Origin of the sequence: Sporosarcina sp. P19 (assembly GCF_002743165.1) — a bacterium.
GTDB lineage: Bacteria > Bacillota > Bacilli > Bacillales_A > Planococcaceae > Sporosarcina > Sporosarcina ureae.
In genome coordinates this window covers 57,672-115,342 of sequence record NZ_PDYR01000011.1, presented here as the reverse complement: position 1 = coordinate 115,342, position 57,671 = coordinate 57,672, and the positions used below count along the sequence as shown (strand labels likewise).

Sequence of the window (57,671 nt, the reverse complement as noted above, 5' to 3'; positions counted from 1 at the left end):
AACCGCGTCCAGTTTTCTTGCCGTGCCAACCTGCTTTAACGTATTTACGCAGCAATGGGCATGGACGGTATTTCGAGTCGCCGAATCCTTCATACAATGTTTCCATAATGTAGAGACATGTGTCGAGTCCAATGAAATCTGCCAGTTGCAGAGGCCCCATCGGATGATTCATTCCCATTTTCATGACGTCGTCAATTGCTTCTTTTGTTGCGACACCTTCGTACAATGTGAAGATGGCCTCGTTAATCATCGGCATCAGTACACGGTTCGCAACAAATCCTGGTGCGTCATTCACTTCAACCGGTGTTTTGCTGAGCTTTTTCGTCATCTCTTCGACTGCTTCGTAGACATCATCATCTGTAGCAAGGCCTCGGATAACTTCAACGAGCTGCATGACCGGTACCGGATTCATGAAGTGCATGCCGATCACTTTTCCTGGACGTTTAGTAGCTGCACCGATTTCCGTAATAGGCAACGAAGATGTGTTCGTTGCCAATATCGTGTGTTCCGGTGTGATTTCATCTAGCTCTGCAAAGATTTTTGTTTTAATTGCCATATTTTCAACTGCCGCTTCGATGACGATGTCGGCATCTTTGGCATTTTGCATATCCAGTGATTTCGTGAAACGACCAAGTACTGCTTCTTTTTCTTCCTCTGTCATACGTCCTTTTTCCACGTTGCGCGATAAGTTTTTCGTGATGACCTTAAAACCTCGGTCGTATGCTTCTTCATTGAGATCGTGAAGAGTTACTTGATAGCCTGCCTGTGCGCAGACCTGGGCAATTCCTCCGCCCATTTGACCTGCGCCGATTACGAATACTTTTTCAATTGTCATCTGGAATGCCCCCGCTCAGTTAGTTTTTGGTACTTCGATCATGATGGCATCACCTTGGCCGCCACCTGAACAGATTGCAGCGATACCGATTCCACCACCGCGACGTTTTAGTTCATTCGCCAAGGTAAGAACGACACGTGCTCCGCTTGCACCGATTGGGTGTCCAAGTGCGACTGCGCCACCATTGACGTTCACTTTTTCTTCGTCTAGTCCAGCGATTTGTGAGCTTGCAAGGGCAACGACTGCGAATGCTTCATTGATTTCGTATAGATCAATATCGTCTGCCGTTTTACCTGTTTTCTCAAGTAATGCTCTGATGACATGACCTGGTGTTTCAGGGAAACGTTCCGGTTCGATGGCTACTTCCGCGTGACCTAGAATAACAGCAAGCGGTTCTTTGCCTTGCTTCTTCGCTTCATCTTCATTCATTAACACAACCGCACATGCACCGTCGTTGATGCCGGGTGCGTTTCCAGCTGTGACACTTCCGTCTTTACCGAAAGCTGGGCGGAGTTTTGCCAACGCTTCAAGTGAACTGCCTCTACGCGGGCCTTCATCTTCTGTCACAACGACTGGCTCGCCTTTACGTTGTGGAATGCTGACTCCAACGATTTCTTCTGCGAATAATTCTTTTTCCATCGCTTCAAGTGCACGTTCATGACTGCGTAATGACCATTTGTCCTGCGTTTCACGGCTTACTGAAAAGTCGTTAGCTGTACTGTTTCCGTATGTGCCCATGTGAACATTGCCTTCGGAGAATGAACACGTCAGTCCATCATAAATCATGCCGTCTACTAATGTGCTATCGCCCATTTTCAAGCCTGAACGGACATTTGCATAATACGGTGCGTTGGTCATCGATTCCATACCACCAGCGACGATCGTTGTCTCATCCCCAAGACGGATCAACTGATCAGCGAGTGTGATACTGCGCATTCCGGAAGCGCATACTTTGTTGATCGTTTCAGTCTTGACACCGTATGGAATGCCGCCTTTAACAGCTGCTTGACGGGAAGGAATCTGGCCTTGCCCTGCTTGTAAAACAGTCCCCATGATGACTTCGTCTACTTGATCGCCTTGTACTCCAGCGCGTGCAAGCGCTTCCTTGATAGCAATACCGCCTAGATCGCTTGCTGTTTGTGTTTGCAATGCACCGCTTAATTTACCAAATGGTGTTCTAGCACCTTGTAATATCACTGTTCTCATTTCTCTATTCCCCCTAGTAGTTTACTGACTGAACGCTCGCTCGATATCTTACTACTAAATAAGAGGGCGTTTAGACCCTCTTATTAATAGTTTATTGAATTGTTAGCGTTTTAGATATCTTAATTGTACGGTATTGACACGAAATTCGCAATAATTTCAATCTTGTTTTCTATCGTCGGTTTCCGGTGTTTCATCCTCTGTTTCAACCGTTACAGCTAACTCAGGCTCCAGAATCCCTTCTTCCGACTCTACTATTTCCTCTACTTCTTCAGATTCAGAGACTGTTTGGTGTTCTCCAAAGATCGAGCGTTCCAATAGTTCAGCAATATCGTATGTGCCGACTTGTTCTTCGACTTCAACAGCTTTCGTTCCGTCAGACAACATCGTCAAGCAATACGGACAACCTGATGAAATGATTCCCGGACTGACTTCAAGTGCTTGTTCAGTACGTGCTACGTTGACGCGCTGACCTGTATCTTCTTCCATCCACATCATACCGCCACCCGCTCCACAGCACATGCCGTCTTCACGGTTACGTTCCATTTCTACCAACTGTACGCCTGGAATCGCTTTAAGAATTTCTCTCGGCTGATCGTAGACATCGTTGTAGCGGCCTAGGTAACAAGAATCGTGGAATGTGATGACTTCATCGATTGCATGTTTCGGTACTAGCTTGCCTGCCATAACCAGTTCGTGTAGCAACTCGGTATGGTGTTTAACGATGACTTGCAGTCCGAAATCTGGGTATTCATTTTTGAAGATATTGTATGCGTGCGGATCGATCGTAACAATTTTCGAGACGCTCGCTTTTTCAAATTCTGCGATATTTGCTGTTGCGAGCTCTTGGAATAAGAATTCATTCCCGAGACGACGTGGTGTGTCTCCTGAGTTCTTCTCTTTGTTACCAAGAATCGCAAAGCTTACCCCTGCTTCATTCAATAAATGTGCGAACGATAGAGCGATTTTCTGTGAGCGGTTATCAAACGCTCCCATAGAACCAACCCATAGTAAGTATTCAAAGTCTTCTCCAGCTTTTTTCGCTTCCTTCACTGTCGGGATGTGCAAGTCTGGACGTGCATCTCTCCAGTTTTCTTTCTCTTTACGGTTAAGGCCCCATGGATTACCTTGACGTTCGATGTTGGTCATCGCGCGCTGTGCATCTGGGTTCATCTTCCCTTCCGTCATAACAAGATAACGACGAAGATCAATAATTTTATCTACGTGTTCATTCATTACAGGACACTGATCTTCACAGTTACGGCACGTCGTACATGCCCAGATTTCTTCTTCTGTGATGACGTCGCCGATCAATGAAGGATTGTATAGTTCGTCCATTGTCATTCCTTCTGCCGTAGCAGCGAGTGCCAATTGATTTCCTTGTGAGTTTTTAAATAGTAGTTGAGGTACCCATGGCTGTTGCTTCGTCATGACAGCACCTGTGTTTGTTAAGTGATCACGTAGCTTCGTGATCAAGTCCATCGGTGACAGCATTTTACCTGTACCTGTTGCCGGACACATATTTGTACAACGTCCACATTCTACACATGCATAGAAGTCGATCATTTGCGCTTGTGTGAAGTCCGTGATCTTGCCTACACCAAGTGGCGGCATATCGTCTTCGTCTTCGATTTCTTCAAGTGCTTCAAAATCGATTGGTTTCAAACGTCCTGCATGGTCTAACCGGTGGAAATAAACGTTTGCCGGACCTGCGATCAAGTGCGCGTGCTTAGATTGTGGTACATACACTAGGAACGTCAGCAATGTCAGTAAGTGTACCCACCAGCCAACAAAGAATATGGTAACGGCTACGCCTGTTGGAACAGCGCTGAATACAGTTGCGATGAGCGATGCCATAGGCTCTGTCCATGTAGTGCCTTCATTATGCCAAATCATGTTCGCACCGTTAGCGACCAGTGTGGAAAGCATAAGTAGTCCAATAAATATAAGAACTAGACCGGATTTCCAACCGCGCTTTAGACGAACTAGTTTCTCCATGTAACGACGGTAGAATGCCCATACGACCGCTACTAGGATAACGAATACGACAATCTCTTGGAAGAATGTAAATGCCGGGTACAACGGGCCAAGTGGTAGATGTGATCCTGGCTTTAAGCCTTTCCAAATCAGGTCAATTGCTCCGAATTGAACGAGTAGGAAGCCATAAAAGAACATGACGTGGATGGCCCCACTCTTTTTATCTTTCAATAGTTTCTTTTGTCCAAATACATACACCCAAATTTTCTTTAGTCGCGCTTTGACGTCATTGTCGAATTCTTCTTTTCTCCCCAGTCGGATGAATTCGTAGCGAGTTTTTAATAGATATAGGAATAGACCAAAGCCGTATACGACAACTGCTACAAATAAAATCCAGTTTGCGATGAGTAGTATATTCATCTCTTATTCCCCTTCCATTTCTTCTACTTGAGATCCCCTTTAAGAAACCGCTTTCAATAATATTCTATATCTAGTGTAATAATGAATGATCATTCAGTCAACAGTTTTTAAAAGTTTATTTTTTATTTTCTTACTATGGTTGAAAGCCCTTTTTGTCAAGTAGTTATTTATTTTTTGTGATTATTCTCTCACACAGTCCCTCTATTATAGGCTTTATCGTTATGTTACTTTAATTTACAAATTTATATAGGGCCTGGAATCGTTCCAAATTAGCAAAATTATATTCTCTACACATCTAGCACATTATTATCTAGGATATTACAATACTCTATTTTCATTATATCTGAATATAGCAAATTTGACCATTTCATGATAACGTTTTCATAATGTGTTGCTAACATTGGAAAGGGGTTTTGTTATGTATCGATTGAATGCGCGTTTATTTCAAAAAGGACTCAAAGTGGGAATGAATTTTTTACCTTGGCGAGAGCCTGAGCTACTAGTCGGGCCTGGTAGTTTGGAAGGCCTTGCGGGGAAAGTGAAAAGTCTTGGAATTCATAGTGTGCTCATTATTACGGATCGCGACATCGCCAAGCTAGGTTTACTAGACGTCATGCTAGTTGGGCTCAATTCACTCGGCATCAAATACTTGGTGTATGACCAAACTGTCGCGAATCCCACGATAGTCAATATCGAAGAAGCACGTGGCTTGTACGTAGCAAATGATTGCGAAGCGCTCATTGCGTTCGGTGGCGGATCTCCGATTGATTGTGCAAAAGCAGTGGGTGCAAGAATTGCGAGACCTGAGAAACAGATTCCCGAGTTGAAAGGTTTATTCCACGTGCGCAAGCAAATCCCTACGTTGTTCACGGTACCTACGACAGCGGGAACCGGAAGTGAAGCAACGCTTGCTGCAGTCGTGACGAATAGTGAGACGCTTGAGAAGTATGCGATCAATGATACGTCACTGATCCCCCACTACGCTGTACTCGATCCATTATTGACAATGAAGTTGCCGCCAGCGATTACCGCCGCTACTGGAATGGATGCGTTAACGCACGCAGTGGAAGCGTATATTGGCAACAGTAATACGTATGAAACGTGGAATGATAGCCGTGAAGTAGTGCAACTCGTATTCTCAAATTTATATGAAGCGTATCGCAATGGAGATAATTTGACTGCGCGAACGAATATGCAATGGGCTTCTTATTTAGCAGGCAAAGCATTTACAAGGGCGTATGTCGGAAATGTCCATGCTATTGCACACACGCTCGGCGGATTTTACAGCATGCCACACGGATTAGCGAATGCGATTATTTTGCCACACGTGCTCGAGTATTACGGCAAAAGTGTATACGACCCACTTTCTGAGTTGGCTGATTTAATTGGCATTACAAGTCATTCGGATACGAGGCGAATGAAGGCCGAGAAGTTTATCGAGGAAATTCGGGCGTTGAATCATGCGATGAATATCCCGGAGCAGGTGGATGGAATTATGGTTGAAGATATTCCGTTAATGGTTAAACGCGCCTTTGCAGAAGCGAATCCATTGTATCCTGTACCGAAGATTTTGAGTAAGAGAGAGTTTACGGAGTTGTATGAGGTGATTCGGGTTTGATGTGGTTTGGGGATTGAGCGGATGCGGGGTTGGATTGAGCGGATGGGCGGGGGCATTGAGCGTTTTGGTCTGGAGAATGAGCGAATATGGGACACTTTGAGCGCTTTAGCCTCGACATTGAGCGGATACGCAGAAACATTGAGCGCTTAGGCCTCGGCAATGAGCGGACACGCAGACGCATTGATCGATTAAGCCTCGGCATTGAGCGAACACGCAGACACTTTGAGCGCTTTAGTCTCGACATTGAGCGGATACGCGGACACTTTGAGCGCTTTGGCCTCGACAATGAGCGGACACGCAGACTCATTGAACGCCACACCACAAAAAACAAGGCCCCTGGCACTAACAGGGGGCCTTGTTTACTCATGATTACTTATCTTTTTTCTCATTCGTGCGGAATACTTTTGCGCTGCGGACGTATTCATTGTCCGAAATGCCGAGTCGAGCGTTCACGATGCGTGCCGCTACGAATAGGTAGTCCGACAGACGGTTCAAGTAGCGTCCAACAACCGGTGATACGTCGTCTGCTGCGTTCATCAACGTAACGGTTACACGTTCAGCGCGGCGTGTGACGGTACGCGCGATGTGTAATGTTGCTGCAGCTGGTGAGCCACCTGGTAGGATGAAGCGTTCTAGTTCAGGCGCTTCTTCCATTAGCTTATCAATTCGATTTTCAAGAACTGTGACAGGTTCTTCGTCGAGCTTGTAATGACGCTCTTTCATAACGTTCGCTAAGTCGCCGCCACCGTCGAATAATTCATTTTGGATCGTCTCGAGATCGGTTAGAATATCTGCAAACTTCTCTCCGTCAAGTTCCGTCATCGCTTTACCGATGAATGAATTCAGTTCATCGATCGTGCCGTATGCTTCGACGCGCAAATCGTCTTTCGCGACGCGTCCACCAATTAAACTTGTCGTTCCTTTATCGCCAGTCTTCGTATAGATTTTCATTTCACTTCACTCCTTTAATTGTTTGAGGAATACCATACCAAATTCTTGTAACAGTTGTTGCTTCTGCGAATAATTGCTGATACAAACGGCCGCATCGATCGCGGAGTTCCCGTTGCTGTGCGTCAAGCGGTACAATGCCTCGCCCGATTTCCGTCAAAATGAAGACGGTGTTCGGTCCACTCATTTCGCGCACCGCGTTACCTGCTTCTGTTTCTGTTATGTCTGTCGTCATCAGCCACTCGTGTAAATCGGTAATGATGAGTGTTTCACCGGGGTTAGCGGTTGCTGCTGTATCCATTGTACAGAAACATGCCGCCGTATCGCCAATCCAACGTCTCACATAGTCCGTTTTGCCGTTATAGGCACCTCCGATAAAGACGTGCATGGCTTCCCCTCCTTGAATTCTTTTTCGCTAGCCCATTCGAGTTGCCAAATGGAGCCGTTGGTTACGTCCCATTCCCAAAATGAACGTTGATCTTGGGTGAATGTATCGAGCACTACACGAATCACGCCGCCATGCGTCACGACGACTGCTTCATTCGGCAGTTCAGCTAATGCATTCAACACGCGTAACTTAACCTGCTGCAATGTTTCCCCATTGCGCGGTGGTGTGTTCCAAGAATCGTCTAGCCAGTTGCGATAGTCGGGATCATTTTTCAACTGATCATACGTTTGTTCTTCAAAGTCCCCGAAATTACATTCCCGCCATCGCGGATCGGCCGTAAAGTCTATTTGTGGAAAATAAATGGCCGCTGTTTGACGGGTTCTAATCAAGTCACTACCAACTACCTGTTGGACAGCTACTGGAAACTCAATGGCCTCGCCTTCTAAAGAAACCAATCCGCTATCCGTCCACCCACAATATATCTTCTGTGCATTCGCAGTCGTCTTTAAATGCCGAACGAGAAATATACGATAAGGACGAGCCATAATAGCACCTCCATTCCTTCAATGAACGCTCCACATAAATCCCCTGTGACACCGCCAAAATGTTTGATTGTCCATTGATTATAAAGCCAGATCGACAAGCAGATGACGAGTAGCATGACCGGGAGTAATAAAATGGAACGGTATTGAATACTTAACAGAACAACCGTTACTATACTGATTATACTTACAGCAACTAGCATCCGCCCGCGCAGGAAGTGTTGTTTGAAAAAGTGCGCAATGCCGCTTGGTTTCGCAGTTTTCGTTACTGTGTAATACCCTACTAAAGCGGCGCGGGAGAGAATCGGCACCGCCACGAGCAGTGCCCAACCGTTTACAAGCTGCAGAATTTCAATGAATAGACCGATTTTCAAACAGAGTAAAACGAGTAACGACAACGTGCCGAATGCGCCGAGTCGCGGGTCATCCATAATAGTCAGGCGTTTTTCACGATCTTGATAGGAAAAGAATGCATCGCCAAGATCTGCAAAACCGTCTACATGCAAGCCTCCTGTCGCAATGAGTCCCGCAAGCAAAATGAGTACCGCCGCAAGGAAACTATTGAAATCACTCGTGATATAGGCAACTCCCGCCAGCAGTAGACCGATTCCGCCACCGACGAACGGCAGCGCAATATACATGCCGGATACTTCTTTTTTCCCGAGCGGCAGTTCTTTATGAACAGGTAGCGATGTGAAAAATTGGAGCGCTAATAAAATGCTATTCATCTTCTCGCTCCTTTACGCCAAAATAGATTGAATTAACGGCCAGTCGATATGTCTCTTGACGTGAGCCGCCCATTGTTCGTAGACATCGACACCTTCCGTTGCAGGAAGCGTGATATGATCCATATCTTCTTCTGGAATTCCATGGTTTTCTAACACAGGAATGACACCCGCAACCGGAATCCCCGTGTATTGTTCAATGAATTTCACGCCATCTTCGAAATAGGAAGCGTCACCGTAAAATTTATTAATAATAATCCCTTTGACACGCTGACGTCTCTCTTCTGAAAGAAGTTGAAGGGTGCCGACAATCGAGGCAAATGCACCGCCTTTAGAAATGTCTGCAACTAGTAGGACAGGCACATCTGCTAGTTCCGCGACGCGCATATTCGTCAGTTCACGGTCCATCAAATTTACTTCGGTGGTACTCCCCGCTCCTTCGATGATCAGCGAGTCGTAGTGATTGGACAAATAATGTAACGCCTGTTGGATCGTTTCAAGACCTTTGTCAAAATACTCTTCACGAAAGGTCTGCCCGTCTATCGTTTCAAGCGGCACTCCCATCAATAGAACTTCGGCCTGCAAGTTTTCTTGCGGCTTCATCAAAATGGGATTCATTTCAGCGATCGGTTGAGTGCGAGCTGCTTGTGCCTGCTGGAATTGGGACCGACTGATTTCACGTCCGTCTGCTACTGTTTCAGAGAAGCCGGACATGTTTTGTGATTTGAAAGGCGCTACACGAACGCCTTCATTCGCAAGCAGTCGGCATAACGCGGTGCAAATCATTGTTTTACCGACATCTGACGCCGTGCCAACGATCATTAATCCGTTCATAAATGTTCCCCTTTCCAGACGATTGGAATACCGTGATCCATTTCAATCGCGTGATCAGCAAATTCCACGATTTGTTGATGAAGCTTACCAATTGTTCGGCGGTAGATTTCCGTCTCCTCTTCGTATTGCGGCCACTCATCGAGGACTTCATTCGAAACAATGACTAAATGGGAGACGATTTCTTTCATTTGCTTAATCGTACGAAGTAATTTCCCCTGCTTTTGTTCTAAACATCCCAAACGCGAAACGCAAGGTGTACCTTCTTCGTATCCTTCATACATTTCATTCGCGAGCCACGTAGTGAGGCAATCCCATAAAACGAGATCGCCTGGCTTTAGAAACGGCATCACTTCATGGAGGTTTTTCGGTTGCTCGATTGTGTGCCAATTCGCATGTCGACGATCTTCTTTATGTTGATCAATCCGTTGCTTCATCTCTTCATCGGCTGCTACACCGGATGCGATATAGACATGGCGACCTGCTGGTTGATTCGTAAGCAGACGTTCTGCATAAGCACTTTTCCCACTGCGTGCACCGCCACTGATGAATGTTATTGTTGCTTGAACCATTGATCCATCGCCTCCCGCAGTGTATCCATCATCGGTTTGGACTTCATGCCAATCCGTAACCAGTGCCCGTCCATCCCGCGGAAGTTTTCAGAGTGACGCAGGACGATGCCTTGTTTCAATAAATCTGTATACAGCTTCTTCGTATCTTGCAGAGGCTTCATGACGAGATAATTTGCCGAAGAATCGAGTACTTCACAGCCTTGCGAGCGCAAGAACTGCGCCATCTTTAAGCGCTCCGTTTGTGCATGCAAAATCGCCTGTTGACGATACGCTTCTTCCTGCAGACATAACACCCCGATTTCAGCAGCGAGTCCGTTAACATGCCAGTGGGAAGCTCGTTGTTTAAGCGTTTTGATTCGTTCAGGGTGAGCGATTATATACCCGAGACGGATACCAGGTATCGCGTACATTTTCGTCATCGAGCGCACAATTAACAAGTTCGGATAGTTCGCGACTTGGGGAATAAAGGACTTTGATTCATCGACAAAATCGATGAACGCTTCGTCTAGCACAACATCTGTTGAACTATTTTTAGCAGCTTCTATAATTGTTAGTAGCTCATTTTTTGAAGGCAACAAGCCTGTCGGATTATTAGGTGTGCAAATATACAGCGCATCCGCTTCAGGTAATGCTTCTAGAATTTGGCGCATAGGTAATTGAAAACCTTCTGCTTCACTAGCTTGAAGCGATACGACCTCTGCGCCGTTCACTTCAAGCGTCGCGCGATATTCAGAAAACGTTGGGTCAATTAAGAGGACGCGTTTCCCTCGGTAGCTCCCTGCCAATAGAGATAGTATTTCTGCCGCACCGTTGCCGACAAGTACCTGTTGTTCGTCTACTTGATGAAAGAGCGAAACTGCCGAACGAAATGGCTGACCGTCTGGATCGGGATAGCTGTTGAGCGTCGAAATCAACGTAGGCCATGCTTCCACTACGGACGGTGGAGGTCCTGCCGGATTACAGTTTTCACTGAAATCGAGCACTTCATCAGGCAATGGAATATTCATTGATACATATAGTCGTTTGCTGTTTGCACCGTGTTCAGGCAATCGCATAGAAAATCCCTCCTAATACTGTGCCTAGTGACCAGAAAGTCCAAGACACGACTTGCATTTGGTACGTAGCGGAATGAATATGGTCTTTATTCGCAATGACTGCTGGACCAAGTACCGCTCGTTCCGATACTACTCCGCGATATGTACTGCTGCCGCCTAACTGGATATTAAGTTGCCAAGCCGTTGCTGCTTCGAGATAGCCGCTATTCGGACTCATATGCTTTTTGGCATCGCCTAACCAGCCGCTAATCCGCTTTTTTAATGAATGTCCACCTTTATTCGGAGTGAACAATAGAATCAGCAATCCTGTAATTCTTGAAGGTATCCAGTTAAAGAGATCATCCATACGAGCCGAAACTTTTCCGAATTCACGATAACGCTCATCTTTGTACCCGACCATAGAATCGAGTGTATTGACCGCTTTATACAACCACAAACCTGGTGCTCCGAGCAAGAATGCCCAAAATAATGGAGCTGTGATTCCGTCAGACGTATTTTCTGAAACCGTTTCAATCGTAGCGCGGGATATCGCACTTTCATCGAGCTTCTTCGTATCTCTGCCGACAATCCAACTGAGTTTCTCACGTGCTTCGTTCATCTCTCCTGACTTCAATGGCTCATAGACTAACAAAGCCGCATCACGCAAACTCTTTTGCGCAAGTCCCGCCGCAATGAGTAGCGCTTCGATCGCGATGCCCGCTACTAGATGCAGACGATACGCGATACTAACGAGCCAGATGACGAGAAAAAACGTTGTCATGCAAATAACTACCCATAAAATCGCACCTTTTACTGTCCGCATACGGCCTTTATTCATTAGCTTAGTCAAATTACTAATCGTCGTACCTAGCCATTTGACTGGATGGGGCCAGTTAGGCGGATCACCAATGAGCCGGTCGAGCACCATGCCGATCGCGATCGCTATGAAATGTGCGGGAATCATGTGTACTCACCTACTGCTAATCGATACGAATGAATAGCCCGTACCGTACAGTCATAGACTCCTTTACCGATCAACTTTCCGAGTTGCGTGATCGGTCCGGCATATGGCAAGTATTCTCCTTGCTGTGTCGATGCGATCAACAAGCTGTCTGTCGAAGTACCTGTAGCGACCGTGCCGGATTCAAGATCCTTTACTTGCTCATCCTGCAGTGCTTTCACTTTCGCTTCTGTTGCAGTAATCAATGCTTGGACGAAAGCTTCTTCACTTAATTCGCCGTTAATGAATACCCATGTGTTGATCGTCCCGATGTAAGGAATATCTTCACGTTGCCAGGACTTCGAAACGTCCACTGCGTTTCCGACACCTGCTGTCACCGCCACGACAATCGAGCCAAATTCTCCTTCGTACTCTTCTACTTCAACGTGCTCAGGACTAACGGCAGTCATCATCGCGACTGTATCTGTCAGATGATAACCAAGAGCTCGCAAGTATTCCGTATTCTCGCGTTGGACATCATCGATCATATAATCCGCACGCACACCTCGATTGACGAACGTCCGATACCAACCAAGTCCTGCATTATGGACAGCGGAAGAAATCGTCTTCAACGGTTGGCTTGATTGCAACAAGACATGATCTTCTTGAATCATTACGTCCGCTTTCTTTACACAAAACTGTTCTACCTTTTCTTGCAAGTTCGGCAATAGCGTCATTTGAGGCTTTGGCATTTCAGGATGGGGTTGCGTTTTGACACGCGCATTGTACACATGATGAATCTCTGACTCGAGTACAACGTCTTGCGGTACACCCATTGATGCTACTTCCCCGTTCTTCAACAGCAGCAGGCGATCGCAATAAAGAGCGGCCAGATTGATGTCGTGAAATACTGAAATGACCGTGATCCCCTTCTGTCTCGCTTGATTGCGGATCGTATCGAGCAATTGCTGCTGATGCGCAATGTCTAGATGATTCGTTGGTTCATCCAATAATAAAATAGGTGCTTGCTGGGCGAGTGCTTGCGCAACGAATACGCGTTGTTGCTCGCCTCCAGATAATAATTCAATGGCGGTATTTTCATATCGCGTGACACCTGTATGGTTCATCGCTTCCTGCACCGCTTGCTCGTCCAGCTCCGACCAGCTCGAGAAAATCCCTGACTGATACGGATAACGACCGAGAGCGACGGTGTCTTTCACGCTATGGGAAAAAGCATGGGCATGAAGCTGTGGCAAGACGGCTACTTGCTGCGCGAATTGCTTTTGGCTATATGCGCCAGAAGGTTTTCCTGCAATCATTACCTTGCCGCTTTGTTTCGGCAAAATACCCGAAATGATTTTCAGTAAGGTTGACTTTCCGCTACCATTCGGCCCTAAAATCCCAAGAACTTCTCCTTTTTCCACGTGGAACGACACATTTCGCACAATCGGTTCTTTGCCGTAGCCTCCTGATAAGTTCTCCACTTGCAACATCTTCACATCGCTCCTTTTCTACGTTGTTTGTAAAAGATGTAAGCAAACACCGGAGCGCCAATGAATGCTGTAATGACGCCGACCGGTAATTCAGCCGGCGAAATAACCGTTCGTGCGACGAGATCGCAAATGATTAATAATGAGGCACCGTTGAATAATGATAACGGCAACACGTGACGGTGATCAGAGCCCCATAGCATACGTGTCATATGAGGGACAACTAGGCCCACGAAGCCGATTGTCCCAGACACAGCAACAGCAGAACCGGTTAATACCGAACCGCCAAGCAAAATCATTAATTTACGCTGTTTGACATTGACCCCAAGATGATGCGCGCGTTCTTCACCGAATAATAAAGCGTTCAATTCGCGACGATTGAGCCACAGCATGAATGAGCCGATGATGAAAAACGGCAGTACCATTAGAATATAATTCCATCCGCGCATGGATACGCTACCAAGCAGCCAACCCACGATCTGACGGAGTTCTTCTTGCGTTAACGCGATCATCAGCGACAGCACGGAGCCAAGAAACGAACCGAAAATAATGCCTGTCAAAATAATCGTTTCCATTTTCATTGATCGATCGACGAGACGGGCAAAACCGATCACTAGAAACATCGTCACTGCAGCACCGACCATACTAAATACAGGTAAGGTGAATGCGCCAAGAACCGGTAGAGAAATACCAAAAAAGAGTGTGATCACGGCGCCGACAGAGGCACCGGATGACACTCCGAGGGTGTAAGGATCAGCTAATGGGTTTTTCAACAGCCCTTGGAAAGCGGCTCCTGAAATAGCCAGTGAGGCACCGACGATTCCCGCCAGCAACACACGAGGCATACGGATCTTCCACAAAATATTACTTGCGGTCGCGTCCGATTGATTCCATAGCGTCTCTATTGGTATTTTCACTGTACCGATCGATACGCCGAGCCAGATTGCCACAAGCAACGTGGCAATCGACACGACATAGGCGAGAGCGGTTTTATTCACCGAATACCTCAGGATAGACTGCTTTTGCAAACAATTCTAATCCGTCAGCTAAACGTGGACCTGTACGGCTTGTAATATCTTCATCCAATTGAATGACTTGATCTTCTTTGATCGCAGTAACCGCATCGAACCCGTCACGAGTTTTAATGTTTTCTACGACGTTTGGAATATAACTATACATAGCCAAAATTACATCCGGATTTTCATCTACAATCTTTTCAGGACTGATCATAATCCAGCCCTCTTCTGTCACGATGTTTTCAGCGTTTATCATATCTAAAAATTGCTGTGGGAATGTTCCCTTTCCTGGCGTATAAATTTCAGGTGCATCGGAGTTTTCAACAAACACGCGCTTCTTGTCTGTAATGTCTGCTGCTTTCTTTTCAATATCCGCAACTTTTGTTTTCATATCTTCGACGATTTGATTCGCTTCCACATTTTTGTCCATGACTGCACCAATCAGTTCAATTGTTTCATATGTCTCGTCAAATGTCTCAGCATTTGGTACGACGATCACAGGGATGCCTGCGTCACGAATTTGATTCAATCCTTCTTCACTTGAACCCATCATCATTTCATGTGCAAATACTGCTTCCGGCTCCAATGAAATGACTTTTTCCACGTTGACCGTAAAGTCCCCTACTGTATCAAGCTCCGTTACTTCCTTAGGGTAGTCATCGTTTTCTGTTACTGCAATGACTTGATCTCCTGCATCAATACCGAATAAAATTTCCGTATTGCTTGGAACTAATGAAATTACAGTTTCCGGCGCTTGTTCAAATGTAAGTTCTTTGCCAGCCGCGTCTGTCAGGGTGTATGGATAACTCGTTGTATCCGTCGATTGTTGTTCTGTGTTCGTTTCTTCGCCAGCTTGTTTTTCATCTGCTGGTGTTTCTTCTTTTTTACTGTCACTTCCGCATGCTGCGAGTAGTAGTACCGCAAGCATTGCCGTCAGCATCAGTTGCCAAAACTTCTTCATGTGTGTTCCTCCTTTAATATGTGTGTTGCATTACGCAAGCCGCAGACATGAAAAAAACCTTCGATAGTTCGAAGGATTAGGCGGGATGAAATCAATACGTGATTTCTTCCACTGTACCTATCCTCGTAGGTTGCTGCGGAACTTCATTTTCTAAAAAGGCAGGTGACCTGGCTTGTGCATGGCACATACAGTGGCGGGACCGCATCGGATTTGAACCGATTTCGCTTTTCATCTCAAGTTTTGAGAACCTTTTTAGAAGATATGTAATTATGACTTATTATAGCGATAATAGCGTTGGTTGTACAGGGGATAGGAGGAGATTGAGTGGGGCATGGGAGTGAGGCTCCAGCAGGGGGACGCTTTCCTGAGGGGCCGCGATGAGCCAACCAGTTCGTTGCACTCTCTTTGGTTGTCTCATCTGTCGACCTGATCCTCTGGGAGTCGCCCCCTGCTTCCGCCTCACTCCCTACTTTTCGTTGTGTTGGCAGGTTGAACCGCTTTTAAGTTGTTGATGTGTCTAGCGTCATTGGAACTTTTTAAACCAAAGAATTACGAAGCGAAACTTTGCCTTTTCCTCCCGACCTCACAACATAATCACCCGTAAGCTCTTGAACTTCATTCTCTAACTCAAGAAAGAAACACTAGTGAAGCGAAGTGAGAGCCGTTACGGAGGACGGCTTTTGCGAGTAAAAGCGAAGCGTTAGGAGCACATCTTTGTACTTGAGGCGGCGACCCGGGGAGGATATCAGGTGAGACCCCTCCCGAACGCGTCCGCCTGGAACGCAGCGAAACGTTGCTTTCCCCTTTCCCATTCACAAAGAAAAGGCCAAGCAGTCGATCTGCTTGGCCTTTTTTGATATATTACATTCTTTCAGGTGCTTGCACGCCAACTAATTTCAACGCGTTCGCAATCGTCGTTTTAGTCGCTGTAATCAAAGCCAAACGTGCTTCGGAAAGATCTTTATTTTCCGGATCAAGCACCTTGTTAGCGTTGTAGAAACTATGGAATGTAGCTGCTAGTTCCTGGATATATGTTGTTACACGATGCGGTGCGCGCATGCGTGCCGAGTCGCTGATTAGTTTCGGGAAGTCTCCGAGCTTCTTCAGTAGCTCTAGCTCTTTTTCATCTTGCAATAACGTGACGTTCTCTGTTGACGCTTCTACGTTCTGTTCTTTTGCCTGACGTAGAATCGAGCAAATACGTGCGTGTGCATATTGTGCGTAATAGACAGGGTTTTCATTGGATTTGGATACTGCCAAATCTAGATCGAAGTCCATTTGTGCATCGCCTGAGCGCATCGCAAAGAAATAACGTACAGCGTCTAAGCCGACTTCTTCTACGAGTTCACGCAGTGTGACTGCTTTGCCTGTCCGCTTGCTCATCTTGAATTTTTCTCCGTCTTTATAGAGCTGAACCATTTGCGCCACTTCTACTTCGAGCGTATCGCGGTCATAGCCAAGTGCTTGGATTGCCGCTTTCATACGTGGAATATATCCGTGGTGGTCTGCTCCCCAAATATTGATGAGTTTATCGAATCCGCGACTCAATTTGTCTTGGTGATACGCGATGTCCGGTGTTAAGTATGTGAATGAACCGTCTTGTTTGATTAGTACACGGTCTTTGTCGTCACCAAATGTAGTGGAGCGGAACCAAGTGGCACCGTCTTCTTCAAAGACATGGCCGTTTTCACGAAGTTTATTAAGTGCGACTTCAATCTTGCCGTTGTTATATAGGGACGTCTCTGAGAACCAGTTATCAAAATGAACGCGGAAGTCCGCCAAGTCTTTCTTCAGTTTATCCAGTTCGATATTCAAGCCGTGCTCACGGAAAAATGCCAGTCGCTCTTCTTCTGGAACATCGACATACTTGTCGCCGTATTGTTCGACCAGGCCTTTTGCGATCGTGATAATATCTGCACCACGATAGCCATCTTCAGGCATTTCTTTTTCCAATCCAAGCGCTTCGAAATAACGAACGTCTATAGATAACGCCAAGTTGTTTATTTGATTACCTGCATCGTTTATATAGTATTCGCGCGCTACGTCATAGCCTGCTTTATCGAGAATATTACATAATGAATCGCCTAGCGAAGCTCCGCGTGCGTGCCCTAAGTGCAAGTCGCCTGTTGGGTTCGCTGAGACGAATTCAACTTGAATTTTTTGTTGTTGTCCACTGTCGGAACGTCCGTAGTCAGCTCCTTGATCAAGGACGGTCTTCACGATATTTCCAAGGCTGTCTGTTTTCAAGCGAATATTGAGGAAGCCAGGTCCAGCGATTTCAATGGAGTCAATTGCTGTGTTCGTCGTATCGAGGTGCTCCAAAATACTTTCCGCGATTGCCCGTGGTGGCTTTTTTGCTAGTTTCGTCAACTGCATGGCGATATTCGCTGCATAGTCACCGTTCTCTTTACTTCTTGGTGATTCCAGTTTAATTTCCGGAATTTCTGCACCTTCTACTAATTGTGCTTTTTCAATCGCTTCGTGCAATGCTACTTTAATTTCATGTTGAATCTGCTCTACTGCATTCATTGTGTTACCTCCGAGTAGGTTATTGTCAAATGGTATTTCCCTAATAAACTTTCGTCTGAATGTAAGTCGTACGCTACTGTAAAGCGTCCTGGTACCCACTCCAGTTGATTGGTATGAACGGCTAAATCCATAACGGCAGGACCATTACCGTACGTACCGAAACGGACATCGTCCTGTCTGAAAGGCAATCGCATCTGTACGCCGCCCTTACGCATGATGAAGGCATCATCGGCATGTAATTTCACGGTCGTTCGGACTGATGGCATTCCTTCTGTTCGTTCTTCAAACAATAAGTAAGCCTGTCCTTTTTTCTCAATGAGTTCTCCAGTTGCCTGCATCGTATGCGTTTCTGCTTGCTGGTCTGGATGTTGAATAACGGAACGGAGCTGAACTTCCATTTTTGGCGCTTCCATTCGTTCACCGCCTTAAGTAAATAGATTCACTCATTATACACTTCTTCTGGCATTAGTTTCAATGTTACACATCTAAACTTTTCCTACGAACCGTTTAATCCGTCCATAACCGTACCATACTGTCAAAAGATACTGAATGGAACGGGATGTGATGCGCAATGAAACGTACCGATTATATAAAGTCTACAAATCGTAAAAAATGGAAAAAGATTGTATTATCTCTGTCGATCACGTCAATAGCCGCAATCCTAACTGTCTTAATCGCCCTTCGAATATATGCTCAAGTACTTGGTGCCCCTTCATTGAGCGTACCAAAGGCTTCCTTGTTCCTTGATCATAGTGGACATCAGATTGGAGATCATTTTTCACAACATCGACGTTATTGGATGAAGCTGTCTGATATGTCGCCTTATCTTTCGGATGCCTTCGTTGCAACGGAAGATAAGCAATTTTATTCGCATAATGGATTTGATTATAAACGGATTGCGGGTGCAGTTCTTAAGGATGTCAAAACGATGAGTAAGGCACAGGGAGCGAGTACGATTACTATGCAATATGCGCGAAATCTGTATTTGACGCACGAAAAGTCTTGGTCACGGAAACTCCATGAAGCGCTGTTTGCCTATCGACTGGAAATCTTCTATGACAAGGATACGATTTTGGAAGGTTATTTAAATACCGTCTACTTCGGTCACGGAATGTACGGAGTGGAAGCGGCGAGCCGGTTTTATTTCTCAAAAGCCGCGAAAGACCTGACATTAGAGGAAGCGGCTACGATTGCGGCGATCGCAAAAGGCCCTTCCATTTATTCACCACTTGATCATCCTGAAAATTCACGTGACCGTCAATTGCTCGTACTGAATCAAATGGAGCGCTATGACTATATTTCTACTGAACAGAAAGAACGAGCAATAGAAGAGGAAATTGTACTCAAGACAGATAGTTGGAAAGATATGAAGCAAGTGGCACCTTACTTTTTGGATGCTGCGTGGCAACAAGCAGAAGACATTCTCGCTTCGAAAGGTCGAGCACCAGCGGAAGGTGGCTGGCAAATCCGAACGACGCTGAATCAACAGCACCAGCAAGCGGCGGAACAAGCAATTAAACAAGCAATGCCTGAAAATGATCTGCAAGTTGGATTCATTTCAATGGCCGCAGATACAGGTTTTGTTACGTCGATGATAGGCGGTGTGGATTTTGGCGATAGCTCCTTCAACCGGGTGACTCAAGCGAAGCGTCAGCCAGGGTCTGCGATGAAGCCGATCCTCTATGCGGCAGCGCTAGAAAAAGGGATGAATCCTTTAACGTTCATGACAGCTGAAAAAACGCTGTTTACGTATGATGACGGTCGTTCGACATATGAACCAAGCAATATTAACGGGGAGTTTGCGGCGAAGCCGATTTCATTGGCACAGGCGATTGCGATTTCGGATAATATTTATGCAGTCAAGACGCTTGAGCAAGTGGGTTACAAGCCGTACACGAAAATGGCGCAACGACTCGGTATCGACGTCACGTTTCCCGAATCGCCTGCAGTTGCTCTAGGAACTTCCGACTTGACGCTGTTCGAGATGACGACAGCGTATAATCGCATTGCGTCAGAAGGGAAACAGGTTGAGCCCCAAATGATTCTATCGATTACGGATGCGAACGGAAAACTGGTCTATGAGCACCCTTCGAAGAAACCGAAGCAAGCAATGTCGGAACAAGACGCGTTTGTGCTGACACATTTGATGACAGGGATGTTCGACCCCGTCTTTAATGATTATTTAACCTCTACAGGCCTATCCATGCGTCCGAAACAATCACGGCCTTATGCTGCAAAGTCCGGAACGACGATATCGGATCAGTATTTGATTGGATTCTCGCCCACATTAACAGCTGGAATTTGGACAGGGTTCGACCGCGGCAAGCAACTCGAGAATTTGGAAGATAAAACTGTCTCGAAAAAAGTGTGGATTGATTTTATGGAAGCGGCACATGAGGGTACAGCGCCACAACCATTCCTCCCCCCTTCTGGCGTGCAAGGTGTCATTGTAGATATCGAAACTGGTGGAATTGCAGTCAATGAATGTGCGAAGCAACGATTGATCTACGTGAAGGATAAAGACGTACCGCAGAAGTTATGTACGGATCGCTCGTTGAGAGAACAGCATTCGGGAGAAGAGGAAAATTCTAAAATGGAATTGTTCCCGTTTTCGTTTTTTGAGTGATTGGTGAGTTTTGGGTTATGAGCGGTTGGTGGGCTGGTATGAGCGGTTGGCTGCTGGCTTTGAGCGGATAGCTTCAAAGTATGAGCGGGTGTACGCTCGTATAGAGCGGATAGCCGGAATGATTGAGCGGATGACGGTCGCAATAGAGCGGGTAGCGTTGATGTATGAGCGGAATAGGCTCATGATAGAGCGGATAGCGACAAACTATGAGCGCTCGAACGCCAACATTGAGCGCGCAGCCGCAAAGTATGAGCGCCACAACTAGATTCCACCCCTCAAACCCCAATAAAAAAGCCTCGTTCTCCGTATCCGCGGAGAGCGAGGCTTTTTTGACCGTTATGCAGTGATCGAATGAATCCGCACTGCTTGGGTTTGTGGTTTCATCAAACGACTGTCTACATAGCGGGTGTCCTAGATTACAGCGCAAAGCTGTATATTTAGTTTACTTCCTTTGTTGCAGACATTCAACCTCAAAGAGTACGTTATGCAAATTGTCACATTTTTGACGTATTTGATGAGAATTGTACTTTTCAATTATGCCGTATAACGTCTTACTCTGTGCGCAAACCTTCGTGTAATTCAGGTGTACTACGTTCCCAAAGCTCTGCGTTATGCGACTTTAGAAAGTCTTTTAGAATTTTCTTTGAACGATCGTCCATATCGTCTACAATAATTTGACGTTTCATTGATTTGTCCATGCGGTTGACGTGGTCTGCGAGCAACTTATAGCCTCGTCTCTTTTCGCGATTGACGACCATTTCACACGCTGTGATTCCTGCATAATATGGACCTTCCTCACGATAATCAATTGTCACCCAAACGAGCCAGTATGGTTTACCGCCTTCAGAATCTTTTCTGTCCGTGGTGAATTTGATTCCTCGTTCTGTATCACTACGGGCATGCATAGCACCCATTTCCACTTGTGCTGTACCCGCTTCTACATCGATGATCACAGGCGAAATGTTTTCGAGCGACAACGAACCTATGCCAAACCCTTTATGTCCATCTGTGGGATCATTTTTAATTATCGTAAAGCCTAACTTTGGTTTTGAATTTTGCTCACTTGCCATGTAAATCGCCCTCCGTCTCTGTTATTATATGTACTATACCTGAATTTTCTGCTAAGGAGGAAATAAAATGCCATACGTCACAGTAAAAATGCTTGAAGGCCGCACTGACGACCAAAAACGTGCACTCTGTGAAAAAGTTACGCAAGCCGTTGTGGAAACGACTGGTGCTACTACTGATAGCGTAACAGTTTTCATTGAAGAAATGCCAAAAAACCATCTTTTTAAAGAAGGTAAACTTATGAGTGAGCAGTAAAATCGGCAAAAGGATTCTCATCGCGAGAATCCTTTTTACTTAATTCATTCAGCTGACTGAACTCACTTGCATCTCTTCAATGAAGGCAAATGCTTGATCCATTTCTTGATCAGTAAAGTTTAGTTTGTTTTTCACGATACGTACTTTAGCAATTTGATCCTCTTTATCGAGCTGATCGAAATATAATAATGTGGAGACCAATTCCAAAAAGCGTGACGACTTCTCATTTAATCGCTCGATACATTTGGGCAACTGTTCTTTCGGTGCATCTGCTGTCGCAAGGAATTTCGACCCTTCATCCGTCACTTGATAGCAATATTGTTTATACGAACCCTTGTCCTCAAAACGTTCAGCCAAAAAGCCCATTTCACATAACTCTTCCACTCGCAATGTCAGTTCTTCCGAATAAGGACCATACATATGGAGCTCGTATTTCTCTGCAAACGGGAAATTCATTTTCTTTAATATATAAACCATTTTCTGCATTTTCTTACGGCCATTCACTTCATTTGCCAACGATATAAACTGAACGATTTTTGCATGCTCTTGCAGCAAGTCCCGCAACCCCTCTCTTAGCCTCTTAACAATTCCAAAATCTTCTTATGCAACGGGTTTCCATCTATCAACAAATCTTCTGGATAATAAATTTTATGGTCTGTTCTGCGTTTTCCTGATATCGCTTCGACCACATCGGACATCCGCGACAGTTCACGCAAATCGCCATTTTCTAGTTGTAAATAAATCGGCACGCGCTCATTCTCTTCACCTGGACGATAAAAGTCGTAAGGTAAGTCTGATGAAGAATCCGTCACTAAATAATAGTCAGGATCGAGCCCTGCTTCTTTGAACAATGTAATAAGTTCACCGAATTTCATGTACTGCACTGCAGGATCGAACTCGGCATATTGAAATAGTCGTCTGTTCACGAAGCGATCGCATAAATCCGCTAAAATTGTATCGTCTTCTTCCATCCACAGCTGGAAATACGTCAATAACACGCCCTCGTCAAGAGCTATGTACTCTTTCAATTTGAATTCTTGTGCGAAGAACGAAACGAAATGCAGCGGTTCTTGCTTAAACGCATACCCAGTTTCAAATAAATGTTTTGCTCTGTGTAAAATTTTGATCAGAATTACTTCTGCACTTCGCGATACAGGGTGGAAATACACTTGCCAGTACATTTGATAACGGCTCATGATATAGTCTTCCACCGCATGCATGCCGCTGTGCTTGATGACGACTTGTTCTTCAGTCGGACGCATCACACGCAAAATCCGTTCCATGTCGAAGTGGCCATAGGAAACGCCTGTGTAATACGCATCGCGCTGAAGATAATCCATACGGTCCGCGTCGATTTGACTGGAAATCAAACTGACGACTAGTTTGTCCGGATACGTCTTATCTATGACATCCGCCACTTTTTGAGGGAAATCTGGCGACACACGATGCAACACTTCATGGACTTCTGTCTGTTCCAATAAAATTTGCTGGGTGAATTGTTCGTGATCCAGATTGAACACCTTTTCAAATGCGTGGGAAAACGGACCATGTCCCAGATCATGCAATAGTGCTGCACAGAGGGCGACAAGTCGTTGTTCTTCATCCCATTCTTCACGCCCACTGAAGCCGTCGTCTAGAATTCGTCTGACGATTTCATAGACGCCAAGCGAGTGCTGGAAGCGGCTGTGTTCTGCGCCGTGGAACACGAGATAGGTGGTGCCAAGCTGGCGAATCCTGCGCAGGCGCTGGAATTCGCGGGTGTTGACCAGGTCCCATATTACGCGGTCCCGGACGTGTATGTAGCGGTGCACGGGATCTTTAAACACTTTTTCTTCGGGCAGTTTTTCGTTTTGATACGCCATGTCGTCACCTCATCCTTCATTCGTTCCAGTATAACAAAAAACGACGGATCGTGACATAGTACTCTATGACGGATTTTAAACAGTAAATAGTAAAACATGTTTTTAGTGAAGAAGGAATTAGTAACTACATGTGAATTCAGCTTATATGAGCGGTTGCCGACTTAGTATGAGCGCTTGTCGCTAATGATAGAGCGGTTAGACTTGAGTTATGAGCGTTTAATCAGTTTAATGAGCAGTTACGCAGCAAATATGAGCGCTTGAACAGATTGTTGAGCGTTTGCGACAGTTCAATGCGCAACAAGAAGTATTACCCACTTGTAATACAGGGATTGGAGCGAGGGCAGGAGCGAAGGACGGCTTTTACGAGCATAAGCGAAGCGTTGGAAGCGCATCTTTGCACTAGGAGAGCCGACTCCGGGAGGATACCGCGTCCCCTCCGAAGCACCAATCCCCACCCCAACAGCCCGTCAGCCTATTCCCAAACACCCTACCAACTACCATATTCAACTCCTACTCACCTAAAAAGCCCGCCCACTTTATTACCATCTTGATAGAATTTTGTGACTCTCTGAATAAAAGACTCATTTCGTGGTCATAATGGCAGTAGAAAGAGAGTACAAGACAGGAGGCATGGAGATGGTGAAAGTTAGACAAGACGCATGGTTAGAACAGGACGATGAATTATTGGCAGAGACGGTGCTACGACATGTAAGAGAAGGAAGTACACAACTAGGTGCATTTGAGGAAGTAGGCGACGCTCTGAACCGAACTGCAGCAGCTTGTGGGTTCAGATGGAATGCAGTCGTGCGAAGAGACTACGAGAGTGAACTCTCCGAAGCGAAGAAAGAGAGAAAGCAAACGTTACGTGTGCTAGGTACAGATTTTAAAAGACGTAACCAGCAAATGTACAACCCCGAGACAGGCGCAGATGGCCAGGAGAAAATACAGGTTCCATTATCCGCCCTATCGCTCGACACCGTCATTGCATATTTAATTCGCATGCATCATAACGGGGGTGCCGATACGGATGCACTTCGTTGGAGACAGACGGCAAAAACAGCGACAGAACAAATGAAATCGCTGGAATCGCAAATAGAAGATCTGAAAAAAGAGAACAGAACATTGAAAGACGATTATGAGCAATTCGTCCAAATCATGAATCGCGCACGCCGATTAATCGCTTTGAATGAAGAAAGCGAGCACATAGCACCGTTGTTCAAAATGGAGCCTAATGGAAATCTAGTCTCATCAAAAGAGCCGCCAATCAATAACTGATTGGCAGCTTTTTTTTCGTTCTATGACAGCATCTTTTGATTGCGTTCAAAGACGCGTTTCAAATAAAATCCGTATAACTCCATTTCCTCGTCTGTTAAACCACCGTGTCGCACATCTTCTGTCAACGAGCGCAATAATACTTGCAGACGAATAACGACTTCATTGACCGTCAAATGCGTATCGAGAATTTCCGATAACGACGCCATTGTATCCGGCTTGATCACAGGATAGCTGAATTTTGTCGGCTGTCCTTGTAAGCCCTTCTCATAGACTTCACGAATGATCTCCGCTCGTTCAGATCCACTGCCTTCAATGCATAAATACACTTGTACAGCGATTCCTTGGCGCAGACGCCGCTGGGAGATCCCTGCGAATTTCTTACCATCGACACTTAAATCATACGATCCAGGACAATACGATCCGACAATTTCATAGGCTTCTATCCGTTCGCCAAGTTCAGGAAATAGTAGCTGAACTAGTGATAGCATCGCTTCATAGCCTACCGGAATATCAATCGAAGACTTTTGTTCGGAAAAGATTAAGGAAATATTTAATACCCCTTCATCTAGAACAACTGCCAGACCGCCCGAGTTGCGAACGATTGACTGATAGCCGTGCTGCTCGATCCCTTCCATCGCTTGTTGAATAAAAGGCATGCGATGATCTTGAATACCTAACACGATCGTCTTGTCATGTACCCATGTTCTGACTACAGGTACGCTCTGTTGCTGTCCAACTAATTGGCATAACGTATCATCCATAGCGAATGATTCGAGTGCAGAACGATTGCGTGCTGAAATCGATTCGTCGATGAAACGCCAAGCTGGTTGATTCAATAATTGTTTATCTTGTGACATGTCTAGCTCTCCTATGGTGGTTGATCTGGATTTTATGTAGACGGTTCACAAACTTTGAACCTGTGATTATAGGCTCTGAGCTGCTGTGATGATAGACAGCTTGTACACGTCTTCTGCAGAACAACCGCGTGACAAGTCGTTGACAGGACCATTCAGGCCTTGAAGAATGGGACCGATCGCTTCATAGCCGCCAAGACGTTCTGTCAATTTATAGCCGATATTTCCTGCGTCGAGTGTTGGGAAAATAAAGACGTTTGCATCGCCTTTGATGACAGATTCCGGAGCTTTTTTCGCTGCTACACTTGGTACATATGCTGCGTCAAATTGGAATTCTCCATCAATCAATAGTTCAGGCGCCAATTCTTTTGCAATTCTAGCCGCCTCCACCACTTTTTCCGTCTCTTCAGTCACAGCAGAACCTTTAGTGGAGAATGAAAGCATCGCAACGCGCGGATCAATTCCGAATGCTTTTGCTGTTTTTGTACTTTCCACAGCGATTTCAGCCAACTCTTTAGCCGAAGGATTCACAGTAATAGCACAGTCTGCAAAAATCAGACGCTCATCTTCTTTCATCATAATGAACGCTCCGCTTGTTTTTGAAATGCCAGGCTTTGTCTTGATGATCTGCAATGCAGGACGAACTGTATCTGCCGTCGAATGTGCAGCTCCACTCACTAAACCATCTACACGTCCTGTATAGATTAGCATAGTTCCGAAATAGTTTACATCTTTCAATTGCTCGCGCGCTTGCTCAATTGTAGCTTTTCCTGCACGACGTTCAACGAATTTTTCCGCCAGTTCTTCAAAATAGGAAGCGTTTGCAGGATCGATTAACTTAATTTCAGAAATATCGAAACCACCATCTTTCGCTGCTTTATTTACCGCTTCTTCATTCCCTAATAAAACCGGTGTAATAATCCCCTCTTGTTGAAGATGCACAGCTGCTTCTAGTATTCTCACGTCTTCCCCTTCAGGTAATACGATCGATTTTCCTTTACCTTCCAACGTTTTACGAATTCCTTTAAAAAGATCTGCCATATGTAATTCCCACCCTTTGTTATATTTTCCTATTCATCATACCTGAAAAGCTTAATTATTACACTAGGAACTCTGAAATATTCTGATAACTGTCACCTAGCTATTCATTTTTACACTACGTGTCGTGGATCTTACCTTATTCCTTAACGAGTAAAGGCCGTTATGATACACTTGAAATAGAAAGTACTTTGATTTAAAAGGAGACTGAATTCAAGTGAACGAAGCAGCTATTACATTAGACGGTTGGTATGTACTTCATGATTTTCGCACGATGGACTGGGCTTCTTGGAAACTAATTTCAAAAGAAGAACGCCAGGCAGCAGTCAATGAATTTCTAACATTTTTAGAGCGTATGCAAGAAGCGGATGATGCTAAAACTGGAAGTCATGCGTTTTATACAGTAGTTGGTCAAAAGGCAGACTTCATGCTGATGACATTACGTCCTACAATGGACGAACTTCAGCAACTAGAAGCAGAATTCAATAAGTTAACGATTGCGGATTACACTATCCCGGCGTATTCGTATGTGTCGGTAGTCGAGTTATCGAATTACCTAGCAGGTGAATCTGACGAAGATCCATATCAGAACCCATATGTACGCGGTCGCTTGTATCCTGAACTACCACGTAGCCAATACGTTTGTTTCTATCCAATGGACAAGAAGCGCGAAGGCGAAGACAACTGGTACATGCTCGACATGGACAACCGCAAGAGTTTAATGCGCAGCCACGGCATGATCGGTCGCGGATATGCAGGTAAAGTGAAGCAAATTATTTCCGGCTCTATTGGTTTTGACGATTACGAGTGGGGCGTCACGTTGTTTTCTGATGACGTGTTGCAGTTTAAGAAGCTCATCTATGAAATGCGTTTTGATGAAGTCAGCGCACGCTACGGCGTATTCGGCTCGTTCTTCGTCGGTACGATTTTAGACGCCGACAAGCGCGCAGCATTTTTCGAAGTTTAATACGTAAGACTGAAGCCGCGAATGAAACACTTCGCGGCTTTTTTGTTATCTGTAGTAGAAAGTGAATGGGGCTTAGGGGTAGGGATTGAAGCTCCAGTTGGGGGACGCTTTCCGGGGGAGCAATCTTGAGCCAAGCGAACAGCGAAGGGTTCGCTTTGCCGTATTTCTGTGTTATTTGCAGAAATTAAGGCACCTGTCCAGGGTCTCAAGATCACTCTATTCCCCAGGAGTCGCCCCCAACTTCCGCTCCAATCCTACGTGCAAAGTGGTGTTACTTAGTACAATCACTGTTAATAGCAAGTGAATTATTGTTGGCTTCGGGGAGGATCAGCCCGACAGGTAAGACCACTAAAGGAGCTAAGCGACTAGAGGGCTTACCGCGGGCCCTCCCGAACGCGTCCGCCTGGAACGCAGCGAAACGATGCCTTCCCCCAGCCTTGAACTCCCTCTTCCAAAAAACATCATTCATACCCACCACCCTTCCAACATAAGATACAACCAAGGGGGTTTTGCTTTAGCTGTCATCGTGACAACCAAAAAGGGAATAGAAGCGCTTGCTCGTCTTATACAGACTGAAGAATGTCTGAAACGACATCACACAGACTACTTCAAAACGCAACGCACTTTTCCCTCGTCCAACAAGACTGCCCGCGAGTAAAACTAACAGATCTGGAGAGGATGTTGAAATGGTTCAATATTATTGGAATCCCGGCTATGCCCAGCAACAAATGGTACCACCACAAACAAATGTACAGGGGAACGCACCAACTACGCCTTTTAGAGAGCAGTCGTACATCGAGAATATTTTACGGCTTAACAGAGGAAAACCCGGCGTCTTTCACTTTTCATTCGAGCATGCGGTAGAAGCAGGCAAGAACACGAAAGCTGTTACGGGTATGGTAGAAGCAGCAGGACGCGATCATGTCATCCTCAGCGAAGCCAATACAGGACGACGCTATTTATTCCCTATGATCTACTTCGATTACGCGGAGTTCCCTGAGGAATTAAATTACTTCGACCAAACGCCATAAGAAAAAACCGCTCATCATGTGTGAGCGGTTTTCCTTTGTTATCTTCCAAATTTCACTGCAGCAATGATTAACATGATCCACCCTGCGATGAATGCAACGCCGCCAATCGGAGTGATGGCGCCGAGTATCCCGATTCCAGATAAGCTGAGTACATACAGGCTTCCGGAAAAAACAATGATACCAGCCAGAATTAAATAGCCAGCCCATGATAGTTGCGTCGATGGCCCAAGCAATGTGCTGCTCATCAAAATACCAATTGCGAGCAAGGCAATCGCATGGAACATCTGATATTGTACTGCGGTTTCCCAGATGGCTAAGTAATGTTCGGATAGGCGATCTTTCAATGCGTGTGCACCAAACGCCCCAAATCCAACTGCGATCGCGGCGTTAATAGCTCCAGCGATAATAAAAAACGGCATGATTATTCCTTCTTTCTAACGAATCTTGTATATCCTGTTTCCAGTCTACCATATTAAAACACGTAGATATGACAGGTGTTTGAACGGTTTGTGGCGCTATCAGAAATCAAACAGCGACTCTCCGTTGGCATCCGCTTCCTGCAATGGTTGCTCGTTTAGCGACGTAATCGGTGTCGCATGTACAGAACTCATTTGCATAACTTGAGGCATGGACGGTGCAGATGGTCTTTCATCACTGAGCATCACATTACATAACGCTCGCACAGCATAGATAGCTTCTCTTTGTGCCGCTTCATTCTGTGTTTGTTTCGCCAAGCGTACTTGTTGCTCGATTTCTCCAAGCAATTGTGCAGCTGTAATCATCGAATTTTCATCCCCTTTTTCGGTTCGAATTTCATACACTCCATACCAGAAGAACGCTTTACCACTATAGATGGCAACATTTTCGTCTTAAATCCATATGCCTTGCAGCCGCGCGGACTTGCAGGATCCCATGTTGTATAAAAGAAGATACAGTCGAAGCAATTGACGGCCATCGTCACACTTCCTTTCTACTTATTCACTTGGTAGTTTTCGCCCAATCTATCGGCTCTCTTCCCCACTCCCGTAAATAATCATTCGTTTTAGTAAACGGCTTACTGCCAAAAAATCCTCTGGACGCACTGAACGGACTTGGATGCGGTGATTCAATAATCGCATGGCGCCTGCGGTTGATCAATGCCGTTTTTTCCTGCGCATGTCTTCCCCATAAAATGAAAACAATTGGTGTGCTGCGCATCGACAATTTACGAATGACTTCGTCCGTAAAGCGTTCCCAACCTTTTCCGCGATGCGATGCCGCTGCTCCTTCGCGCACAGTCAGTACAGTATTCAATAATAATACACCTTGTTCGGCCCATCCTGTCAACATTCCTTCAGTTGGGACATCGATCCCGATATCCGATGACAGCTCTTTAAAAATGTTGCGCAAACTTGGTGGCACTTTCACGCCAGGCTGGACAGAAAAACTCATACCATGCGCCTGGTTTGGCCCATGATACGGATCCTGACCCAAAATCACGACTTTGACGTCCTGAAAAGGTGTCAGTTTAAAAGCCGTCCACATATCGGTCATTTGCGGATAGATGATGTGATTTGTATATTCATCTCGTAGGAACGTACGCAATTCCTGATAATACGGTTTGTCGAATTCATCTTTTAGTAGGTGATCCCAATCATTACGAAATTCTGCTACCATATGCATCACTCCTTAAATTCAATATCCAGTCGAAAGCCTGCGAATGAAAACATATCTTTCAGCGTCTTTACTGCATTCTGCTCAGCAGATTCCAGCACACCTTGTTCGGATGCCTCTTCCATTATGAGTGTTTTGGCTTCATTCGCTAGCTCATAGCCTTCTTTTATATCTGCTTTTCCACGGAATAATCCTTCTACAGAATAGACTTCTACTTTATCGAAATACAATTCTGCACCACCGAGGAATTCAGCTTTCGGAATTGTTAGCTCAATACGTTTTTCTTCTTCATCCACCCACATATCCTGCTCGGTGATTTTACTTAGATCAATTCCCGCTTTGATGGAACCTGGAATGACGACTAATAAATTCCGCTTCGTTCCAGGAAAATTTACACCGATGCTTTTACCAAATAATTCATTGTCGGTTCGTTTGACGAGCACTTTCGTATAAGCTTCCGCGGTTGTCAGTTGCTGTAGCTCTTGAACACGCTCAACAAAAGCGGTTTTTTGTTCTGAAAAAGTAGAACCGAGTTGCATTAAATAAAAGCCTGCGATCGGCAGGGTAATAAGTGCAGCGACCAATAATAAAATTAATAAAATATAGGTTTTTCTCCATGATGACCACAAAGTGAATGCGAGTTCAAGAATTCCTCCCCTGCGCTTCCGTTTGATCTTTTTTCGCCCAGCGAATGTTACGGCTGCTTGCGCATCAGCCTCCGTCATTCCCTTCTTCCCTTTCTTAGACGAATCACGCTTACTCATGGCTCACATCCTCTCGTTTAATCAAACACTCCGTTTCTATTTGTACGTTCCGTCTAATAATAGGTTTCATTCGTAAGACTTGTTCGCGTTACAAGCTTTCTAGACTTTCATCATACCCGAGTTGTTTGTATTTCGACAATTAGTTGTATACTATAAATAACATGAAAATTTAGTAAGCGAAGGAGACGTTTTATTATGTCATTAAAGAAAACCTTAACGATTGCAGGCTCGGATACATCAGGCGGTGCGGGTATTCAGGCGGATTTGAAAACTTTTCAGGAGCACGGTACGTATGGCATGACAGCTGTGACAGTGATTGTCACGATGGATCCCGATCAGAATTGGTCACATCATGTCTACTCTTTGCCAATCGATGTCGTAAAAGCACAATTGAAAACGGCATTATCTACTGGAATTGACGCGATCAAGACAGGCATGTTGAGCACAGAGGAAGTCATTCAGACAGCGGGTCTGGCAATTGATGAATCAGGTTTGGATCATGTAGTCATCGACCCCGTCATGGTGTGTAAAGGTGAAGATGAGGTATTGAATCCTGGGAATACGGATGCGATGATTAAATATCTCGTACCGAAAGCAGAAATCGTCACACCCAATTTATTTGAAGCGGGACAATTGGCTTCTATGAAAACACCAAAGACAATTGATGATATGAAAGTGGCGGCACAGAAAATCCATGAACTCGGTGCACGTAATGTGGTGATCAAAGGCGGTAAACAACTCGATCATGAAGAAGCGGTAGATTTATTCTACGATGGATTGACGTTTACGTTACTGAAATCAGAAAGATCCGAAACGTATCATAATCATGGTGCCGGTTGCACGTTTGCGGCAGCGATTACAGCAAATTTGGCGAATGGGTTGTCGATCAAGGACGCGGTCATTGAAGCGAAGCAGTTTGTCACAGCGGCCATTGCGCACGGCTGGAAGCTCAACGAGTATGTAGGACCTGTCATGCACGGTGCAAAAAATCAGTTCGACGCGCCACAGGTAAAGCTGCAGGAAGTATAACGAATGCTTACAAGTCAGGTGTATTCCTGACTTTTTTGTGAGCCGTCTGATCGCATTCAAACTGCACGATCTATATAATAGTAAATAGGAAGATTGCAGCGAAATGACTGCAAGATTTAGGAGGATGAGTATGGAAACTGTTGACGTAAAACATTTACAGGAGTTACTGGACTCCTTTGCCAATAAAGATGTCTACATACATTTGGAAACGACAAATGGATCGTATGCTTCTCATTTCCAAGAAGGTTTTTTTAATGCTGGGGCGTTTATTCGTAATGTCGTGATCCGGTATGAACTTGGAAAAGTGGCTGGCGAATCCCCTCACCGCATCGGTTTGAAATTGCCGAGTGGCTGGATTTACGCACAAGGAATCACACACTATACACTTGACGAACATAATCGTTTACTGATGGCGGGGCTTGGACCTGACGGAAAACTAGCGGTAGCGCTTGAAATCAGCGAAACGCCATTTGCTTATTAAGAAGGGAGATTTTTTTATGTTGCAAAAAGAACGACACGTACTCGTTGTATTCCCTCATCCTGATGATGAATCATTCGGCACTGCTGGCACGATTGCACAATATATTGAAATGGGCGTACCCGTTACGTATGCTTGCTTGACACTTGGCGAAATGGGCCGAAATCTCGGAAATCCTCCTTTTGCAAACCGCGAAACACTTCCGCAAATCCGTAAACAAGAGTTGCTGGATGCGTGTGATGCAATGGGATTAACAGATTTACGAATGATGGGACTTCGCGATAAAACGATAGAATTTGAAGATCCCGAGAAACTTGTTAAGATGATGACCGATCTTATTGAAGAATTAAATCCTTCAGTAGTCATCTCATTCCACCCGACGCTTGCTGTACACCCCGACCACAACGCAACAGGTGTAGCTGTGATTGAAGCGATGAGCCGTATGCCGGAAGCGGATCGACCGGTACTGTACATGAAAGCATTCGATAATGATACGTTGAACCAACTAGGTGAGCCGCATGTTGTGCACCATACACCTAACGTAGCAGATAAAAAGATTGCCGCTTTACGCGCACATGCCTCCCAGACAGTTTGGATGCTACCCGATATGGAAAAACGATGGGCTGCAGACGACAAGGATGCACTTGACTGGTTGTATAATGAAGCCTTTTATATTCATGAATTCAAGTAAAAAACCGCAGAGTCTGCGGTTTTTTTGTATTTTATACGAGATTACTTCTCTTCAAACGCTTTAATAAAGACATAGAGATCTTGCAACTTCTTCTCAAATACTTCCACGTTTAACGCACGGTCCATTTGGATTCTTGCGCTGTTTTGTGATTGCACAGCGACTTGCATCTGACTGCCCGCTTCCCCAATGACTGTTTGATAGCGGCGTCGTATAGTATCGATTTGCTTTTCTGCTTCTTCATCTTCTGCGCATAACGGCACGATATCCACTAATTCATCGCGCGGACTTTCTGCATCATAAGCATGGGGCTGCGTCGAATCAAACAGGCACACCGATAACTCTGGGAACAGGACTAAGTCGATACTTGCAGGATCAAGTCCACACCAACCATACAGCACATCAAGCCCCCGTCGCTGTGCTTCGTCTCCTAACGCTCTCATCATCGTCGACTTGCCTGTGCCCGGTAAGCCCTTGATTAGTAAGCGACGTTTCGTACGTTTTGTGATGGACGGGATGAAGTCATGTGCACTGCCAGCTGACAATGAACCGATAATGCGATGCGAGACGTGAGCCGATTTCGTTAGTTTAATCGTACCGAATAGTTCTTGCTTTAATTCTTCCGTAATCTCTTCGTGGCGGGCCCAATCCATGCGTGCGATATTGACTGCTTCCCATTCGTCATGAATCGCTTTTGCTCGTTTTAGCTCTTTCAACGATTGATCGAAGTGTGTTCTCTCCTGTTTCAACAAAGCACTCACTTCTTCATGCTGTCCGAGTAACTGATCCTGATGATAGACATCATAGAAGCAAAAAACTTTATGTCGCTTGCCAAGATCTGTCGGTTCGAATGAAATCGGGTGGGATGCCTGCAAGATGAAAAGTTCCAGTCCTTTAACAAAAAGCGCATTCGTTTTATCCACATGACCAGGATTCATGAATCGATCCACACTATAGCCCCTGTTGACGAAATAGACCGCCAAGTCATTGAGCACTTGCGATAAGGAATGTGTAGGCAAACACTTCAAAAATATCGTCTTCTTTGATTCCGCGAGCAACTCCTCATATTTATGCTGCACGCCTTGTCCTGTATAAGCCGTTCCCATATATTCTGTAATATGTCCGTATATATTGACCACCCTTTCTTTCTTCATTTCATTATATGTATTGGCAAATAAAAAAAGCACAGCCGAGTGGGCTTATGCTCCTTTATAGTGTAATAAAACTTTTTCATCCGTTTGATGAGTGATCTTCAATAACATCTTCTTGCATTGCGGTAAGGCGATCTGAATAATTTGACCAGAGAAGAGGACGACAACCAATGTACCAACCCCTACAGGTCCACCCAGTAAGAAACCAATCAGTGTTGCAATGGCTTCAATCGTAGTCCGTACTAATCGAAGACTCCAACCAAACTTTTCAACAAACAACAGCATCAAGCTGTCACGAGGCCCAGCCCCAAGATTCGGCGAGACATATATTCCTACCCCATAGGACAGGACAAATACACCAATGATGAAACAAATAATTTGCATAGTCAATGAAGTAACATCAGGTATCAGCCAGTTGAAAAAGTCGATAAATAATCCGATGACCAACATATTAAGCCATGTACCTAATCTTGGCCATTCTCTCAAAATAATCGATGTCACCGAAATGATAACAAAACCCGATATAATACTCCACGACCCTATCGTTAATCCGAAGTTTTGATACAAACCAAGATGGAGCACATCCCAAGGGGCAATCCCAAGCCGCTGACCTTTAATCATCAACGAGATGCCAAGCGACATGATCATCATGCCGCCGATGAAAAATATCCATCGCCAAGCTAATAAATTACGCATATACATTCTTCTTTCTTCTAATCGTCAGTCTCATCATTCATTGTAACAGAAATCAACAAAGTTGCTATGGCATTACTTTACGAGATCGCTAAATTGTGCTTTTGTGACCTGTGCCAAGTCTTGTGGCGCCAATTTCATTTGCAAACCGACTTTGCCCGCACTGACATAAAAATAGTCGAGCGTTTCAGCTTGTTGGTCAATGAATGTCGGTAACTCCCGTTTCATACCGATTGGCGAACAACCGCCACGGACATAGCCCGTTTCTTTCGTCAATTCTTTCATCGGAAGCATTTCGACCTTTTTAAAACCTGCTGTTTTTGCTGCCTTTTTCAAGTCTAACTCATCCGAGACAGAAATGATAAAGACGAGTAAATCCGTTTTGCTCGCCATCGCAACGAGCGTTTTATAAACGGTAGAGACTGGTTCATTCGTTTTATTCGCAACGGATATACCATCATTATGTCCGTCATCCGTTTGATAGCTACGGATTTCAAATGGAAAATTTTCGCTTTCAATGATGCGAATCGCGTTGGTTTTTGGTAACTTATTCTTCTTTGACATATGTAGGACTTCCTTTCTCTTCGTTTTAACCGAAAGCTAGCAGAATATAGATCATTGAAAAAGCCCATTCACTGGGTTCCAGCAAAACGGGCTTCATTTTCAAAAAAATCAGATTAAATTCTGACATTCATTTGTGGCTGATCCATTTCGTACTGATTCATTCTAGCTTGATTTTGTATTTGATAGATGGAAAATGCATGGCTATATTGCTGTTGCATACGCTTCGATCTGTCAGTTGCTAAGGTGCTGTCAACTGTATCCGTTTGATCACGAATAGTTTTTGCGCGGTTATGTAACGCTAATTGTAGTTCGGCTTGTGTTATTTTCGCTGATGCATTACTGGCTAGTTGATAATCCGCTGTCGTTGGCGGTGATTCAGAGTATGCCTCTTTACGAACTTGACGCCAGAGATCAATCGTTTCATCCAAGTTATTGCCGAGCGGAATTGAAACATTCTTCATCTGGCCTGCACCAAGCTTTTGGAAGTCTTTTTGCGTTTCTTCGGATTTCTCAATCGGTTGTGAGTTTCCGCGTAGCAATGCAATTAGATCGTCTTTGGTCTTTTGCGCTTGTTCACGGAATTCTGCCTGGCGTTCATAGGCGTTTTCGGCATTCTTTCTACGGACTGCGTCATACCGCTGTAGTGGTTCTGCGGCGCTCGCAAACCCTATTACAGCATTCATGGTATCCACCTCCAATTAGAAACTTTCGACATGTGTATCTAGTATAACTAGTTTACGCAGTAGCGCGTGAACTGCCAATCCATCAAAAGATTGCATTTGCGTGGGATGGTGATTTCATTTTACCCACTGGTTGCGCATTTCATACTAGATGGATATGCTAGGCGGGGTAAATTTACTAGTTTCAATGTGGGAATATGTGTGGTATAGATACCCTTTTTCTCATGTGAGTAAACAAGGTTACCTGTTGCTTGATAGAGTGCATGGGATTGAAGCTCCAGCTGGCGGCCGCTTCAATCCTACGTTTAGAGTGGAGGTACATAAATTCGTTACTGTAGATAGTATATAAATTTTTGTTGGCTTTGAACTTAGCTAAGTCCAAATACAAATCTAATTTTAGTTCCAATCGTTCCCAGTCCGTAGTATATGAATTAGTAAAGCCCTTGAACTTTGATAGGTTCAAGGGCTTGTCGAATTCACATATAGAAACAATTACAATTACAATGAGCACCGATAAATGTCACTCAATCTTTCATAATCTTCGGCGGCGTCTCGCCTGGAATCGCTGGCTTTTCATTCGGTATATCTTCCAAGAACTTTGTCTCGACGACTTCCTTTGGCACAGTCGCTTTACCGTTCTTTTCTTCGAGTCGGTCAATCGTCCGTTCGATCGTTTTATTCAACGTCGATAGCGCTACGATCGTATCCCCTGTTTGTGCTTTTAATTCTTTCTCTGCCGTGTAAAACTCCATGTCCCCATTTTCCCGTATGATGTACAACAACACCGATCGGTCATCGCGCTCACGTAAGTACTGCGTGTAGCTGTATTGTTTCGTTAGCAAGGTCTTACGGAATACATGCCCTTGGTTCATACGATCATCTAGTTCGTGGATGGATAGATTCGGCGTGAAAAGGAATTGCCCTGTCGCCAGGTTGAACTGTTGATCTGCGCTTCGTTTATGCGTCGTCGTCTGGAACAATAAGTCCCGTCCTAGATCCGGTGTGAAATCGGCGCATACGTGCGAGTTATAGGAATCCGTCTTAGTCATGGCCAAAATATAACGGTATGGCGTCAAGTCTAAATGATAGCCCGTATGCTCGGATAAAATATCTCCCATGTACGTTGGCACGCCGAGTTTTCGTGCATTGGACAGACCGCCCCATGAATCTTCTACGACTAAAACTTTGTGGCCAGCGTTACTAATATTCTTCGCAAGTTCCGCTACAAACCTAGTACTTCCAATCAGTACTACACCGGATTCTTCCGGCGTGGCCAAATTGAGTTTCTTTGCAAGCCAGCCGATCGAGAAACCATGTACGACGACGGTCGCAAATACGAGTGCGAAAGTCAAAGCGGTTAATAGCTCCGCATCTTTATAGCCGTTCTCGAGCAATATGGTCGCAAAATAGCCTGATACGGTTAGCGCTACAATACCACGTGGCGCAATCCAGCCGATGAGTGTTTTTTCACGATTCGTCAAATCCGTACCGATTGTTGATACCCATATCGATAGTGGTCTGACAACAAATAGCATCGCAAGTACGTATAGAATAATTTTCGGATTCAATATTTCAATCAGAATATGTGGATCCAAGGACGCCGTCAACATGACGAAAATTCCCGAGATGAGCAATACTGAAATATTCTCCTTAAAATTGCGGATGTCTTCTAGAGTAGTCAAATGCATATTCGCCATCGTCATCCCCATCGCGGTGACAGCCAACAAGCCCGTTTCATGCATAATTTCATCAGATAATACGAAGACAAATAACACGAGACCGAATAAAATCGGAGCTTTCAAATACTCCGGTACCCAACCTTTTTCAAATGCTGTACCTAAAATTCGGCTCGTTCCCCAGCCAAGAAACACGGAGAACAGTGAAGCCCCAACGAACAGCAACATCGCTTTGGCCGTTACTTCACTATTAAGGAACCTAATGACTTCAAATGCAAATACCGCAAGAAGTGCACCGAACGGATCGACGACAATTCCTTCCCACTTCAATATTGCGGCTGCACGAGGTTTTAACCGCGCTTGTCTAAGCAAAGGCAAGATTACGGTAGGACCTGTGACGATAAACAGTCCACCAATGATGAATGCCACTTCCCACGACAATCCTGCGATATAGTGAGCTGCAAGTGAACCTGCGATCCATGCGATAAACGCACCGAATGTTACGATTCTTGCAACGGGACGTCCAAATCCTTTAATTTCTTTAAAATCAAGATTCAAACTGCCTTCAAATAATATAATAGCTACTGCGAATGTAATGATGGGTGAATATAATTCGCCCATTGATTGCTGTGGATTAATCAAACCGAAAATCGGTCCAATTAATAACCCCGCAATTGCCATCACGACAATCGCTGGCATCCTTGTTCGCCACGCTATCCATTGCGACGCTACGCCAATTAACACGACCAACATCAAATCCATAATCAATGAATTGAACATTAGGTAGGTCGCCTCCTTCCCTCTTCCAAGCCTTTCTGAACTGCTTTCATCCCATTGTAATAAACTATTCCCGTTTTTCATAGGGTAAGAGGAACGAGCAGGTTCAGAAAGGGTGGTTCCAATCGAAAAACAAGTCCAAAAAACAATCGTGATTTATCTTTCCATAACAGAAGGTAAAGGAAGTTATCCTTTACGACGTGCACTACTACTGGCAAACACACTAAAAAATGAAGCACAAGTCATCTTTTTATACGACCAAGAAACACCAGTCCCAAGTGACCATTTCACGTGTCATAAAGTAATCGGTCCTTCATCATTAAGCAAATTAATTGGTAAACTTCAACCTGATCTTTTAATTCGAGACAGTGGTCCAAGCCATAAAGAGGAAATGTCCAAAATTCATGAACTAGTGCCAAGCATTCTACATTTTGACGATTTCGGTGATGGTGGACAATTAGCAGACTGGGTGATCCAGACGCTGTATCCCGAAACTCAAGAACTACATGCCGAGCACTATATCGTGGGGCCACAGACATTCATGGTAGATGCACCACTGCAATCACTCCGGCATGCCGGTTTAAAGAGAAAATCTCCCTCCTCTTCTTCGCAACTCGTCATTTCATTCGGTGATGAAGACCCTGGCAACCTCACGTTCCGGGCGTTGCGACATTTAAAGCAACTACAAATTCCTTTGTCCGTTACAGTACTACTCGGACCGAATTATAAACATGATGTGAGTGAAATTCAAATGATGGCATTGAGCCGACCGAACACCAAAGTCGTCCAAGCCCCGGACAACCGTGCAGAACTGTTTTCAAAAGCCGATATGGTTCTGTGCGATGCTGGTTATACACCATATGAAGTAGCCGTTATCGGTGTTCCTTGTATTGTACTCGCTCAAAACGAGTTCGAATCAACTCTCGGATTTCCGACTGAAAAAAATGGCTTTACCCACCTGGGCCTCGGCCGTAAAGTGACCCAGTCGAACTTATTGAACGCAATCATGGAACCGTTGCTTCATGACGCACGTAAGGAACGCGCAATCAAAAAGCAGTTGCAGATCGATGTCGGGGCGAGTGACGAAAAAGTACTTGAGGCGATCCGTTACTTGCTAGAGTACCCTAAACGCACAAGACAGAATATGTTACACTAAGGGAAAACAAATGATTGGAGTTTTCTCTTATGACAAAGGATCAGTTGGAGCAAGAGATCGCAGAGCTTAAGATGGACTACATCAGCTTGCAGGGCGATATGGAGAAGTTAGAGTCGACCGGTCACGTGAAGATGATCGAAAATGCAGAGTTGCGTCTTTCTAAAATGGAAGAGCGCCTCGCGGATTTGAATAAGCAGCTTGCTGAAGCGACAAATTAATACGAACAACCTCTACCAGGTATAGCTGATAGAGGTTGTTTTTTAGCGTCTTTAGAGTTGCTAAGGCTCGAGGTGCTGTCGGGGTGGGGGGGTGGGGGGTTGCGCTCTAGGCCGTTGAAGGCACGCAGCGAGTTGACCCTCTGGGAGTCGCCTCTCCTAGTGCAAAGATGTGCTCCTAACGCTCCGCTTTTACTCGCAAAAGCCGTCCTTCGTTACGGCTCTTGCTCCATTAAAAAAAGCCCACAGCAAATGTGAGCTTAAGCCATTACATATTCGTGGGCTGCTTCGTCTTGTACGAGCAACTCCTTCAGATACTTCTTCGCGCGGAACAAGCGGGACTTCACGGTACCGATTGACACACTCATCAACCCTGCAATCTCCACTAACGAATACTGATTCACATAGAAATACTCAATCGTCTTCCGGTAAATACCGTCCAACTCACCGATCTTCTGCTGCACAAGCTCGGAAATATCACTCTGCTCCATCAACTCAGCAGGAGTTTTCGCATTACTGGGAACCAAATCCAAGATCGGAACGTCTAATGTATCAGGTTGATTCATCACGTATTGACTGTGACGTACATTTTTTCTATAACGGTCGCGGAATGTGTTCATACAAATCGTCGTCAACCAAGCCTTCATGCGGTTGACTTCACTCATTTCACCTCTGTAGCGCACTACTTTCACCCATACGTCTTGCATGAGATCTTCTGCTTCTTCTTTGTTGCGAGTCAATTTAAGACATAAATGATATATATAGCGTCCATATTCTTCGTATAATGCGTTTAAGTCGTTTTTCATAATAAGTAGCCTCCGTTTTATAACTGGTACCCTTATTATCACCGACAAACACATTACGAACTATCGCTTTCTCTTTCAGTAACCTTACAATTGTGTAAGGTTACTTGACATATCCTACGCTTCAATGACCTCTTCTTTTGGTTCCTGCTTAGTAATCTTTAGGCGCAAAATCCGCGTTCGATCCATTTCTTCAATCTCAAACAACAACGAATTATAACTGAACTTTTCGCCTTCTTCTGGAATATGTCCTATTTCCTGAAAAACAAATCCACCGATAGTATCATGATCTGTCGGTATCTCTATATCGAGTAGTTCTATAACGTCTTCAATCTCTAAACGTCCTTGACAGACTAAATGATTTTCTTCTTTTTCGAAGACCATCGACTCTTCCTCGACATCCGTTTCGTCCTCTATATCCTGCCCAATCATTTCTTCAATAATATCTTCCTGTGTCACGATCCCCAGTGTCCCACCGTATTCATCTAGCACAATCGCCATATGTTTCTTTTGTGTTAACATACGTTTAAATACAAGCTCAACACTTGCTGTCTGCACGACGAACAAAGGCTGGCGATCAATGACATCCGCAAACGACCGCTCGGGAAACATCGACCACTCGATTATCATTTTCGAATAAAAAATACCGACCACTTTATCGATACTCTCTTCATATACTGGATAGCGGGTGTAGAAATACTGCAATACGACGTCACGTACATCTTCATACGTTGAATCCAGCGGCAGTGAAATAATATCTGTACGGTGTGTTTCCATTACATCACTCACATCTTTATCGCGAAAATCTAGCATACCCTTTAAACGGATTGATTCATCCTGACCGAAAGTACCTTCTGTAGACGCAATGTCCACCATCGAACGCACATCTTCTTTCGTCAAGGTTGCTTCCGTCACCGTTCCTTTAGAAATCAAGCGAACGAAGAAATTAGTAAACAACGATAGAACCAACGTCAATGGAATCAATAACTTCACGAGCACCGAAATAGGTGGTGCTACAATATACGCGATACGATCTGCAAATGTTGCAGCAATCGTTTTCGGCAATACTTCTCCGAATATAATCAAAACGACAGTTAAGATTCCTGTCAGTAATCCAATGCTCAATCCTTTATCGATTGCAATCATTGTCACAATCGTCGGCATCAAAATATTTACAACATTATTCCCAATTAGGATGGCCGTAATCATACGGTCCGGCTTGGAAATCAACTTTCGTAATTTTATCGATTTAATGTCTCCTTGATCCGCACGCAATTGAACTTTCATTCGATTGATAGCGGTTAGAGCTGTTTCACTTCCCGATAAAAAGAAGGACAAAATCAAACATAGTCCCAGTGCAATAAACAATTGCGTCTCCTCCAACGTTTCCCCATTTATTTGTCATCATTCATCATGTACTATTGCCATGAATCCAACATTTCTTATTGCGTAAGTATATCATACATATAAACTGAATCGTTAATCCAACATACAGGTAGGACGTATATTTTTATCATTCGGTTCCCTTATCCGTAAGCGTTTAAACCTTATTACATCACGAATTTCTGCTATACTGTGAAATAGAAAATATCCAAAGAAAAGAGGGCTTACTATGACTTCATTACAATCATTGGACCAATATTTCACAAACAACCGTGACCGCCACTTAGAAGAGTTAACAAGCTTCTTGGCAATTCCAAGCATTAGTGCACTTTCCGAACATCAACCGGATATGCAAAAAGCAGCGGAATGGCTATCAAATGAATTCGAAAATATCGGTTTGGAGAACGTATCGATTGAAAAAACAGCTGGACAATCCGTTGTTTATGCAGACTGGTTGCATGCTGAAGGTCAGCCAACCATCCTGATCTACGGCCACTACGATGTGCAACCTGTTGATCCGCTTCACTTATGGGAAACACCTCCATTTGAAGCAACAATCCGTGATAATAAATTATATGCACGCGGAGCTAGCGATGATAAAGGGCAAGTGTTTATGCACAGTAAAGCGATCGAGGCGCTGATGAATGTTGATGGCAAACTTCCTGTTAACGTCAAGCTAATTATTGAAGGCGAAGAAGAGATCGGTAGCCCGAGCCTAGAGGAATATATCCAAAATAATCAAGACAAGTTAGCAGCAGACTTCATCGTCATTTCTGATACAGGCATGTACGGACCTGGACAACCCGCCATTTGCTACGGTCTGCGCGGATTAGCCGGCGTACAAATCGATGTGAAAGGTCCTAAAGGCGACTTACACTCCGGACTCTACGGTGGCGGTGTTCAAAATCCAATCCACGCACTCGTCGAAATTCTAGCTTCATTCCGTGATGCCGAAGGAACTATCGCAATCGACGGATTCTATGATCAAGTTCGCGATCTAACTGAAGAAGAGCGCGCGGGTTGGGCAGCTCTAGACTTTGATAAAGAAGCAGTGAAAAAAGAAGTCGGCGTCAAAGAACTAACGGGTGAGCCGGGCTACACGTACACAGAACGCACATGGGCTCGTCCTACACTCGAGATCAACGGTGTATTCGGTGGTTTTTCAGGAGAAGGCATCAAAACTGTCCTCCCTTCCGAAGCTGGAGCGAAAATTACATGCCGTCTAGTCCCCGATCAAGAGCCGGATGAAATCGTAGAAAAACTACGTGCGCATATTGCGAAACACGAGCCCGTTGGCTGTGAAGTAACGGTTACTGAATTTGATAAAGGTAAACCTTACCTCACTCCATACGACCATGAAGTGATCCAAGCGGCTGGCAGAGCGTATGAGCAAGTATACGGTGTACCTACCGTCTACACACGCGGTGGCGGCTCCATACCAATCGTTGCTGCATTTGATGAAATCCTTAATATCCCCGTCGTCTTAATGGGCTTCGGACTGGATACGGAAAACTTCCACGCGCCGAATGAACACTTCCATTTGGAGAATTTCGATAAAGGATTGCGTGTCATCAGCAGTTATTATGGAGAGATTGAAAAGCTTGGATTGTGATTGAATGAGCGGTTGTGTGTGGTGATAGAGCGCTTGCGTGGTTTGCATTGAGCGGGTGCGGTGCTGGATAGAGCGCTCGCGGGAGTGCATTAAGCACTTACGCTGCTGGATAGAGCGCTCACGGGAGTGCATTGAGCGCTTACGCTGCTGGATAGAGCGTTCGCGGGGGTGCATTGAGCGCTTGCGGTGCTGGATAGAGCGCTCGCTGGGTTACATTGAGCGCTTACGTTGCTTGATAGAGCGCTCGCTGGGTTGCATTGAGCGCTCACGCTGCTGAATAGAGCGCTCGTGGGGGTTGCATTGAGCGCTTGCATTAGCCGGATAGAGCGCCCACAAGAAACTATGAGCTCTTCTCCCTTTTTTCACACAAAAAACAGGCTACTCCACAAAGGGGTAGCCTGTTTTGTATTTCATTTCACTAATATATCCACATTAAGAACGATACTTTCCCGCTCTCACGCTTCCTCTTCTTCGTCCTCACTACTACCAAAGTACGTGATGATTTCCTCTACCGGCTTACGCGGTGGAGCTTTTGGTGATGTGTCGAAATAGCCGAATTGCAACATGCTGATGATGCGCTCGCCTGCCTCTACACCTAGACGCTCTCGGAACTTCGGGTTGTCGATGAACGGCGGCGTCTTCCAACAAGTACCGATTCCTTTATCCCAAGCAAGTAATTGGATATTCTGAATCAGTATGCTGGCTGCTGCAAAATCCTCCATACGCTCTTTTTGGCGTACATCTTCAGGGACGATGACGAATACAGCTGCACTGGCAGTCGAGAACTTCTTCATTTGTTTTTCGAGATCCTCGTCAGAAAGCTGTTTCCAATTTGCTACACCGAACTCCTTCAAGACGTCCAAAAGCTCTTCATACTGTTCGTCTGTTGCTACGATCAATCGCCAAGGATTACGGTTTCCGTGGTTTGGCGCCCAAACGGCATCTTCTATAATTTCTGGGATGATCTCTGGTTCGATCGGTTGTCCGTTAAAATTCTTGATAGAGCGCCGTGTGACGATGGCCTCTCTTACCGATAATGCTTGTTCATTCACACTCAACCTTCTCCTTTGCACTAAGTATCTGTTTCTCATTATACCCTAACTTGGTAGTCTGTTGCTAGAGGCTATGAGAAACACTTTGATGCAGAACTGGACAATTATGAGAAATGATCATTAATTTTGAAGAAGATATACTTCGCATTCGGGGAGTAAGCGTAGGAGTCTTTATAATCCCATGTGCGATGATACGCGTTATACGTATGGGCATTGACAAGAGGGTTATCCCCGTCCTTGGCAGTTACAATCGTTGTATGGTCGAAGCGGCCATCCCCATGGAAGTCGTACGTAATAATATCCCCAATCTGCAGTTCTTGTGGAGTTTTTACTTGAGTTGCAGTCAACCCTTTTGTAGAAGTTGCCAAGTACCAGCGCATCGAGTGAGCGACGGTAAAACTGAAGCTCCACGTGCCTTTACGCATCCACCATCCCTTTTCGCGGTTCGGTGCTCCGTGCATCGGTGCACCTCCTGCCAACAGACATTGTGAAATGAAATTCGTACAGTCATCTTCAAAACTTGGGAAAGCAGGGTTTCTGCTATTCCACCACTTATCTGCATAGTCTACTGCCGCTTGTCGATTGTACAAAAAATCCCTCCTTGCCATATCATATGACAACGAGGGACGTTCAATTAATGATGTAATACTTTCGATAAAAAGTTTTGGGCGCGTTCAGAATCGGGATTCGTGAAGAACTTGGCAGGTGTTGCCTGTTCCACGACTTTTCCGTCTGCCATAAAGATGATTTCGTCGCAAATTTCTTTGGCGAAGCCCATTTCATGCGTCACGACGACCATCGTCATACCACTTTCAGCGAGTTTACGGATCGCATCAAGAACTTCCGTGACCATCTCGGGATCGAGTGCAGAAGTCGGCTCATCGAATAACATGACTTGTGGATCCATCGCAAGCGCACGCGCTATCGCTACACGTTGTTGCTGACCGCCCGATAACCGGTTTGGATACGCGTCGAATTTATCGCCAAGGCCGAGTGAAGTCAGCAACTCCTTCCCTCGCTCTTCCGCTGCACTTTTGCTTAATCCTTTTACATTGATGGGCGCAAGCGTGACGTTTTGCAACGCTGTGAGGAAAGGATAAAGATTAAAGCTTTGGAAAACGAACCCGATTTCAGAACGTGCTTTATTAATATTCACTTTTTTATCGTGGATGGAAATTCCGTCTACAACAATTTCTCCGTTATCGATCGGCTCGAGCGCATTGATCGTGCGAATTAATGTAGACTTCCCTGCTCCACTTGGGCCAATGATGGCCACAACGTTTGATTTAGGCACTTCAAGCGTGACATCTGTCAGCACTTGGTTCATACCGAATGTTTTATTCACATGTTTTATAGAAATCATATCTGGCACTCCTTCACATCGAACTTCATGAATTTTCTCTCGCTAATAACTTTTGTTCGATCGCACGAATGATCATGGATAACGTGAACGTCATGGCAAAGTAAACGAAACCTATGAATGTCCATACTTCAATGGAACGCATACTAGTGGCAACGAGGTTCTTCGCGTTCAACGTCAATTCCGTCGCACCGATGACCGAAATCAAAGATGAGTCTTTAATTAGCATGATGAATTGTGAAGCAAGTGGCGGTAAAACTCGTCGGAATGCTTGTGGTAAGACGATCAAACGCATTGCCTGCCAGTAGGTCATACCTGACGAACGAGCCGCTTCCATCTGACCTCTTGGCACACCTTGTATTCCTGAACGAACGATTTCTGCAATGAATGCTGCCGTAAAGACAGCTAGACCAATAATCGATGCCCAATAGGAACCGAGTTTTAAAAATTGACCGAGCACAAAGAAAATCCAAATAAGCAGTACTAGCAACGGCACACCGCGCATGACTTCTACATAGGCTGAGGAAAGAATACGGATGAATCTATTGCGGGAAATCCGGCCCATTCCGATGATAATACCGAGCGGAATAGCCAGCAATAATGCGATTGCTGAAATTTCGAGTGTTTTCAGCGCCCCTTCAATAAAGATATCCATATTTTGCGATATTACACTGAAGTCATATTCATAGCCGCCCATATTATTCTCCCGAAACCTTATCTAGCCAGTCGCTTTCCTCAAACCAGCGACTTCTTGATTCCAATTCTTCCGGGCTATCAACATAGCTATGCAAGAATGAATTCAACCATTGAATCGTTTCAAAATCATTTTTCTTCACTGCAATCCCTAAGTTTTCAGCTGAAAGCAAACCTTCGAGCTGATGAACTTCTCCTTCGTGTTCTAAGCGCCATACAGCAATAGCAGGTTCATCATACACCACTGCATCAGCCTGTCCTGAACCCATTGTCGTAGCTGCCAACGGGAAATCTTCGTAATCTACTACTTCCGCATTTTTGAACTGAGACTTTGCAAGCAGTGCGCCCGTAGTCCCGATACCTACAGCAATTTTATTACCTTTAACATCAAGCTCTTCCCATGATTTGATACCTTTGCTCGCAGCTGGCACCATGATCGCCTGACCTGTTTTATAGTAAGGATTCGACATGCTAATGGATAGTGCACGGTCTCCACGAATCGTCATACCCGCGATGACCATATCCACATCACCTATTTGCAAAGCAGGTCCTAAGCCATCAAATGCGAATTGTTTAAATTCCACTTCTGTATTTAGCGCTTCACCTACCGCGTTTGCTAAATCGATATCGTAGCCGACAAATCCGCCGTCAATGCTTTTCATTTCAAAAGGGAAATAACCTGGTGCAATTCCGATCACCAATTTCTTGTTGTCTTTAATATTCTTTAACGTGGACTTCTCTGTTGATCCTGCTCCTCCATCGTTACTACTACATCCCGCAACGACCAAGACTAGGATTAGTAATAGTGCTGTAAACATCTTCTTCATACATTTCCCCTTCTCTCTCTTCACTAGTATAAATATTCTAAATTAACACAATTATAAGATACTGACTTACAACTGTCTACAAGTATATGTATACGTTTGCTTGCATACTACATATATTGGACAAGATCTTATAACGGTTACTTCCTATATTATTTAATATACGCTAGAATGAATAATTATACAATAGTAAATAGTTTTATTGCGTACGGTAAAGGGGAGTATAGTATGAGTAGTATCGTTTTAAATAAAAAAAGCAACAGTTCTTGGAGATTTCTCTCAAGAACTGCCGCTATTATCTTAATGGAGCATAGGGGGCTCGAACCCCTGACCTTTGCACTGCCAGCGCAACGCTCTCCCAGCTGAGCTAATGCCCCTCATATCTGATACAATATAGAGTATATCAACTGTTCGTTTAAAAGACAATAGGCAAGAAAGGTGGTTAACGGCATGCAGCATGAAGAAAGAGAGTTGACTGAAACTGTGTCTCTGTGTGACTCCAAGGGACTTCTGAATCCTGAATCAATAGGATACGCACGCAGCCCTTTAGTGAGGAGCAATCTAAGAGGACAGTTTATGAAAAAGAAGCGCTGGAATAATTGGTGCATCTATGGGGAAGAGGTCTTATTGACTGCCTCGATTGTACACTTAGATCATAAAGTTATTTGTCTAGTTTACATACTCAACTATGAAACACAGCGTTTCTATGAAAAACATGTAACCCTACCTTTTGGAAGACGTATAAAAATGCCTGAAGAGGCACTAGAAAGTATTAAGTTTGTTCATGACGATATTACGATTCAACTCGTCCATATGCAAGGCGAAACGCATTTGTCCGTGATCATTCCTGATTTCGACAATGAAGTATTGCATGCAGATTTGCATATTATTCATCCCGAGAAAGATGAATCTTTGAATGTGGTCATCCCGAGAAGTCGAGATTCATTCCATTTCACCTCCAAACACTCTATTATGCCGACTGGCGGATATGTTCGCGTTGGCGATCGACGCTATGATTTTAATCCGTATTATAGTTTCGCGGTCCACGATTTTGGTCGTGGTGTGTGGCATGCCGGAACGAATTGGGATTGGGCAATGGCCTCTCAACGTACAAGCGGTAAACGAATCGGCTTGAATTTCGGCGGCCATTGGACGGATGGTACGGGATTAACGGAAAATGCTGTTTTTGTGGAAGGCGCAATGCATAAGTTCCACGAGGATGTAGTATTCAAGAGCGATAAAAAAGACCCGAAAAGTGCTTGGAAAATACATACGAAATTTTCGGATAATATCCAATTGACATTTAAACCATTCTTCCAATGCCCAACGCTCGATCACTATCTTGTTAGAAAGATGTCGATTACTCAATATGTCGGCTATTATCATGGAAAAGTTCGACTACCAAGCGGACAAGTCTTACCTATTCGACAGATGCTCGGTTCGATCTTGGAGCGTAAGTATCGCTAATTATCCTTCTCTCCTACCTACAAAGAGATCCGTTTTTTTGTTTAAGTTTACTGTTTTAAGGTGATAATACAAGTAGTATACACTTTAGAAAGGGTGGCGCTTATGTCATTACTACGAATATTATCTATTGCAGGGGTTTCATCTATTTTACTTCTCGGAGGTTGCTCGTCAAAAGACAAGGCACCGGACAATGACGCTGCGGTCAGCATTGAAGGCGAGGATGAAGGCAGTACAATGAACACAGGTGACGGCTACGGCTTCACGGATTTCGATTTAACGATCAAGAAAGACGATAAGAAAATCGAGACGGATTATGAGGATGTAAAACCTGGTGATGCAGAGTATGTCAATGAGTTCCAGGAAGTGAATCTCGAAGGCAATGAAGCGATTGACGATATGCATAAGATGTTTATGGAGATTTTGATTGATAACGGAACTACTAAAGATGAAGCGATTGATCGCATTTTACAGTGGTACGGTCTCGATGGGTATGATGAGTTTAAGTTGGATGTAGAGTTTGCAGACGGCAAGACTCTTCACATTGATGAGAAGAAGTAATAACGTGGAACGAGCTATTTATACAGGTTTTGTAAACCATTCTGATTACTGATTCAAAATAAGGCATGAAAAAACCGCTAATTTTTATGAATTAGCGGTTTTTCATGCCTTTATATTACTATTATAAGTAAATAATAGAAAAATTGTACGGAATCCGCTACTAATTGACAGTTGTAGTTGGAACTCGTTGGGCTGCGTTGCAGCCGGACGCGTGTCCTATGGGGGGGCGGTGAACCATACCCCAACTGCAAAGATGCGCTCCTTCTCGCTACAATTCACTCCGATCAACTAACTGAGTGCTTCTGACCTTACTCCCATAAACGCACCCCGTTAGTTCAATAAGGAATAGTATTTTTTTATGGTATCGAAACCTGTTATTACACAATCGCCTCCGTTTCTTCAATATAAGGGTATACAAAAAAGCTGAAAACGCGTGAACGTTTTCAGCTTTTTTTCGTCTACTTCAATGTCTTTTGTTTGCTAAGAAGTATACTTTGTCCGAATTTACGCAGTGAAGAGTAATTCACAGCTTCCAGGCAGAAGGTTTTATACATACTTTTAAAATGGAATACTGCCATAAACGGAAAAGTTAATGTGCCATCATCTCATGTGCGATCGTATGTCCGTCTAATTCTGATGGGTAAAATGTAGGCCAATTAATTACTTCCTCTAATAAAGCTTTGCGATCCTCACCCCAATACAAATGGTAATGATCCGCATCATTTGGCGAGATACTATGATCACTAAATTGAATATACTGAGGAATCCCTTTCGTTGGTTCTACCAATTTAAATATATATCTTACCCCTTTATTCCCTGCTTCATATGTGAGAATTTCGTATCCATCGGATTGATACTCACCTTTATAAGCCTCTCCATTGTTGAAAAACGTCACATTATTCCCTTGAATTACGATACGCTCAGTATCCGTTTTATACCCTACATCGTAATACGCTTTATATTCTTCCACTGTCATATCTTCTTTCTGTTGCACTTTATGAGCAAATACCTCATCTAACGTTCCGTCTAGTAAATATGGATACACAGATTGCCACTCCCCTTCCCAATCAGAAAGCGAGCGCTCTTGTACTTGGCTATCTTCAAAATATCCAGCGTAAATTTTTTCTGTTTCTTCATCGTGTGCGTGATTGTGATCACTTTCATGTGAATGACTATCAAATGCTTGCGTTGTCGTTAACGCTTCACTACTAGTAATCTCCTCTTTTGAATCTGCAGCTTGACACCCTACAAGTATCGAGCTCACTGTTAGTATACTTAGCCATTGTACTTTTGTACCCTTCATTACTCATACCTCTTTTCTAAATCGTAATCATTACGTTTTGTAATTATATATATAAGTTTTATTGTCGTCAATATAAATCGTAATGATTACTATTAAAGAAATACGTATAATGTGCCTAAATCCCTCTGCAATTAGTTTCAGCCACGTATTAATCGGTGCTACTTTGCGTCGCCATTCGTTCACTTGAAGATGCAGCAAAGCTTGGATTTTGTATCAATTCATCTCATTTAGTGCTCGGCTATTGTGTGACTTTAAAATAAAGTTTGAGCAAATTGATACTAATAACCTTGATAAACGGATAAAAAGAAAGAGCGTGTTTGAAAAAAGATTGTTCAAAACACGCTCTTAATATATTCAATTAAATTATTCTTTTATAAACAAGTTTGATCAATCCTGTAATCCTTCTTCAATTAAAGCACCCGTTTACGAAATGGTATATCTAAAGCCATGCCCACTACCCTTGTGCAGAATCCCTTTTTTTAATTACTAAATCTGAGACCACAAATGATATTGCGGGAACTAATGGCAACAAAACTATCCAATTTCTGAAGCCCAAATAAAGTAAAGGAGCAATAAAAGCGATAGCACAAAAAAATATAGTTAATCTGGATTTTCTCTTTATTCCGAGTAAAAGAAAGATAATTGATATAAAAATTATTAATCCTAAGAAAATGTTTAACAAAACATCCCCCCTTTCGGCTCTAAATGGCCCTATTCCGGATTAAATCATCTTCCACAACTGTACCCTATTACTGAATAATCCTTCTTACATTTTTCCTTTTTAATACAATACCTGATACAGAGGCTACCTAATACTGAACACACGAAAAGCACAAATATATTAAATATCCAAAGTGGAGTCATACTGATTTCTTGAATCCCTTTTGCACTAATTGTCACAAATATCAATGTACATTTAAGCAATAGGTAAGTAAAAACATTTGGAACAATTCAAGCAACCCTTCATTTCGTGTTCTTTAAAGCATTCGTCCTAAATGGCATGAATTCTTAGATTAAATGATCATAGTTTATACAACGGTTTTATCCGTTTCAGGCACAACACTTCTTCAACAACAACACCTGTTAATTTACATACAACTCATTATTTCTTTACACTATCTAACAAAATAAAGCCAAACACCACACCAGCCATTGTTTGAATGGTTGAATTTCCCGAATACATTATTTCTGGTACAAACGGAATAATATTCTCCCCTGCTGGTGTAAATATTAATATACTTATAGATAATACACCAAGAGATGGCAACCCAACCCCCATGAATTTAGCCCAATCAAAGGTCCATTGTCTATTTTCTATAATTTCATTTATAAGTTTTGGCAACTTAAGCAACATTCCAATACCAATAGGATAAATTGATGAAAACCAAACAAATGATAGGGCTTCATAGTTCTTCATGTATTCTTGTTTCAACATGAACTAATATTTAGCACCTATATAAATAATAATTCCTATCACCATTGTCCAACCGAAGTAATGAAAGAACCTTCTCATAAAAATCCCCCTTTTTATCAAAATGACTCTTCCTCTATTTGGCTTTGACTTGATTCTTGAACAATCATAGTTCTACTATATATACGTCCATGAAGTGTAAGAGCTCCACTTTTCTCCAATGCCTTGAATTCAATTAACTATGTTTAAACCTTCTGCTTCCACTCTTTCAGTTACTATACTACAGGTATACATATATTTACCAAATTATTCTAATTAAGTTTATTCAAAAAAAGAAAAAGCACCGCTACATGCGATGCTCGTTCATGTTGTAATTATTCAATTTCATAGACAAAGAAGTAAGGTTTTTAACTCCACTCATCACCATTGGAAAACTTCACTAGTCAATCGTAAGCGGAAGGCTGTGATCGACAGTTTCCTCCCCTTCATTATTCAGCATCCCATAGAACACGCCTTTGCGTTTCAGCAGTTCATCGTGGCTGCCGGATTCGAGTAGCTCGCCATCTGCCAGTACGAAGATTTTGTCTGCTTGTCTAATCGTGTTCAAACGGTGGGCGATGACGAAGCTTGTTCGTCCTTCCATGAGACGCTCCAACGCTTCTTGAATCGCGAGCTCCGTCACTGTATCGATGCTACTAGTGGCTTCGTCGAGTAACAACAAGGTTGGATCCGCTACTAGAGCACGAGCTATGGACAATAGTTGTTTTTGTCCTTGCGATATCTCCTCGCCACCTGCTGTTAGCACCGTGTCATAGCCGGACGACAGTTTGCAGATGAAGCTATGGGCATTAGCTTTTTTTGCAGCTTCTTCCACTTCTTCATCCGTTGCGTCAAGTCGGCCGTAGCGAATATTTTCGCGCACTGTCGCCTCGAACAAGAACGGATCTTGCAAGACGAAGGCCATTTGGCTACGCACCGTATGGCGTGGCAGTTCGTCGATCGCGATGCCGTCGAGCAGAATTTGGCCGCTGTCTACTTCATAAAAGCGTGACAGTAGTTGCATGATCGTCGTCTTCCCTGCTCCTGTTGCACCAACAAAGGCTGCGGTTTCACCAGATTGAACATGGAAGCTAAGGTTCTTAATAATCGCTTCCTCTTCATAACCAAACGTCACATTGCGGAACTCGACATCGCCATATAATGTTTCGATCTGCTGCGTTGCCTCGTCTTTTTCCACCGGCTCATCCATTATGGCAAACACTCTCTCCGCTCCTGCAATGGCGGAAAGTACGGTATTAAATTGATTGGCCAAATCGTTCAGCGGTCGCGTGAATTGCCTTGCGTACTCACTGAAAATAACAATCGTTCCGACTGTTACGCCACCATATCCTGTCACCGCCAGCAGTCCGCCAACCCCCGCAACTATCGCGAACGACATATTATTAAGTGTGTTCATGACTTTTGGAATGAAGCCTGAATATGTCTGCGCCCAAAAACCCGCTGTACGAAGGCGTTCGCTTTTTTGCGCGAACTCTTCCATGACATTCTGTTCCTGTGAGAACGCTTTGACGACACGTTGACCAGAAATCGTTTCTTCAATCATCCCATTTAATTCACCGATTGCGCGTTGTTGCTCTTTAAATAAAATCCCCGTGCGACGAGTAATCCAGCGCATGGCAATGAACATTAAAGGTACGATGATCATAGTTAGCAACGTCAATAACGGACTGAGATACAGCATAATTGATACCGTACCGACCAGTGTCAGTACACTTGAAAACACTTGGATCAACGAAGAGTTCAGCGTTTGACTGACATTCTCGATATCGTTCGTCACGCGACTCATTAATTCACCGTGCTGCCGCTTATCGAAAAATCGAATGGGCAACTTCTGTAAATGGCCGAATAATTGCGTGCGCAGACGATAAACCGTTTGCTGTGCAATTCCGACCATCCAGTAGTTTTGGAAATAAGTAGACAATGAGAAGCCTGCATACACGAGCAGTAATAAGCCAATCTGCATACTGAGCCCGTCCACTTTTTTCGGAATGATGAAATCGTCGATAATCTTTCCAATCATCAATGGGCCAATTAGCGCTAGGGCTGAACTGATTAATACGAGAGTCATGACTGCGATTAGTAAACCTCGTTGTTGATCGATCAAACGCCAAATGCGTGCAAGTACGGATTTCCAGTCGCCCGCTTTCTGAACTTTTTTACGCTGAACTTTTGATAAATCCTCTTTCCGAATAATTGGTTCATAGCCGAAAGGTTTTCGCATCATGCCACTCCCCCATTCTGTTGCGATTTTGCAATTTCCCGATAGAAGGCAGACGTTTGAAGTAACTCTTCATGCGTGCCATAGCCCACAATCTCACCATCTGATAATAATAAAATCGCATCAGCAATTTGAGCGGTTTGGATTTTTTGCGTGACGATCAGCATCGTCGTATTTTCTTCCTGCAATGCGTCCCATAATGACGATTCGGTTTTGACGTCGAGTGCACTCGTGCTATCATCCAAAACCAGTAAGGAGGGCTTACGAATCAATGCGCGAGCAATAGACAAGCGCTGTTTTTGACCGCCAGATAAATTCACGCCGCGCTGCCCGACACGTGTTTTATAGCCATCCATAAAGTTCATGACAGACGAATGTATTTGTGCTTTTTTAGCGGCCTCTTCGATTTCATTCGCAATGGCATCCGGTTTACCCCACGACAGATTATCGCTGATCGTACCTGTAAAGAGCATTGATTGCTGCGGCACATAACCGATCAAGTTTCGTAATGTGTTAAGCGGCCAGTCGGCTATGTTTTTGCCATCGATCCACACAGTACCTTCCGTCGCCGTGAACATGCGCGGGAGTAGTTGAAGCATCGTGGATTTACCGGAACCGGTAGCCCCCATAATGACAAGCTTCTCACCCGCTGGAATTTCAAACGACACGTCTCTAAGCACATCTTCAGTCGTTCCTGGATAACGGAATGAGACGTGCTCAAAACGAACTGAAACAGCATCTTGTTGGCAATTGTCAGCTATCTCTAGCTTTTCGAGATCACCATCGGCAACTAGCAGTTCTTCCATCCGATCGGAAGACGCTTTTGCGCGCGAGAAAATGACGATTAAAAAGGAGAACATTGAAAAAGCGCTTGTCATTCTCATCGTGTAGTTGACGACCGCTACGACGTCTCCGACAGGCATATTGGAGTTGCGGACTTCGTCTGCACCGAACCAAAGCACCGCCATGAAGCTGACGTTCATGATGAACAGTAACACGGGTAAAATTAGTTCCATTAAGCGCATCGCATGGACACTATCTTTTTTCAGTGCACTTGCCGCTTTGGAAAAACGGTTCGTTTCAAAAACACCTCGTAAATAGGCTTTAATGAGACGAACCGCTTGTAAATTTTCTTGTACGAGTTGATTGACACCGTCCAAACGGCGTTGAACTTGCCCGAATAAACGTACACCTTTGCGCGCCATGACGACGAGGAATACAGCTAGGAACGGTGAACCAATTAGTAAGAATACTGCGAGTTTCGGACTGACGACGAATGCCATAATCAGACTGCCGAGTGCCATTAACGGTGCGCGGGCCATAATTCGTAACCCCATGAAGAGCGCGGTTTGGGCAAGCGTCACATCACTTGTCAAACGTGTAATGAGACTAGATGTCGGAAAGCGCAAAAATGCCGCTAGCGAAAACGTCTGGACGCGCCGAAACAAAGCTTGTCTGAGATCATAGCCGAAACTTTGCGCGGCATGTGCAGCGAAATAGGAATTGACGACGCCCGTAAAGAGCGCTATAAAGGCGAGTGCCATCATGACACTCCCCCAAATCAGAACGGTGTTCAAGTCTTCTTTCATAATTCCTTCATCTATAATTCTACCGATCAGCAATGGCTGAATTAATTCGACCGATAGTTCAAGTAACATGAGTAAAATGGCGATGAACATTGGCCATTTATAAGGTAGTGCATAGCGGAAAACCGTTTTCATCTAAAACACCCTTTACTTGCTGTCTTTCCTTTCATTATGTCATATAGGAATACAGTGTGTACAGGCGAAAAGCTATACCTCGCTATGGTCGTACTCTTGAATAGGATCTGGGAACGGAGCGCTATTCTTCTTGCGATTACCGCCGATGGATAACCAGACAACCCCCACCAGCATGATGGCCGCGCCAGTTAGTTGCCAGACACCCATTGCCTGACCTAGCCAGAATACGGAGACTATCATCGCTGTAAGCGGTTCGAAACTGGAAAGCACGCTCGTTTCAACAGGTGAAATATAGTTCATACTTTGCAGGAACATGATGAATGCAAGTGTTCCCATAATAATGACGAGTAACAACATACCCATCGCTGGACCGTCAAGCAAAACACCAAGATTCATGAAGAACATCGGCAAGTTGATAATGAATAAAGTCATACCGCCAATGAACATTCCCCAGCCGACGACGAGTAATACACCCCACTCCGCCATAAGAACTACCGGATATAGTGTGTAGAAAGTGAAGGCAAATCCCACAATTATCCCCCACACAATTGCGGTCGTATCTAATGAAATGCTCGAGAATGAACCATTTGTCAAGAGCAAGATCAAGCCGAATAACGCAATGACCATACCGATTACTTGGCTGCCTGGCGGGAAGGATTTCTGAAATATTGAAAGCA

Annotated in this window: 58 protein-coding genes, 1 tRNA gene and 1 riboswitch (2 of these 60 cut by a window edge); of the genes, 15 read left to right on the top strand and 44 right to left on the bottom strand. The window is 44.4% G+C overall.

Annotation, left to right across the window (positions count from 1 at the left end):
- From CSV74_RS12410 to CSV74_RS12400, 3 genes are all read right to left on the bottom strand, one after another.
- On the bottom strand, positions 1-835 hold the 5' portion of the coding sequence (locus CSV74_RS12410; RefSeq protein WP_099691889.1) for a 3-hydroxybutyryl-CoA dehydrogenase. It extends 17 nt beyond the left edge of the window; only the first 835 of its 852 coding nucleotides appear in the window; it begins with the start codon at positions 833-835; its stop codon lies off the left edge, out of view.
- A 15-nt stretch (positions 836-850) separates the two neighbouring features.
- Positions 851-2,041, bottom strand: a complete 1,191-nt coding sequence (locus CSV74_RS12405) for an acetyl-CoA C-acetyltransferase (RefSeq protein WP_099691888.1) — start codon at positions 2,039-2,041, stop codon at positions 851-853.
- Positions 2,042-2,197: 156 nt separating this feature from the next.
- Positions 2,198-4,435, bottom strand: coding sequence for a (Fe-S)-binding protein (locus CSV74_RS12400; RefSeq protein ID WP_099691887.1), 2,238 nt, complete (start codon positions 4,433-4,435; stop codon positions 2,198-2,200).
- 418 nt (positions 4,436-4,853) lie between these two features.
- On the opposite strand from CSV74_RS12400, the gene CSV74_RS12395 reads away from it, so the two are divergent.
- Positions 4,854-6,053: an iron-containing alcohol dehydrogenase gene (locus tag CSV74_RS12395; RefSeq protein WP_099691886.1), complete on the top strand. Its 1,200-nt coding sequence runs from the start codon at positions 4,854-4,856 to the stop codon at positions 6,051-6,053.
- 369 nt (positions 6,054-6,422) lie between these two features.
- On the opposite strand, the gene CSV74_RS12390 is transcribed toward CSV74_RS12395, so the two are convergent.
- From CSV74_RS12390 to CSV74_RS12330, 13 genes are all read right to left on the bottom strand, one after another.
- The gene (locus CSV74_RS12390; protein ID WP_099670305.1) at positions 6,423-7,004 is read right to left on the bottom strand and encodes a cob(I)yrinic acid a,c-diamide adenosyltransferase; all 582 of its coding nucleotides are present in this window, start codon (positions 7,002-7,004) and stop codon (positions 6,423-6,425) included.
- A 1-nt stretch (position 7,005) separates the two neighbouring features.
- A complete protein-coding gene (locus CSV74_RS12385; RefSeq protein WP_099691885.1) occupies positions 7,006-7,389 on the bottom strand; it encodes a bifunctional adenosylcobinamide kinase/adenosylcobinamide-phosphate guanylyltransferase in 384 nt (127 codons plus the stop codon).
- The gene (locus CSV74_RS12380; protein WP_099691884.1) at positions 7,341-7,934 is read right to left on the bottom strand and encodes a histidine phosphatase family protein; all 594 of its coding nucleotides are present in this window, start codon (positions 7,932-7,934) and stop codon (positions 7,341-7,343) included. Before CSV74_RS12380 ends, CSV74_RS12385 begins: the two co-directional genes overlap by 49 nt.
- Positions 7,895-8,659, bottom strand: coding sequence for an adenosylcobinamide-GDP ribazoletransferase (gene cobS, locus CSV74_RS12375; protein WP_099691883.1), 765 nt, complete (start codon positions 8,657-8,659; stop codon positions 7,895-7,897). Before cobS ends, CSV74_RS12380 begins: the two co-directional genes overlap by 40 nt.
- Positions 8,660-8,671: 12 nt before the next feature.
- Positions 8,672-9,490 (bottom strand): cobyric acid synthase, encoded by an 819-nt coding sequence (locus CSV74_RS12370; protein ID WP_099691882.1) that lies wholly within the window; start codon positions 9,488-9,490, stop codon positions 8,672-8,674.
- Positions 9,487-10,059 (bottom strand): bifunctional adenosylcobinamide kinase/adenosylcobinamide-phosphate guanylyltransferase, encoded by a 573-nt coding sequence (locus CSV74_RS12365; RefSeq protein ID WP_029053486.1) that lies wholly within the window; start codon positions 10,057-10,059, stop codon positions 9,487-9,489. The genes CSV74_RS12370 and CSV74_RS12365 overlap by 4 nt, the downstream gene beginning before the upstream one ends.
- Entirely contained in the window at positions 10,041-11,114 is a 1,074-nt protein-coding gene (gene cobD / locus CSV74_RS12360) for a threonine-phosphate decarboxylase CobD (RefSeq protein WP_099691881.1), read from the bottom strand. The genes CSV74_RS12365 and cobD overlap by 19 nt, the downstream gene beginning before the upstream one ends.
- Positions 11,101-12,054 carry an adenosylcobinamide-phosphate synthase CbiB gene (gene cbiB / locus CSV74_RS12355; RefSeq protein WP_099691894.1) on the bottom strand — a complete coding sequence of 318 codons (954 nt, stop codon included), beginning with the start codon at positions 12,052-12,054 and terminating at the stop codon, positions 11,101-11,103. Before cbiB ends, cobD begins: the two co-directional genes overlap by 14 nt.
- On the bottom strand, positions 12,054-13,526 hold the full coding sequence (locus tag CSV74_RS12350; protein ID WP_099691880.1) for an adenosylcobinamide amidohydrolase: 1,473 nt from the start codon (positions 13,524-13,526) through the stop codon (positions 12,054-12,056). The genes cbiB and CSV74_RS12350 overlap by 1 nt, the downstream gene beginning before the upstream one ends.
- 2 nt (positions 13,527-13,528) lie before the next feature.
- Positions 13,529-14,521 (bottom strand): FecCD family ABC transporter permease, encoded by a 993-nt coding sequence (locus tag CSV74_RS12345; RefSeq protein WP_099691879.1) that lies wholly within the window; start codon positions 14,519-14,521, stop codon positions 13,529-13,531.
- Complete coding sequence (locus CSV74_RS12340; RefSeq protein ID WP_099691878.1) at positions 14,514-15,500, bottom strand: ABC transporter substrate-binding protein; 987 nt, start codon at positions 15,498-15,500, stop codon at positions 14,514-14,516. The genes CSV74_RS12345 and CSV74_RS12340 overlap by 8 nt, the downstream gene beginning before the upstream one ends.
- A gap of 140 nt (positions 15,501-15,640) precedes the next feature.
- Positions 15,641-15,767, bottom strand: a riboswitch (cobalamin riboswitch).
- A gap of 594 nt (positions 15,768-16,361) precedes the next feature.
- The gene (gene argS / locus CSV74_RS12335) at positions 16,362-18,029 is read right to left on the bottom strand and encodes an arginine--tRNA ligase (protein WP_099691877.1); all 1,668 of its coding nucleotides are present in this window, start codon (positions 18,027-18,029) and stop codon (positions 16,362-16,364) included.
- Positions 18,026-18,442 (bottom strand): YwiB family protein, encoded by a 417-nt coding sequence (locus CSV74_RS12330; protein ID WP_099691876.1) that lies wholly within the window; start codon positions 18,440-18,442, stop codon positions 18,026-18,028. The genes argS and CSV74_RS12330 overlap by 4 nt, the downstream gene beginning before the upstream one ends.
- A 158-nt stretch (positions 18,443-18,600) precedes the next feature.
- Here CSV74_RS12330 and CSV74_RS12325 point away from each other — a divergent pair, with 158 nt between their 5' ends.
- Both CSV74_RS12325 and CSV74_RS12320 read left to right on the top strand, forming a co-directional pair.
- The gene (locus CSV74_RS12325; RefSeq protein WP_099691875.1) at positions 18,601-20,655 is read left to right on the top strand and encodes a transglycosylase domain-containing protein; all 2,055 of its coding nucleotides are present in this window, start codon (positions 18,601-18,603) and stop codon (positions 20,653-20,655) included.
- Positions 20,656-20,680: 25 nt separating this feature from the next.
- Entirely contained in the window at positions 20,681-20,920 is a 240-nt protein-coding gene (locus CSV74_RS12320; protein ID WP_143560771.1) for a hypothetical protein, read from the top strand.
- A 286-nt stretch (positions 20,921-21,206) separates the two neighbouring features.
- Here the strand turns inward: CSV74_RS12320 and CSV74_RS12315 are convergent, their stop codons facing one another.
- The gene (locus CSV74_RS12315; protein WP_029053496.1) at positions 21,207-21,725 is read right to left on the bottom strand and encodes a YwhD family protein; all 519 of its coding nucleotides are present in this window, start codon (positions 21,723-21,725) and stop codon (positions 21,207-21,209) included.
- 67 nt (positions 21,726-21,792) lie between these two features.
- Here CSV74_RS12315 and CSV74_RS12310 point away from each other — a divergent pair, with 67 nt between their 5' ends.
- Positions 21,793-21,978 (top strand): 2-hydroxymuconate tautomerase, encoded by a 186-nt coding sequence (locus CSV74_RS12310; protein WP_099691873.1) that lies wholly within the window; start codon positions 21,793-21,795, stop codon positions 21,976-21,978.
- Between the two features lie 48 nt (positions 21,979-22,026).
- On the opposite strand, the gene CSV74_RS12305 is transcribed toward CSV74_RS12310, so the two are convergent.
- Entirely contained in the window at positions 22,027-22,533 is a 507-nt protein-coding gene (locus CSV74_RS12305; protein WP_099691872.1) for a YwgA family protein, read from the bottom strand.
- A 17-nt stretch (positions 22,534-22,550) separates the two neighbouring features.
- Entirely contained in the window at positions 22,551-23,840 is a 1,290-nt protein-coding gene (locus tag CSV74_RS12300; RefSeq protein WP_099691871.1) for an HD domain-containing protein, read from the bottom strand.
- Between the two features lie 636 nt (positions 23,841-24,476).
- On the opposite strand from CSV74_RS12300, the gene CSV74_RS12295 reads away from it, so the two are divergent.
- Positions 24,477-25,115 (top strand): RsfA family transcriptional regulator, encoded by a 639-nt coding sequence (locus CSV74_RS12295; protein WP_099670288.1) that lies wholly within the window; start codon positions 24,477-24,479, stop codon positions 25,113-25,115.
- A 20-nt stretch (positions 25,116-25,135) separates the two neighbouring features.
- Here CSV74_RS12295 and lipL read toward each other — a convergent pair whose 3' ends face one another.
- Positions 25,136-25,972, bottom strand: a complete 837-nt coding sequence (gene lipL, locus CSV74_RS12290) for an octanoyl-[GcvH]:protein N-octanoyltransferase (protein WP_099691870.1) — start codon at positions 25,970-25,972, stop codon at positions 25,136-25,138.
- 66 nt (positions 25,973-26,038) lie between these two features.
- Positions 26,039-27,010, bottom strand: coding sequence for a phosphate acetyltransferase (gene pta / locus CSV74_RS12285; RefSeq protein ID WP_029053502.1), 972 nt, complete (start codon positions 27,008-27,010; stop codon positions 26,039-26,041).
- A gap of 214 nt (positions 27,011-27,224) precedes the next feature.
- On the opposite strand from pta, the gene hemQ reads away from it, so the two are divergent.
- Positions 27,225-27,974, top strand: coding sequence for a hydrogen peroxide-dependent heme synthase (hemQ, locus tag CSV74_RS12280; protein WP_099691869.1), 750 nt, complete (start codon positions 27,225-27,227; stop codon positions 27,972-27,974).
- Positions 27,975-28,660: 686 nt separating this feature from the next.
- Positions 28,661-29,005: a spore coat protein GerQ gene (gerQ, locus tag CSV74_RS12270; protein ID WP_099691867.1), complete on the top strand. Its 345-nt coding sequence runs from the start codon at positions 28,661-28,663 to the stop codon at positions 29,003-29,005.
- A 38-nt stretch (positions 29,006-29,043) separates the two neighbouring features.
- Here gerQ and CSV74_RS12265 read toward each other — a convergent pair whose 3' ends face one another.
- From CSV74_RS12265 to CSV74_RS12245, 5 genes are all read right to left on the bottom strand, one after another.
- Positions 29,044-29,424 carry a DUF423 domain-containing protein gene (locus tag CSV74_RS12265; RefSeq protein ID WP_099691866.1) on the bottom strand — a complete coding sequence of 127 codons (381 nt, stop codon included), beginning with the start codon at positions 29,422-29,424 and terminating at the stop codon, positions 29,044-29,046.
- 99 nt (positions 29,425-29,523) lie between these two features.
- Positions 29,524-29,787: a YwdI family protein gene (locus tag CSV74_RS12260; protein ID WP_099691865.1), complete on the bottom strand. Its 264-nt coding sequence runs from the start codon at positions 29,785-29,787 to the stop codon at positions 29,524-29,526.
- Positions 29,784-29,960, bottom strand: a complete 177-nt coding sequence (locus CSV74_RS12255; RefSeq protein ID WP_029053507.1) for a hypothetical protein — start codon at positions 29,958-29,960, stop codon at positions 29,784-29,786. The genes CSV74_RS12260 and CSV74_RS12255 overlap by 4 nt, the downstream gene beginning before the upstream one ends.
- A gap of 23 nt (positions 29,961-29,983) precedes the next feature.
- Complete coding sequence (locus tag CSV74_RS12250) at positions 29,984-30,661, bottom strand: uracil-DNA glycosylase (protein ID WP_099670280.1); 678 nt, start codon at positions 30,659-30,661, stop codon at positions 29,984-29,986.
- Positions 30,662-30,666: 5 nt separating this feature from the next.
- A complete protein-coding gene (locus CSV74_RS12245; protein ID WP_099691864.1) occupies positions 30,667-31,422 on the bottom strand; it encodes a DUF4230 domain-containing protein in 756 nt (251 codons plus the stop codon).
- Positions 31,423-31,617: 195 nt separating this feature from the next.
- On the opposite strand from CSV74_RS12245, the gene thiD reads away from it, so the two are divergent.
- The 3 genes from thiD to bshB2 all read left to right on the top strand — a co-directional run bounded on the left by thiD (position 31,618) and on the right by bshB2 (position 33,620).
- Complete coding sequence (gene thiD / locus CSV74_RS12240; RefSeq protein ID WP_099691863.1) at positions 31,618-32,451, top strand: bifunctional hydroxymethylpyrimidine kinase/phosphomethylpyrimidine kinase; 834 nt, start codon at positions 31,618-31,620, stop codon at positions 32,449-32,451.
- A gap of 130 nt (positions 32,452-32,581) precedes the next feature.
- On the top strand, positions 32,582-32,932 hold the full coding sequence (locus CSV74_RS12235) for a YojF family protein (RefSeq protein ID WP_029053511.1): 351 nt from the start codon (positions 32,582-32,584) through the stop codon (positions 32,930-32,932).
- 16 nt (positions 32,933-32,948) lie between these two features.
- Positions 32,949-33,620, top strand: a complete 672-nt coding sequence (gene bshB2 / locus CSV74_RS12230) for a bacillithiol biosynthesis deacetylase BshB2 (RefSeq protein ID WP_099691862.1) — start codon at positions 32,949-32,951, stop codon at positions 33,618-33,620.
- A gap of 41 nt (positions 33,621-33,661) precedes the next feature.
- Here bshB2 and CSV74_RS12225 read toward each other — a convergent pair whose 3' ends face one another.
- The 5 genes from CSV74_RS12225 to CSV74_RS12205 all read right to left on the bottom strand — a co-directional run bounded on the left by CSV74_RS12225 (position 33,662) and on the right by CSV74_RS12205 (position 39,161).
- Positions 33,662-34,756 (bottom strand): hypothetical protein, encoded by a 1,095-nt coding sequence (locus CSV74_RS12225; protein WP_158231796.1) that lies wholly within the window; start codon positions 34,754-34,756, stop codon positions 33,662-33,664.
- Between the two features lie 60 nt (positions 34,757-34,816).
- Positions 34,817-35,464 (bottom strand): YczE/YyaS/YitT family protein, encoded by a 648-nt coding sequence (locus tag CSV74_RS12220; RefSeq protein WP_099691893.1) that lies wholly within the window; start codon positions 35,462-35,464, stop codon positions 34,817-34,819.
- A gap of 72 nt (positions 35,465-35,536) precedes the next feature.
- On the bottom strand, positions 35,537-36,025 hold the full coding sequence (gene ybaK, locus CSV74_RS12215; protein WP_099691860.1) for a Cys-tRNA(Pro) deacylase: 489 nt from the start codon (positions 36,023-36,025) through the stop codon (positions 35,537-35,539).
- Between the two features lie 113 nt (positions 36,026-36,138).
- Positions 36,139-36,708 carry a hypothetical protein gene (locus CSV74_RS12210; protein ID WP_099691859.1) on the bottom strand — a complete coding sequence of 190 codons (570 nt, stop codon included), beginning with the start codon at positions 36,706-36,708 and terminating at the stop codon, positions 36,139-36,141.
- A 521-nt stretch (positions 36,709-37,229) separates the two neighbouring features.
- Positions 37,230-39,161: a cation:proton antiporter gene (locus CSV74_RS12205; RefSeq protein WP_099691858.1), complete on the bottom strand. Its 1,932-nt coding sequence runs from the start codon at positions 39,159-39,161 to the stop codon at positions 37,230-37,232.
- Between the two features lie 112 nt (positions 39,162-39,273).
- Between CSV74_RS12205 and CSV74_RS12200 the strand changes: the two genes are divergently transcribed.
- Together CSV74_RS12200 and CSV74_RS12195 are read left to right on the top strand one after the other, a co-directional pair.
- Positions 39,274-40,314: a glycosyltransferase family protein gene (locus CSV74_RS12200; RefSeq protein ID WP_099691857.1), complete on the top strand. Its 1,041-nt coding sequence runs from the start codon at positions 39,274-39,276 to the stop codon at positions 40,312-40,314.
- Between the two features lie 29 nt (positions 40,315-40,343).
- On the top strand, positions 40,344-40,532 hold the full coding sequence (locus CSV74_RS12195; protein ID WP_029053516.1) for an SE1832 family protein: 189 nt from the start codon (positions 40,344-40,346) through the stop codon (positions 40,530-40,532).
- Between the two features lie 257 nt (positions 40,533-40,789).
- Here the strand turns inward: CSV74_RS12195 and CSV74_RS12190 are convergent, their stop codons facing one another.
- Positions 40,790-41,335 (bottom strand): RNA polymerase sigma factor, encoded by a 546-nt coding sequence (locus tag CSV74_RS12190; RefSeq protein WP_099634641.1) that lies wholly within the window; start codon positions 41,333-41,335, stop codon positions 40,790-40,792.
- 114 nt (positions 41,336-41,449) lie between these two features.
- Positions 41,450-42,700 (bottom strand): hemolysin family protein, encoded by a 1,251-nt coding sequence (locus CSV74_RS12185; RefSeq protein ID WP_099691856.1) that lies wholly within the window; start codon positions 42,698-42,700, stop codon positions 41,450-41,452.
- A gap of 244 nt (positions 42,701-42,944) precedes the next feature.
- Between CSV74_RS12185 and CSV74_RS12180 the strand changes: the two genes are divergently transcribed.
- Positions 42,945-44,327 (top strand): dipeptidase, encoded by a 1,383-nt coding sequence (locus CSV74_RS12180; protein ID WP_099691855.1) that lies wholly within the window; start codon positions 42,945-42,947, stop codon positions 44,325-44,327.
- Positions 44,328-44,782: 455 nt separating this feature from the next.
- Here CSV74_RS12180 and CSV74_RS12175 read toward each other — a convergent pair whose 3' ends face one another.
- The 6 genes from CSV74_RS12175 to CSV74_RS12150 all read right to left on the bottom strand — a co-directional run bounded on the left by CSV74_RS12175 (position 44,783) and on the right by CSV74_RS12150 (position 48,633).
- Positions 44,783-45,379, bottom strand: a complete 597-nt coding sequence (locus CSV74_RS12175) for a nitroreductase family protein (protein WP_029053520.1) — start codon at positions 45,377-45,379, stop codon at positions 44,783-44,785.
- A 104-nt stretch (positions 45,380-45,483) separates the two neighbouring features.
- Positions 45,484-45,969: an amidase domain-containing protein gene (locus CSV74_RS12170; protein WP_029053521.1), complete on the bottom strand. Its 486-nt coding sequence runs from the start codon at positions 45,967-45,969 to the stop codon at positions 45,484-45,486.
- Between the two features lie 44 nt (positions 45,970-46,013).
- Positions 46,014-46,742, bottom strand: coding sequence for an amino acid ABC transporter ATP-binding protein (locus CSV74_RS12165; RefSeq protein ID WP_029053522.1), 729 nt, complete (start codon positions 46,740-46,742; stop codon positions 46,014-46,016).
- A gap of 25 nt (positions 46,743-46,767) precedes the next feature.
- Positions 46,768-47,436 (bottom strand): amino acid ABC transporter permease, encoded by a 669-nt coding sequence (locus tag CSV74_RS12160; protein ID WP_029053523.1) that lies wholly within the window; start codon positions 47,434-47,436, stop codon positions 46,768-46,770.
- A 1-nt stretch (position 47,437) separates the two neighbouring features.
- On the bottom strand, positions 47,438-48,259 hold the full coding sequence (locus CSV74_RS12155; RefSeq protein WP_029053524.1) for a transporter substrate-binding domain-containing protein: 822 nt from the start codon (positions 48,257-48,259) through the stop codon (positions 47,438-47,440).
- 301 nt (positions 48,260-48,560) lie between these two features.
- Positions 48,561-48,633 (bottom strand) — tRNA-Ala (locus CSV74_RS12150).
- Positions 48,634-48,706: 73 nt separating this feature from the next.
- On the opposite strand from CSV74_RS12150, the gene CSV74_RS12145 reads away from it, so the two are divergent.
- The gene (locus tag CSV74_RS12145) at positions 48,707-49,723 is read left to right on the top strand and encodes a DUF2804 domain-containing protein (RefSeq protein ID WP_099691854.1); all 1,017 of its coding nucleotides are present in this window, start codon (positions 48,707-48,709) and stop codon (positions 49,721-49,723) included.
- Positions 49,724-49,825: 102 nt separating this feature from the next.
- On the top strand, positions 49,826-50,281 hold the full coding sequence (locus CSV74_RS12140) for a YusW family protein (protein WP_029053526.1): 456 nt from the start codon (positions 49,826-49,828) through the stop codon (positions 50,279-50,281).
- A 589-nt stretch (positions 50,282-50,870) separates the two neighbouring features.
- Here the strand turns inward: CSV74_RS12140 and CSV74_RS12135 are convergent.
- The 5 genes from CSV74_RS12135 to CSV74_RS12110 all read right to left on the bottom strand — a co-directional run.
- Positions 50,871-51,584 carry a ZinT family metal-binding protein gene (locus CSV74_RS12135; RefSeq protein WP_099691853.1) on the bottom strand — a complete coding sequence of 238 codons (714 nt, stop codon included), beginning with the start codon at positions 51,582-51,584 and terminating at the stop codon, positions 50,871-50,873.
- A gap of 1,102 nt (positions 51,585-52,686) precedes the next feature.
- The gene (locus tag CSV74_RS12125; RefSeq protein ID WP_099691851.1) at positions 52,687-53,019 is read right to left on the bottom strand and encodes a hypothetical protein; all 333 of its coding nucleotides are present in this window, start codon (positions 53,017-53,019) and stop codon (positions 52,687-52,689) included.
- A 415-nt stretch (positions 53,020-53,434) separates the two neighbouring features.
- Positions 53,435-55,279: an ABC transporter ATP-binding protein gene (locus CSV74_RS12120; RefSeq protein WP_369823717.1), complete on the bottom strand. Its 1,845-nt coding sequence runs from the start codon at positions 55,277-55,279 to the stop codon at positions 53,435-53,437.
- A complete protein-coding gene (locus tag CSV74_RS12115; RefSeq protein WP_099691850.1) occupies positions 55,276-56,994 on the bottom strand; it encodes an ABC transporter ATP-binding protein in 1,719 nt (572 codons plus the stop codon). The genes CSV74_RS12120 and CSV74_RS12115 overlap by 4 nt, the downstream gene beginning before the upstream one ends.
- Positions 56,995-57,066: 72 nt before the next feature.
- A protein-coding gene (locus CSV74_RS12110) for a DMT family transporter (protein ID WP_099691849.1) crosses the window boundary here: on the bottom strand, positions 57,067-57,671 show its 3' portion. Its footprint extends 343 nt past the window's final position; 605 of the gene's 948 nt are visible here — the last part of the coding sequence; its start codon lies beyond the right edge, outside the window — the gene reads right to left on this strand; its stop codon occupies positions 57,067-57,069.

Coding starts and splice junctions, on each gene's coding strand:
- CSV74_RS12120 (WP_369823717.1), bottom strand. CDS start 55,279: ATGATGCGAAAACCTTTCGGCTATGAACCAATTATTCGGAAAGAGGAT.
- CSV74_RS12205 (WP_099691858.1), bottom strand. CDS start 39,161: ATGTTCAATTCATTGATTATGGATTTGATGTTGGTCGTGTTAATTGGC.
- cobD (WP_099691881.1), bottom strand. CDS start 11,114: ATGCGATTGCCTGAACACGGTGCAAACAGCAAACGACTATATGTATCA.
- CSV74_RS12140 (WP_029053526.1), top strand. CDS start 49,826: ATGTCATTACTACGAATATTATCTATTGCAGGGGTTTCATCTATTTTA.
- pta (WP_029053502.1), bottom strand. CDS start 27,010: ATGGCAGATCTTTTTAAAGGAATTCGTAAAACGTTGGAAGGTAAAGGA.
- CSV74_RS12160 (WP_029053523.1), bottom strand. CDS start 47,436: ATGGGCGGCTATGAATATGACTTCAGTGTAATATCGCAAAATATGGAT.
- CSV74_RS12155 (WP_029053524.1), bottom strand. CDS start 48,259: ATGAAGAAGATGTTTACAGCACTATTACTAATCCTAGTCTTGGTCGTT.
- bshB2 (WP_099691862.1), top strand. CDS start 32,949: ATGTTGCAAAAAGAACGACACGTACTCGTTGTATTCCCTCATCCTGAT.
- CSV74_RS12310 (WP_099691873.1), top strand. CDS start 21,793: ATGCCATACGTCACAGTAAAAATGCTTGAAGGCCGCACTGACGACCAA.
- argS (WP_099691877.1), bottom strand. CDS start 18,029: ATGAATGCAGTAGAGCAGATTCAACATGAAATTAAAGTAGCATTGCAC.
- CSV74_RS12370 (WP_099691882.1), bottom strand. CDS start 9,490: ATGAACGGATTAATGATCGTTGGCACGGCGTCAGATGTCGGTAAAACA.
- CSV74_RS12340 (WP_099691878.1), bottom strand. CDS start 15,500: ATGAAGAAGTTTTGGCAACTGATGCTGACGGCAATGCTTGCGGTACTA.
- CSV74_RS12380 (WP_099691884.1), bottom strand. CDS start 7,934: ATGGCTCGTCCTTATCGTATATTTCTCGTTCGGCATTTAAAGACGACT.
- CSV74_RS12210 (WP_099691859.1), bottom strand. CDS start 36,708: ATGAATGCTGTAATAGGGTTTGCGAGCGCCGCAGAACCACTACAGCGG.
- CSV74_RS12145 (WP_099691854.1), top strand. CDS start 48,707: ATGCAGCATGAAGAAAGAGAGTTGACTGAAACTGTGTCTCTGTGTGAC.
- CSV74_RS12365 (WP_029053486.1), bottom strand. CDS start 10,059: ATGGTTCAAGCAACAATAACATTCATCAGTGGCGGTGCACGCAGTGGG.
- CSV74_RS12245 (WP_099691864.1), bottom strand. CDS start 31,422: ATGAGTAAGCGTGATTCGTCTAAGAAAGGGAAGAAGGGAATGACGGAG.
- CSV74_RS12125 (WP_099691851.1), bottom strand. CDS start 53,019: ATGTTGAAACAAGAATACATGAAGAACTATGAAGCCCTATCATTTGTT.
- CSV74_RS12325 (WP_099691875.1), top strand. CDS start 18,601: ATGAAACGTACCGATTATATAAAGTCTACAAATCGTAAAAAATGGAAA.
- lipL (WP_099691870.1), bottom strand. CDS start 25,972: ATGTCACAAGATAAACAATTATTGAATCAACCAGCTTGGCGTTTCATC.
- CSV74_RS12330 (WP_099691876.1), bottom strand. CDS start 18,442: ATGGAAGCGCCAAAAATGGAAGTTCAGCTCCGTTCCGTTATTCAACAT.
- CSV74_RS12235 (WP_029053511.1), top strand. CDS start 32,582: ATGGAAACTGTTGACGTAAAACATTTACAGGAGTTACTGGACTCCTTT.
- CSV74_RS12390 (WP_099670305.1), bottom strand. CDS start 7,004: ATGAAAATCTATACGAAGACTGGCGATAAAGGAACGACAAGTTTAATT.
- CSV74_RS12265 (WP_099691866.1), bottom strand. CDS start 29,424: ATGCCGTTTTTTATTATCGCTGGAGCTATTAACGCCGCGATCGCAGTT.
- cobS (WP_099691883.1), bottom strand. CDS start 8,659: ATGAATAGCATTTTATTAGCGCTCCAATTTTTCACATCGCTACCTGTT.
- CSV74_RS12115 (WP_099691850.1), bottom strand. CDS start 56,994: ATGAAAACGGTTTTCCGCTATGCACTACCTTATAAATGGCCAATGTTC.
- CSV74_RS12135 (WP_099691853.1), bottom strand. CDS start 51,584: ATGAAGGGTACAAAAGTACAATGGCTAAGTATACTAACAGTGAGCTCG.
- CSV74_RS12250 (WP_099670280.1), bottom strand. CDS start 30,661: ATGGTAGCAGAATTTCGTAATGATTGGGATCACCTACTAAAAGATGAA.
- gerQ (WP_099691867.1), top strand. CDS start 28,661: ATGGTTCAATATTATTGGAATCCCGGCTATGCCCAGCAACAAATGGTA.
- ybaK (WP_099691860.1), bottom strand. CDS start 36,025: ATGTCAAAGAAGAATAAGTTACCAAAAACCAACGCGATTCGCATCATT.
- CSV74_RS12255 (WP_029053507.1), bottom strand. CDS start 29,960: ATGGCCGTCAATTGCTTCGACTGTATCTTCTTTTATACAACATGGGAT.
- CSV74_RS12295 (WP_099670288.1), top strand. CDS start 24,477: ATGGTGAAAGTTAGACAAGACGCATGGTTAGAACAGGACGATGAATTA.
- CSV74_RS12385 (WP_099691885.1), bottom strand. CDS start 7,389: ATGCACGTCTTTATCGGAGGTGCCTATAACGGCAAAACGGACTATGTG.
- CSV74_RS12400 (WP_099691887.1), bottom strand. CDS start 4,435: ATGAATATACTACTCATCGCAAACTGGATTTTATTTGTAGCAGTTGTC.
- CSV74_RS12300 (WP_099691871.1), bottom strand. CDS start 23,840: ATGGCGTATCAAAACGAAAAACTGCCCGAAGAAAAAGTGTTTAAAGAT.
- CSV74_RS12195 (WP_029053516.1), top strand. CDS start 40,344: ATGACAAAGGATCAGTTGGAGCAAGAGATCGCAGAGCTTAAGATGGAC.
- CSV74_RS12405 (WP_099691888.1), bottom strand. CDS start 2,041: ATGAGAACAGTGATATTACAAGGTGCTAGAACACCATTTGGTAAATTA.
- CSV74_RS12260 (WP_099691865.1), bottom strand. CDS start 29,787: ATGATTACAGCTGCACAATTGCTTGGAGAAATCGAGCAACAAGTACGC.
- CSV74_RS12220 (WP_099691893.1), bottom strand. CDS start 35,464: ATGCGTAATTTATTAGCTTGGCGATGGATATTTTTCATCGGCGGCATG.
- thiD (WP_099691863.1), top strand. CDS start 31,618: ATGTCATTAAAGAAAACCTTAACGATTGCAGGCTCGGATACATCAGGC.
- CSV74_RS12190 (WP_099634641.1), bottom strand. CDS start 41,335: ATGAAAAACGACTTAAACGCATTATACGAAGAATATGGACGCTATATA.
- CSV74_RS12350 (WP_099691880.1), bottom strand. CDS start 13,526: ATGTTGCAAGTGGAGAACTTATCAGGAGGCTACGGCAAAGAACCGATT.
- CSV74_RS12395 (WP_099691886.1), top strand. CDS start 4,854: ATGTATCGATTGAATGCGCGTTTATTTCAAAAAGGACTCAAAGTGGGA.
- CSV74_RS12180 (WP_099691855.1), top strand. CDS start 42,945: ATGACTTCATTACAATCATTGGACCAATATTTCACAAACAACCGTGAC.
- CSV74_RS12165 (WP_029053522.1), bottom strand. CDS start 46,742: ATGATTTCTATAAAACATGTGAATAAAACATTCGGTATGAACCAAGTG.
- CSV74_RS12315 (WP_029053496.1), bottom strand. CDS start 21,725: ATGGCAAGTGAGCAAAATTCAAAACCAAAGTTAGGCTTTACGATAATT.